Origin of the sequence: Mammaliicoccus sp. Q-M61 (genome assembly GCF_022386055.1) — a bacterium.
GTDB classification, from domain to species: domain Bacteria; phylum Bacillota; class Bacilli; order Staphylococcales; family Staphylococcaceae; genus Mammaliicoccus; species Mammaliicoccus sciuri_A.
The window spans coordinates 57,672-115,342 of sequence record NZ_JAJNJL010000007.1; the positions used below are offsets into that span (position 1 = coordinate 57,672).

The 57,671-nt window shown below is 31.8% G+C and carries 50 protein-coding genes (2 of these 50 cut by a window edge); 11 read left to right on the forward strand and 39 right to left on the reverse strand.

From position 1 onward, the window contains the following. Window positions 1–432, forward strand: partial view of an ABC transporter permease subunit gene (locus LQ677_RS09950; RefSeq protein ID WP_239748786.1) — the final stretch only. The gene continues 459 nt to the left of window position 1, outside the view; the window shows 432 of its 891 coding nt (coding positions 460–891); its start codon lies beyond the left edge, outside the window; its stop codon occupies window positions 430–432. 32 nt (window positions 433–464) lie between these two features. Here the strand turns inward: LQ677_RS09950 and LQ677_RS09955 are convergent, their stop codons facing one another. From LQ677_RS09955 to LQ677_RS10010, 12 genes are all read right to left on the reverse strand, one after another. After that, the gene (locus tag LQ677_RS09955; protein WP_204253141.1) at window positions 465–803 is read right to left on the reverse strand and encodes a hypothetical protein; all 339 of its coding nucleotides are present in this window, start codon (window positions 801–803) and stop codon (window positions 465–467) included. Window positions 804–961: 158 nt separating this feature from the next. Continuing rightward, window positions 962–1,228: a Txe/YoeB family addiction module toxin gene (locus LQ677_RS09960; RefSeq protein WP_206180012.1), complete on the reverse strand. Its 267-nt coding sequence runs from the start codon at window positions 1,226–1,228 to the stop codon at window positions 962–964. Continuing rightward, window positions 1,221–1,475 (reverse strand): type II toxin-antitoxin system Phd/YefM family antitoxin, encoded by a 255-nt coding sequence (locus LQ677_RS09965; protein ID WP_196307717.1) that lies wholly within the window; start codon window positions 1,473–1,475, stop codon window positions 1,221–1,223. The genes LQ677_RS09960 and LQ677_RS09965 overlap by 8 nt, the downstream gene beginning before the upstream one ends. Before the next feature lie 476 nt (window positions 1,476–1,951). Beyond that, window positions 1,952–2,581, reverse strand: coding sequence for an ABC transporter ATP-binding protein (locus tag LQ677_RS09970; RefSeq protein WP_239748787.1), 630 nt, complete (start codon window positions 2,579–2,581; stop codon window positions 1,952–1,954). Beyond that, entirely contained in the window at window positions 2,574–3,341 is a 768-nt protein-coding gene (locus LQ677_RS09975; RefSeq protein ID WP_239748817.1) for an ATP-binding cassette domain-containing protein, read from the reverse strand. The genes LQ677_RS09970 and LQ677_RS09975 overlap by 8 nt, the downstream gene beginning before the upstream one ends. Beyond that, complete coding sequence (locus LQ677_RS09980) at window positions 3,308–4,075, reverse strand: ABC transporter permease (RefSeq protein ID WP_374199841.1); 768 nt, start codon at window positions 4,073–4,075, stop codon at window positions 3,308–3,310. The genes LQ677_RS09975 and LQ677_RS09980 overlap by 34 nt, the downstream gene beginning before the upstream one ends. Then, window positions 4,072–5,022 carry an ABC transporter permease gene (locus LQ677_RS09985; RefSeq protein WP_239748819.1) on the reverse strand — a complete coding sequence of 317 codons (951 nt, stop codon included), beginning with the start codon at window positions 5,020–5,022 and terminating at the stop codon, window positions 4,072–4,074. Before LQ677_RS09985 ends, LQ677_RS09980 begins: the two co-directional genes overlap by 4 nt. Continuing rightward, entirely contained in the window at window positions 5,022–6,578 is a 1,557-nt protein-coding gene (locus LQ677_RS09990) for an ABC transporter substrate-binding protein (protein ID WP_239748788.1), read from the reverse strand. Before LQ677_RS09990 ends, LQ677_RS09985 begins: the two co-directional genes overlap by 1 nt. After that, window positions 6,578–7,267, reverse strand: a complete 690-nt coding sequence (locus tag LQ677_RS09995) for a class I SAM-dependent methyltransferase (RefSeq protein ID WP_239748789.1) — start codon at window positions 7,265–7,267, stop codon at window positions 6,578–6,580. Before LQ677_RS09995 ends, LQ677_RS09990 begins: the two co-directional genes overlap by 1 nt. 208 nt (window positions 7,268–7,475) lie before the next feature. Beyond that, entirely contained in the window at window positions 7,476–8,171 is a 696-nt protein-coding gene (locus LQ677_RS10000) for a type 1 glutamine amidotransferase domain-containing protein (protein WP_239748790.1), read from the reverse strand. Between the two features lies 1 nt (window position 8,172). After that, window positions 8,173–9,096: an NAD-dependent epimerase/dehydratase family protein gene (locus LQ677_RS10005; RefSeq protein WP_239748791.1), complete on the reverse strand. Its 924-nt coding sequence runs from the start codon at window positions 9,094–9,096 to the stop codon at window positions 8,173–8,175. A 78-nt stretch (window positions 9,097–9,174) separates the two neighbouring features. Continuing rightward, window positions 9,175–9,492, reverse strand: coding sequence for an ArsR/SmtB family transcription factor (locus tag LQ677_RS10010; protein WP_037589651.1), 318 nt, complete (start codon window positions 9,490–9,492; stop codon window positions 9,175–9,177). 137 nt (window positions 9,493–9,629) lie between these two features. Between LQ677_RS10010 and bla the strand changes: the two genes are divergently transcribed. Next, complete coding sequence (gene bla, locus LQ677_RS10015) at window positions 9,630–10,484, forward strand: BlaZ-like penicillin-hydrolyzing class A beta-lactamase (RefSeq protein ID WP_239748792.1); 855 nt, start codon at window positions 9,630–9,632, stop codon at window positions 10,482–10,484. A 51-nt stretch (window positions 10,485–10,535) separates the two neighbouring features. On the opposite strand, the gene cas6 is transcribed toward bla, so the two are convergent. The 16 genes from cas6 to LQ677_RS10095 form a co-directional block, all read right to left on the reverse strand. Continuing rightward, a complete protein-coding gene (cas6, locus tag LQ677_RS10020; protein WP_239748793.1) occupies window positions 10,536–11,276 on the reverse strand; it encodes a CRISPR-associated endoribonuclease Cas6 in 741 nt (246 codons plus the stop codon). Beyond that, on the reverse strand, window positions 11,273–12,538 hold the full coding sequence (csm6, locus tag LQ677_RS10025) for a type III-A CRISPR-associated CARF protein Csm6 (RefSeq protein WP_239748794.1): 1,266 nt from the start codon (window positions 12,536–12,538) through the stop codon (window positions 11,273–11,275). Before csm6 ends, cas6 begins: the two co-directional genes overlap by 4 nt. A 14-nt stretch (window positions 12,539–12,552) precedes the next feature. Continuing rightward, window positions 12,553–13,557: an RAMP superfamily CRISPR-associated protein gene (locus LQ677_RS10030; protein ID WP_239748795.1), complete on the reverse strand. Its 1,005-nt coding sequence runs from the start codon at window positions 13,555–13,557 to the stop codon at window positions 12,553–12,555. Window positions 13,558–13,565: 8 nt separating this feature from the next. Next, a complete protein-coding gene (gene csm4 / locus LQ677_RS10035; RefSeq protein ID WP_239748796.1) occupies window positions 13,566–14,474 on the reverse strand; it encodes a type III-A CRISPR-associated RAMP protein Csm4 in 909 nt (302 codons plus the stop codon). Window positions 14,475–14,483: 9 nt separating this feature from the next. Beyond that, the gene (gene csm3 / locus LQ677_RS10040) at window positions 14,484–15,128 is read right to left on the reverse strand and encodes a type III-A CRISPR-associated RAMP protein Csm3 (protein ID WP_196968725.1); all 645 of its coding nucleotides are present in this window, start codon (window positions 15,126–15,128) and stop codon (window positions 14,484–14,486) included. Window position 15,129: 1 nt separating this feature from the next. Next, window positions 15,130–15,561, reverse strand: coding sequence for a type III-A CRISPR-associated protein Csm2 (gene csm2, locus LQ677_RS10045; protein ID WP_196968726.1), 432 nt, complete (start codon window positions 15,559–15,561; stop codon window positions 15,130–15,132). Between the two features lies 1 nt (window position 15,562). Continuing rightward, window positions 15,563–17,836 (reverse strand): type III-A CRISPR-associated protein Cas10/Csm1, encoded by a 2,274-nt coding sequence (gene cas10 / locus LQ677_RS10050; RefSeq protein ID WP_239748797.1) that lies wholly within the window; start codon window positions 17,834–17,836, stop codon window positions 15,563–15,565. A gap of 3,507 nt (window positions 17,837–21,343) precedes the next feature. Further along, window positions 21,344–21,964: a hypothetical protein gene (locus tag LQ677_RS10055; RefSeq protein WP_239748798.1), complete on the reverse strand. Its 621-nt coding sequence runs from the start codon at window positions 21,962–21,964 to the stop codon at window positions 21,344–21,346. A gap of 128 nt (window positions 21,965–22,092) precedes the next feature. Continuing rightward, entirely contained in the window at window positions 22,093–22,866 is a 774-nt protein-coding gene (locus LQ677_RS10060) for an HNH endonuclease (RefSeq protein WP_239748799.1), read from the reverse strand. Between the two features lie 48 nt (window positions 22,867–22,914). Beyond that, window positions 22,915–24,126, reverse strand: a complete 1,212-nt coding sequence (locus tag LQ677_RS10065; RefSeq protein ID WP_239748800.1) for a restriction endonuclease subunit S — start codon at window positions 24,124–24,126, stop codon at window positions 22,915–22,917. Continuing rightward, the gene (locus LQ677_RS10070) at window positions 24,119–25,675 is read right to left on the reverse strand and encodes a type I restriction-modification system subunit M (protein ID WP_239748801.1); all 1,557 of its coding nucleotides are present in this window, start codon (window positions 25,673–25,675) and stop codon (window positions 24,119–24,121) included. The genes LQ677_RS10065 and LQ677_RS10070 overlap by 8 nt, the downstream gene beginning before the upstream one ends. Before the next feature lie 110 nt (window positions 25,676–25,785). Further along, window positions 25,786–28,578 (reverse strand): type I restriction endonuclease subunit R, encoded by a 2,793-nt coding sequence (locus LQ677_RS10075; protein WP_239748802.1) that lies wholly within the window; start codon window positions 28,576–28,578, stop codon window positions 25,786–25,788. A gap of 260 nt (window positions 28,579–28,838) precedes the next feature. Further along, window positions 28,839–29,969 carry a hypothetical protein gene (locus LQ677_RS10080; protein ID WP_239748803.1) on the reverse strand — a complete coding sequence of 377 codons (1,131 nt, stop codon included), beginning with the start codon at window positions 29,967–29,969 and terminating at the stop codon, window positions 28,839–28,841. A gap of 205 nt (window positions 29,970–30,174) precedes the next feature. After that, complete coding sequence (locus LQ677_RS10085; protein WP_204255476.1) at window positions 30,175–30,402, reverse strand: MerR family transcriptional regulator; 228 nt, start codon at window positions 30,400–30,402, stop codon at window positions 30,175–30,177. Window positions 30,403–30,485: 83 nt separating this feature from the next. Next, the gene (locus LQ677_RS10090; RefSeq protein WP_239748804.1) at window positions 30,486–31,355 is read right to left on the reverse strand and encodes an alpha/beta hydrolase; all 870 of its coding nucleotides are present in this window, start codon (window positions 31,353–31,355) and stop codon (window positions 30,486–30,488) included. Window positions 31,356–31,539: 184 nt separating this feature from the next. Then, the gene (locus LQ677_RS10095; protein WP_037589661.1) at window positions 31,540–32,937 is read right to left on the reverse strand and encodes an MDR family MFS transporter; all 1,398 of its coding nucleotides are present in this window, start codon (window positions 32,935–32,937) and stop codon (window positions 31,540–31,542) included. A gap of 220 nt (window positions 32,938–33,157) precedes the next feature. Here LQ677_RS10095 and LQ677_RS10100 point away from each other — a divergent pair, with 220 nt between their 5' ends. Beyond that, window positions 33,158–34,138: a tRNA dihydrouridine synthase gene (locus tag LQ677_RS10100; protein WP_025904672.1), complete on the forward strand. Its 981-nt coding sequence runs from the start codon at window positions 33,158–33,160 to the stop codon at window positions 34,136–34,138. A 247-nt stretch (window positions 34,139–34,385) separates the two neighbouring features. Here the strand turns inward: LQ677_RS10100 and LQ677_RS10105 are convergent, their stop codons facing one another. Then, the gene (locus LQ677_RS10105) at window positions 34,386–35,426 is read right to left on the reverse strand and encodes an NAD(P)-dependent alcohol dehydrogenase (protein WP_231296708.1); all 1,041 of its coding nucleotides are present in this window, start codon (window positions 35,424–35,426) and stop codon (window positions 34,386–34,388) included. A 308-nt stretch (window positions 35,427–35,734) separates the two neighbouring features. On the opposite strand from LQ677_RS10105, the gene LQ677_RS10110 reads away from it, so the two are divergent. Further along, window positions 35,735–37,333 carry a fibronectin-binding protein FnbA gene (locus LQ677_RS10110; RefSeq protein WP_239748805.1) on the forward strand — a complete coding sequence of 533 codons (1,599 nt, stop codon included), beginning with the start codon at window positions 35,735–35,737 and terminating at the stop codon, window positions 37,331–37,333. A gap of 79 nt (window positions 37,334–37,412) precedes the next feature. Here the strand turns inward: LQ677_RS10110 and LQ677_RS10115 are convergent, their stop codons facing one another. Continuing rightward, a complete protein-coding gene (locus LQ677_RS10115; protein WP_196307558.1) occupies window positions 37,413–38,246 on the reverse strand; it encodes a trypsin-like serine peptidase in 834 nt (277 codons plus the stop codon). 144 nt (window positions 38,247–38,390) lie between these two features. After that, window positions 38,391–38,900 (reverse strand): phage tail protein, encoded by a 510-nt coding sequence (locus LQ677_RS10120; protein ID WP_239748806.1) that lies wholly within the window; start codon window positions 38,898–38,900, stop codon window positions 38,391–38,393. A 346-nt stretch (window positions 38,901–39,246) separates the two neighbouring features. On the opposite strand from LQ677_RS10120, the gene LQ677_RS10125 reads away from it, so the two are divergent. Then, window positions 39,247–42,276: a YhgE/Pip domain-containing protein gene (locus LQ677_RS10125; protein ID WP_239748807.1), complete on the forward strand. Its 3,030-nt coding sequence runs from the start codon at window positions 39,247–39,249 to the stop codon at window positions 42,274–42,276. A 1,240-nt stretch (window positions 42,277–43,516) separates the two neighbouring features. On the opposite strand, the gene LQ677_RS10130 is transcribed toward LQ677_RS10125, so the two are convergent. The 4 genes from LQ677_RS10130 to LQ677_RS10145 form a co-directional block, all read right to left on the reverse strand. Continuing rightward, a complete protein-coding gene (locus LQ677_RS10130) occupies window positions 43,517–43,999 on the reverse strand; it encodes a hypothetical protein (protein WP_239748808.1) in 483 nt (160 codons plus the stop codon). Between the two features lie 212 nt (window positions 44,000–44,211). Then, the gene (gene cas9, locus LQ677_RS10135; protein WP_239748809.1) at window positions 44,212–47,373 is read right to left on the reverse strand and encodes a type II CRISPR RNA-guided endonuclease Cas9; all 3,162 of its coding nucleotides are present in this window, start codon (window positions 47,371–47,373) and stop codon (window positions 44,212–44,214) included. A 355-nt stretch (window positions 47,374–47,728) separates the two neighbouring features. Then, complete coding sequence (locus tag LQ677_RS10140) at window positions 47,729–48,139, reverse strand: carboxymuconolactone decarboxylase family protein (RefSeq protein WP_239748810.1); 411 nt, start codon at window positions 48,137–48,139, stop codon at window positions 47,729–47,731. Between the two features lie 129 nt (window positions 48,140–48,268). Continuing rightward, window positions 48,269–49,150, reverse strand: a complete 882-nt coding sequence (locus tag LQ677_RS10145; protein WP_126476739.1) for a LysR family transcriptional regulator — start codon at window positions 49,148–49,150, stop codon at window positions 48,269–48,271. A gap of 115 nt (window positions 49,151–49,265) precedes the next feature. Between LQ677_RS10145 and LQ677_RS10150 the strand changes: the two genes are divergently transcribed. Further along, window positions 49,266–50,042, forward strand: coding sequence for a 3-hydroxybutyrate dehydrogenase (locus tag LQ677_RS10150; RefSeq protein WP_239748811.1), 777 nt, complete (start codon window positions 49,266–49,268; stop codon window positions 50,040–50,042). Window positions 50,043–50,095: 53 nt separating this feature from the next. On the opposite strand, the gene LQ677_RS10155 is transcribed toward LQ677_RS10150, so the two are convergent. Then, complete coding sequence (locus LQ677_RS10155) at window positions 50,096–50,620, reverse strand: TetR/AcrR family transcriptional regulator (RefSeq protein ID WP_239748812.1); 525 nt, start codon at window positions 50,618–50,620, stop codon at window positions 50,096–50,098. Between the two features lie 122 nt (window positions 50,621–50,742). Between LQ677_RS10155 and LQ677_RS10160 the strand changes: the two genes are divergently transcribed. Continuing rightward, entirely contained in the window at window positions 50,743–51,213 is a 471-nt protein-coding gene (locus LQ677_RS10160; RefSeq protein WP_239748813.1) for a carboxymuconolactone decarboxylase family protein, read from the forward strand. 127 nt (window positions 51,214–51,340) lie between these two features. Here the strand turns inward: LQ677_RS10160 and LQ677_RS10165 are convergent, their stop codons facing one another. The 3 genes from LQ677_RS10165 to LQ677_RS10175 all read right to left on the reverse strand — a co-directional run bounded on the left by LQ677_RS10165 (window position 51,341) and on the right by LQ677_RS10175 (window position 53,618). After that, window positions 51,341–51,781, reverse strand: a complete 441-nt coding sequence (locus LQ677_RS10165; RefSeq protein ID WP_204253111.1) for an 8-oxo-dGTP diphosphatase — start codon at window positions 51,779–51,781, stop codon at window positions 51,341–51,343. Between the two features lie 162 nt (window positions 51,782–51,943). Continuing rightward, entirely contained in the window at window positions 51,944–52,516 is a 573-nt protein-coding gene (locus tag LQ677_RS10170) for an ADP-ribosyltransferase (protein ID WP_000489177.1), read from the reverse strand. Between the two features lie 52 nt (window positions 52,517–52,568). Beyond that, window positions 52,569–53,618: a hypothetical protein gene (locus LQ677_RS10175; RefSeq protein WP_000613217.1), complete on the reverse strand. Its 1,050-nt coding sequence runs from the start codon at window positions 53,616–53,618 to the stop codon at window positions 52,569–52,571. A gap of 136 nt (window positions 53,619–53,754) precedes the next feature. Here LQ677_RS10175 and ssb point away from each other — a divergent pair, with 136 nt between their 5' ends. The 4 genes from ssb to ccrA all read left to right on the forward strand — a co-directional run. Further along, a complete protein-coding gene (ssb, locus tag LQ677_RS10180) occupies window positions 53,755–54,039 on the forward strand; it encodes a cassette chromosome ssDNA-binding protein (protein WP_000659554.1) in 285 nt (94 codons plus the stop codon). Next, window positions 54,039–55,826, forward strand: a complete 1,788-nt coding sequence (gene cch1, locus LQ677_RS10185; RefSeq protein ID WP_000181743.1) for a cassette chromosome replicative helicase — start codon at window positions 54,039–54,041, stop codon at window positions 55,824–55,826. The genes ssb and cch1 overlap by 1 nt, the downstream gene beginning before the upstream one ends. A gap of 89 nt (window positions 55,827–55,915) precedes the next feature. Then, the gene (locus LQ677_RS10190) at window positions 55,916–56,191 is read left to right on the forward strand and encodes a hypothetical protein (protein ID WP_001791132.1); all 276 of its coding nucleotides are present in this window, start codon (window positions 55,916–55,918) and stop codon (window positions 56,189–56,191) included. 192 nt (window positions 56,192–56,383) lie between these two features. Beyond that, on the forward strand, window positions 56,384–57,671 hold the 5' portion of the coding sequence (gene ccrA / locus LQ677_RS10195) for a cassette chromosome recombinase CcrA (protein ID WP_000816499.1). 59 nt of this gene lie beyond the right edge of the window; the window shows 1,288 of its 1,347 coding nt (coding positions 1–1,288); the start codon lies at window positions 56,384–56,386; its stop codon lies off the right edge, out of view.

Sequence of the window (57,671 nt, forward strand, 5' to 3'; positions counted from 1 at the left end):
CTAACAATCTTAATGACACCGACAACAACTATGCTGATAAAAGAATCAACCCAATATATATTAAATCAAGATTATATCGAAGCTGCATATACCATTAGTCCTAATGATAAACATATTTTTATCAAACATGTATTACCTAACATACAAACTCAATATTTGATCATATTTTTGAGAATATGTTTTCAAACTTTACTCGTCATGACACACCTAGCCTTCTTCAAAATATTCTTCGGAGGTACGAAGGTTTGCTATGGACCCGCATGTGAAATTATAGAACGACCAAGCATCAATGACTTAAGCAGTTTATTAGGCTTTCACTCTAATGAGCTAACAACAAACTGGTGGACATTCTACGCACCATTAGTTGGCATATTATATATATTTATCATTATTAATTTGATGTCGAATGTATTGAAAATAGAACAAAAATAAAGTGACAACCAAGAAATATATTAAAGTAAATATTACTCATAAGAATTTAGTATTTCTTGACTTTTTTCTAAGAACATTTCAGAAACAATAAATGATTTTAGAATAGAAATTATGTTTCTTCTTTTAAAAATAGGATTAATTTTTAAAGCTTTTTGTTCGAAAGCAAGATTATTACCGTTATAGTTTTTTACTAATGCAGAGAATTCTCTTAAATCTTTTTTAGATAAATCAAACATAACCACAGTCTCATGGATTGTAGGTTCTTTCATATCCTCTGCATGTAGTAATCCAATAAGTGTTAATAAGCTAGTGTTGTGAAATTTTAACTTTTCAATTTCATCTAGTAATATTTTGTATTCATTACTTTCCAATAAAATCGCTCCTTTAAAGTAAATAAGATTCATAACTCAAACTATAATTTTATCTTGAGTTTATGTTACTAAGATTGTATTTCAGGTTCAACTATTCTTATACAAACCGAAAAGGAAAAAGATAAATAAAAAGACTCTAAAATAAAATAGAGTCTTTTTTAATAATGATATCTACATCCTATAATGATAATGTGATTTTCTTTAACCATATAAACAAGTCTGTGTTCATGATTAATACGTCTACTACAGTAGCCTTGTAAATTGCCTTTTAGTGGTTCCGGTTTACCTTCTCCTTCTAATAGGCCATCGCGCTGAATACTTTTTATTAGCCTGTTAATCTTCTTTAATAACTTTTTATCTTGTTCTAGCCAATACTCATAATCTTCAAAAGCGGAAGGCGTAAATGTAATGTTTCGTTTACTCATAGGAATCTATATCTATCTCAACTGTATTATTTCTTTCCGCTTCTTCAATAGATTTTGCTAAGTGTTTAGCATTAGCAGGTGATTGTTGTAAATACAGCGTCTCCATAATTGAATTATAATCATCTTCACCCATTAAAACAGCATTACTTTCATTAGTAGTAATCGTTACAGTATCACTATCATTATTTACTTTATCAATCAATTTCCTAAAATTTTTACGAGCGTTTGAATAACTTATTACAGTCATACTAAAACCTCCTTTAACACATTAATTGTACCACATGCTGTACAATTACCCAAGCTGGAAAACTAATTTGCAGTCTTCGTGCGATACAGCCTGATTTGACCCCATAACGCACGATATCTCATAGTCTTCGTGCGCTCAAGCCTAATTTGACCCCATAACGCACGATATCTTGCAGTCTTCGTGCGATACGACCTGATTTGACCCCTAACTGCACGATATCTTCAATTCTTCGTGCGATACAGCCCTATTTCACCCCCAACTGCACGATATCTCTCAGTCTTCGTGCGATACAGCCTGATTTGACCCCATAACGCACGATATTTCTCAGTCTTCGTGCGATACGACCTGTTTTCACCTCATAACGCACGATATCTCTCAGTCTTCGTGCGATACGACCTAATTTGACCCCTAACTGCACGATATCTCGTAGTCTTCGTGCACCCATACCTATCTTATATCATCTACTTAAGAATCAACTATTCTCCATCTAACTTAAGTTCCATACCTTCAAAGGAATTCAGTACATATGGATCGTGAGATATGATGATAAGCTGCACTTGTTCTAACGCCTTTAACATTTGGATAATGGTTTCTTCACTCATAACATCTAAGTTCGTCGTGGCTTCGTCTAATATGAGTATTTTCGGTTCTACGATTAAAGCTTTTGCTATCCATACTCGCTGGAATTGTCCACCACTTAATGTACTCATGCGCTGCTTCAGAATACTTTTAGGCAGTAAACATTGCTCCAGTACGGTTTCAATTTTATGCCCATAATCCTCTTTATCAACATGATAATTTCTCAGTGGCTCTCTTAAAATATATTCAACAGTCTTACGTGGATTTAATGTATCTCGTTGATATTGTGGTACATATTGAATCGTCTTCATCCACTGTTTAAGAGGTATGCTTTCTTGCGGTCGATGATTAAACTTGATTGTACCAGTGTAGTTTGAATCTAATCCTGCTATCATTTTAGCGAGCGTTGATTTCCCGCTTCCGCTCTTCCCACTAATCAATAAATTCTGATCTTCAATAGTAAGCGACAAACCCTTTATAATATGCCGATGATTAATCGTTTTAGTTAAGTTCTCTATTTCAAGCATACGCTTCTCTCCTACGTGCGATAGACATTAACTTTCTAGCATACTCATGCTTCGGATGATTTAACACCGTTTCTTTATCGCCACTCTCAATGATTTGACCAACCTTCATAATACTAATATGTGTGGCATATGCTTTTACTAAATTAATATCATGTGTCACAAAGATGACTGTCATTTCGTTTTGTAGATACATATCGCCTAAGTATTGCATTAAGTTGTGACAGTTTTCTTTGTCTAATGCCGTTGTAGGTTCATCAAGTATTAAACACTTCGGACGTCTTATAAGTGCCATCATAAACGCTACTCGTTGTGCCATACCACCACTCAGTTCGAACGGATAACAATTCCATAACGCCTCACCATTTTCTAAACCAAATACTTTCATCAACTTTAGAATTTCTTCGTACTGTTCTTCAGCTGATAATTTAGACTGACTAGCCTCAAATAAATATTTAAACTGTTTCGCCAAAGTTATATTTTGAAACATGTTACTATGCACATCTTGGAATACTGCATCAGTCTTATTTAAATCGATATCAATATTTCCCAGGTAATGAAGTTTGCGGTGTTTCATATTTAATATCGTCCTTGTCAGCAATGATTTGCCACTACCACTCTCACCAATTATGCAATGAAAATCACCTTGATTAACCGATAGTGAAATAGATTGAATTAACGGATGATCTCCGTCAAAAATACTCACATCTTGAACATTTAAAATGCGTTTTACTGTGTTATTTTTTTGTTCAACATTTGAAATAATAATGCATAACCTCCTATCAACATACCTGGGAAGAAGAATAGCCACGGTGCACTGTTAAAATAACCTTTGCCATCAAATAATATCGTTCCAAGTTCTGGTATAGGTGGCTTAATGCCTAAACCAAGAAACGCTAAACCTGAAATACTCAAAATAATTTTACCGATATCAGCAGTTATTAAAGCCAATATATTACCCATTAAATGTGGCATTGTATGTGTAATGGTCGTTTGTACGGTTGAATTACCACTTAACACCGCATAAGAAATAAACGGGCGCTTTTGAATGTCACGTGTTAAATTTCTAAAGTAACGTAAATAGCGCCCTACCCATGCAATTGTTAACGCCAATATAAGGCCCACTGTTGAATTGCTAATTAAACTTAAGACAACTAGCGCGATAATAAAGCTTGGAATCGCTAAAATCATATCTGCGATAAACATGAGTACTTTATCCATCCACTTTCTCTCGATACCAGCAATCATACCAAGTGTTAATCCAATACTTACACTTATAATCATCACAACTGCTGATAGAGATAACGTAACACCAGAACCTAGCATTAACCTATTTAAGAGATCTCTACCTAGTTGATCAGTACCTAAGAAATGTTTAAGACTAGGTGGTTGTAATGGTGCATCCGACTCACTGCCATTCATTTGAACATAAATACCGCATAACAACAGAACACCTACTGCTAGACTAACCGCTATTATTAATCGTTTATTCATCATAATGAACGCCTCTTTTCATGAGACATTACGCGCTGCATATGTAATCTCGGTTCACTTTTCAAAATAATTAAATCTCCCCAATAGTTAATCAACATAATAAAGACCATAATAATCACAACAATACCTTGAATTAATGGATAATCACGTTGATTAATGGCGGTAATCAGCAACTTACCGATACCTGACATACTAAATATCACTTCTAATATAACGGCTTTACCGATTAGATGAATCATACTATTCACTGATATCGTCATTAATGGCGCAAATATTTCTTTTATTTGTATATAAATACGTGCACGTAACTTCACTTTTCTTAATACTGTAAGTTGATATGCATCGCTTTCTAACGTTTGTTCAATGAGATGCGCTGTCATTAATAACACATGACACCCTTCAATTATGACGATTGTTATAATCGGTAATAAGAAATGTTGCCAAGAGTCACTGCCTACAAATGGTACTAATCGCCAACGTACACCTGCATAATAAATGAGTAAGATCGCTATCCAATACTCGGGCATGGACGTCATAACTTGAGCAAATCCACGAATCACTCGAGCATATTTTGTTTCTGCATGTGACCCGATAATATATCCAATAGAATAGCCAAACAATAATAATATACATGCTGATACAGATATTAATATCAATGTTGGACTTAATGACGCTAAGATGACATCTGTAACAGGTTCGTTTGAACTGAATGTATATCCTAGATGTCCCGTTAGTGCATGACCAAGCCAGTCTATATATCTCAAGAATATATTTTGTCCTAAGCCTAATTTATGCTCCGCTAATTCGATATGCTCTTGTGTAATTGTCGTGTAACCATGTCGTTGTAAATAAAGTATGGCTGGATTACCCGCTGTCTTCTCAACTAACACATAGATGATAAACGAACTGATTACTAAATAAGATAGTAATTTCAGTGTTCGCTTTATGATCATTGTTCATTCACTTTCAGCGATTTATAGTCAACTGGTGCATCTGTTAATCCTGTGAATTTAAATGATTTAACTTTATCACTTACGACAAATGTTTCATTTGGATAAGCAATCGGCACACCAAAATATTGTTGATTAAAATGTTTAAAGATATCATCAAATGCCCGTTGTTGTTCATCTCTTGAAATCTCCGTTGTATAATCATCTAGTTGTTTTGTTAAAGTATCATCGTTTGCTAACACACCAGACTTACCGTCAACATTTTCGAATACTGAACTCATAAAGTTATAAGGCATTAATGCATCAGAATATGTTCTATAGAAGATTAAGTCATAATCTTTTTTCGTCCATAATGTATCGTAATAAGTCTGTGCATCTAACGTTTTAATATTTACTTTAATGCCGGCTTTCTTCAAATCTTGTTGTACTTGTTCAGATTTATCTTTCCAGTTCGGGAACTCTGCTGTTTGGATAACTAAATTCAATGATAAGACTTTGCCGTCTTTTTCAAACATGCCGTCACTATTTTTAATATATCCTTCATCTTTTAATAACTTTTCAGCAGATTTAACATCGTATTCATGTGTTTGTTGATTATCATCATTTACAAATTGAACATTTTTCTGGAATATACCTTTCATTTCTTTATCAGATAAAGCTTTCGTATTAATGCTTTTGCTGATTGCTTCACGTATCGCACGTTCTTTCAACACTTTATGATTCGGATTAAATGCCATAAAGTGACTGACAGTGCTCGGTTTATCTTCAATCGTTAATGCTTTATTCTTTTTATCTTCTTTAATTTGTTGGTCTGTCAGCATACCTAAAGCACCGCCTGATATATCTACAGTGCCACTTTGAACTGCTGAATTTCTAGAATCGCCATCTTCAATTGTTTGAAAGGCTAAATTGTATTTAACAGGATGCTCATTGTTGAAATGCTTATTCGGTTTCAATGTTGTCTTTTCTTTACCATTCTTATCAACGACAAATGCACCTGTACCAATTGCTTCTTTGAACTTACCGTCGACTTTTTCACCTTCAACAGCATGTGGACTCATCATACGTAATGGACGTACTTGTGTTAATTCGTTCAATACTTGGTTAGATGGTGACTTTAATTTAATTTGAACGGTATAATCATCTTTCACCACGACTTGATCTAATTTCTTTAATGTTTCAACTGTCGAATCTTTATTGATTGCTTTTGCGCGTTCGATTGAGAACTTCACTGCTTCAGCATTAAAAGGAGAACCATCCGAAAATTTAATATCCTTCTTCAAATGGAATTCATAAACTTTACCTTCATTATCTACTTCCCATTTTTCAGCTAATCCTGCTGATACGCCTTTATCTTTATCGTACTTTACTAAAGGTTCATAAACTGCACTATAAACAGGCATTGCTGCTTCATATCCTTGTGCATCTAACTTATCTGCTTTCGCTTCTGTTGGTAGTGATAACGTCACTTGCTTACTATCTTTCTGTTCATTTGAACATCCCGCTAATGTCAGTAAAGCACTTGCTGACAATACCATTAATAACCGCTTCTTCATTACTTCGTGCCTTCTTTCAATGTTGCTTTTACTAAAAATGATTCATGGAATAATGTTTGTAAATAATCATTTGGTGATAAATAAAAGTCATCATAATGCGTTAAATCAATCACATTAGGAACAGGTTCCTTAATAACAGCCACTTCAAATCCTTCAGCTACAAAGCTATCTACTATATGTTTTAAAGAATGATTCTGAGACGGTGTCGCACCATATTTATTTATCACGTCTTCCATAAATTGCTGACTTGGATTGTTTGTTAAATCTGAGAATGTCGCATAATAGACGCCATTTGGTTTAAGTACAGCTTTCAAATCGCGTGCATGTTGAGGTATGTCCTCAATTAAATAAAGTACAGATGTACTAATTGCAGTGTCATATGTTCTGTTTGTGTCTTGAGGTTTATCTGTTAACACATATTCTAATGGACGATCGCCTTTTAATTCTTTCGCTTTCTCAAGTGATAACTTCGCTAAATCCATTCCAACGTCGTATTCAAATGGAACGGTGTCATATAATCTACGTAGAAAACCACCTTGATTACATCCGAAATCTAATATCGTCTTACCTCTAACATCAGATTCATCCATCAATTGAATCGTTCTATCCCATCCATCAACATGATCATTTGCCATGTCATCATCTGTTTCTTGTCCCTTCTGCCACCATACATCGTATTCTTTCACCATTTATATTCCCTCAACTTCCTAAATCGTAATATTTACGTTTTATATGTTATATCATGTATTTAAGAAAAGCAATAAGAATTTTGTGGAGGTATGGGGTGGAAGTAGTACGTTAAATTACACAAATAAATCCAGACACAAAAAAGCCGAGACACGTTGAATGTCTCAGCTTAATTTGTATTACTTCTACACTAACCTCAGTCTTCCTGCGCTACTTTCCTTCTTCACTCAATATGCGTGCAACGGCTTGTGCGACTTGCTTTGGTGATTGTGGATTTTGTCCTGTAACGAGTCTGTTGTCTACTTGTACATATGGTCTGAATGGTACTTTTGCTTTACTGTATTTGGCATCTCGGATTTTAAGTTCACTTTCTAACATAAACGGAACAATGCGCTTACGATTGGCTAATATTTCTTCTGCATTTGAAAATCCTGTAATCTGTTTACGATCGATAAAGTATCTGCCGTTTTCATCTTTCACATTTAATAATGCTGCGATGCCATGACACACTGCTGCAACAACGCCACCGTGACGATATACTTCATTAACAGCATCTTGAATATACGTATTATGCGGAAAATCAAACATCACACCATGTCCGCCGGTAAAGTAAATGACATCATATGTTTCAGGATTTGCTTCACGAATAGATGGACTGTTTTTAAGCTTCTCCATAAAAGTATGATCGTTATAATAAGCCTTCGTTAGTTTATCTAACATTAGTGGATTAAGACTTACCGGATCAATAGGTGTTTCACCACCGTTTATATTAAATAAATCGATTTGATAATCTTCTGTATTAAAATAATCATAAAAATGAACGAGTTCACCTAGCCACAGTCCTGTTGGTTTACGTGTGCCTTCATAATATTCTGCACTTGTATTAACTATCATGATTTTCTTCATATTACGATTCTCCTTTTAAAATATTTTTAATACCTTCTTCATAAGTTGTCACTTTAAAATCAGGAAATCTTTCTTTAAATTTATCGGACTTAAAGACGTTATCATATTTATATCTTGGTAATAATTCAGTAAGTTCTTTAACTTGTTGATTAAATAGACTACCTAATTTAAATACCCACATTGGTACTGTCATATACTTAATCTTCTTATTTAAGACTTTCTCTGCCTTTTTCAAAATATCTTTATAAGACACACTACCATCTGTTGGTAAATGCCAAGTTTCTCCATAAGCATCAGGTGTATTACCAAGCAATGCTAAGGCACGACTTGCATCAGGTGTCCATATAAGTGTACGTAACACAGATGCATTAACCGGTACTAATGCACGTTTACCTGCTTTTACACGATTAAATACTAATGAATTGGTAAAGCTTTGCGTCAATCCTGGTCCGTAGAATTCAGGAGCGCGGCCAATAACAGCCTGAATAGATTGATCTTTCATAGCTGATAACAACATTTCAGCTATATCAGCACGTACTTGTGATTTACGACCTTCTGGTACAAATGGACTGTCTTCAACCTGTACATTATCGTTTTTCTCATACATATAAGTATTATCAAAGAATGCGAGTTTCGTATTTGTTTCTTGGCATGCTTTAATAACATTCTTCATAATCACTGGAAAGCGTTCTTCCCACATTTCTGAATTTGCAGGTAATCCAACAGCAAAATAGACTATTTCACTACCTTCCACTGCTTTAAGTGTATCTTCGTATTTCATTAAATCAGCAGCTACTAACTCGTCTGTATCATGAATTTTCTTAGGTTTTCTACCTACTAAACGTATATCTTTCGTAAAATTTCTATAAATTTCTTTAGCAATTTCTTGCCCAATTTGTCCGTTACTTCCTAAAATTGTTTGCATATCGAATGCTCCTTTTTATTATTTATTAATTCTTTGTTTCAATAGGTTTAAACATATAAACATAGTGACTAAAATTTTTTAAGCTTTTTCTTTATTTTTAATATTTTCTTCTAAAGAAGCTGTCAGTTCTTTCAACCACAGTAATGCATCGTCTAGATCAGAACGATAATATCTTTCCAACCCAACTTGCTCGACACTCAACAAGCCCACTTCATACATTAATTTCAAATGATGCGATACAGCAGGACGTGAAATCGTAAGTCGTTCAGTAATTTGATTAACCGTTAGTTGTTCTTCTCTACATAATAGAACAAGAATTTGTTGACGCTTCTCGTCTTGAAGAATATTTAATAACTTCGAACCTCTCTTAAATACCTCCATCGTCTTGTCTTCCATGTCGTCTCTCCTTAACAAATCGTTTCAATGATTATTATATACCACGTATAGCATGTGTAAGTCAAAAGAGAAGATTGATCAAACTATCATATTATTAATATGATAGTATATATACCAAGTCTAAGGAGGTATATGTTATGAAAAAATTGATATTAATGATCGCATCTATATTGTTGCTCAGTGCCTGCAGTACTGCTGATGCGACAACGCAAGATTTGAAGAAGGTAGAAGATAAATATGATGCTAATGTAGGTGTTTATGCTTTAAATACTGCAACTGATGAAGAAATTACCTTTAATGAAGATAAGAGATTTGCCTATGCTTCAACTTTCAAAGCTGTAAGTAGTGCGATGTTACTTGAAAAGACACCTCACAATGAATTAAATAAGAAAGTTCATGTTAGTAAAGAAGACATTGTGCCATACTCGCCTGTACTAGAAAAATTTATCAATAAAGATATCACGATCAAAAAATTAATCGAAGCAACGATGTTATACAGTGACAATACTGCTAATAATATGATTATTGAAGAAGTAGGTGGCTATAAAGAAGTCAATAAAAGGCTAAAGTCATTAGATGATAAGACTACTAAGCCTTCAAGAATGGAACCTGAATTAAACAATTATGATCCAAAGAGTAATAAAGATACATCAACACCAAAAGCTTTTGGAAAAACACTCAATAAACTGATCAACGATGGTCGTTTATCAAAAGAAAATAAAGCATTCTTAATTGATTTAATGATCAATAACAAAAGTGGAGATACTTTAATCAAAAAAGGTGCACCAAAGAATTTTAAAGTAGCAGATAAGAGCGGACAAGCGATTACTTATGCATCAAGAAATGATGTTGCTTTCGTATACCCTAAAGGTGAATCAAAACCAATTGTTCTAGTTATATTCACAAACAAAGAAGGCAAGACAGATAAACCAAACGACAAAGTAGTCAGCGAAACAGCTAAAATCGTATTAGAAAAATTTAATGATAAGTAGGAATAGAATATAAAAAACAGCCTAAGGTCATGAAACCTTAGGCTGTTTATTTTAATTTCTAATGATTGAATATTTTCCCATTCCTAAACTCGTTTTAATACCTACACCTGACAACTCTCCAAATTCCAACAAAAAGTGTATGAGTTGTAAAAATGGTGCTGGGCCATTAACTTTGATAGTAAATTCACCTAAGAAAGAAGGGATTTTTACTTTTTCTAAATTAAATCGAGAACTTTTCATTCTATAATCAACAATAAAGACATTTTCACCTAAAAACTCTAATGTTTCTCTATCGTACATATCATATTCATTAAAGAACGCATCAAACTGTATCATTATGCTTCGGAAGAATTTTTTTATATCTGGAAAAATCATATAGCTTTGATTAGATTTAAATGACATAGGTGTTAGTATCTTTATTTTAATAAATTTTGTTAGTGCTTCTTCACCTAAATATGATGCCATCATTTCATTTATACTATATTTCTCAACATTAAATTGATTTAATTTAATAGATTCTTGGTAGTGTTTCAAGTAAAAAGTATTTTCTGTACTAAATACATATATTAAATTTTTACTTAATTCTTCTGATATGCTTACAATTTCCCATATGTTTTTATTACCTTCTAAATAAATTCTTTGTTTTAGAGGACTGTATGCAAAATTATGATGAAGTTGCTCTGCAACGTCATTTGGTAAGTATTCCATAAGGGCACCATGTAAGACGCTTCCCATATACCTAGCTTGAATTGGTTTAGGTATGTCTAATTCTATTTTTATCTTAGTTATCATATTATATTCCTAATTTCTTCATTCTTATTTTCAAAGTAATCATAGTCTCCTTGATTGATATTCGGAAATACAATTTCTAATAATGATTTTATCGAATTCATCGAGTTTTTCAGAGTTTTTTTGTTTGATTTATCAGTAACATTGATAGCCTCTAATCGATGGGCAACAGAGTTTCGTAAACCATTTATTTTTAATATTTTATCTAAATCACTTGTAAAAGTTGAGTTTGGATCTAGAACTTTAAAAATATGTACATATGCAGGTAATCCTAGTGTATTATCTATCTTAAATTCCATTTTATTTTCTTTCATGTGCCTTTTAAATAATAATAAAAAGCTAGATTCCTCACTGTTGAGTTTTGGCATACCTCTTTTATATTCAATAATATTTGGATGTTTTTGATTGAGTTGATATTCCGCGATATATTCAGCTATAGATTTTACTCTAATTAAAAACTCTGCAATATCACCACGATTATATCTCATTTGTAGCAATAAAAAATGAAATAGTAATTTTGCCTGTGTCTCATCACTATATTTATTCTGTATATCTGGAAATACTTTATGTGTTTTAATATTTTGTGTAATTTCACCTAAAATTTGAACAAGTTTTCTTTTATTACGAAATGATTTTTGTAAGTTTATTAAATTCAGTGCACCTTCATAGTCATAATTATCTATCAAACTTAACAATTGTGATCTAATCATAGCTTCTCTAAAACTAATGATTTCTATTTCTTTAAATCGTGCTTCACTTAATGATTCATTATGATTCACATTTTCTAATTGTTCTAGAGTGTTTTGCGGATTAGCATAACTTAAATTCGCATTACTACTTTTTTCTGGTGTTGAAACCTGTATACACTTTTTACTATCTGGATAAACAATATATTCCAAACAAAGAGTCGCTTCCATTTGAGGCGTTCCACTCGTCACATTTAATAGTATCTCTTCTTCAGGGTATTGTTGTTCAATAGTATTAATAGAATAATGAAATTCTTCTTTAAAGCTATCAAAATCCTGAGCATTATCTATTTTTCTAATAATCTTACTTACTTCTGTGTTAGGAGATACTGCATGAATAATTGTTTCCCAATCATAATTTTTATGCCCATATCTAATATCATTACCTTCCCATAAGCTTTCTGTAAAGAATAAAACGACTTTTTTGGGTTTGTAATGTCTTATAATATGTAACATAGCTCCATCTCTACCACTTCTCCATGGATCAGAATTTCCAACTGGACTAAACAGTACACTCATTTAAATACCTCCATTTACTTAATCATTTCATTAAAAGTAATTGTACACATTCCTTGCTGATACCATTCATTTTTACTTTGATTAACAGTTCCTTTTAAAGCAATTGGAACATTATCAGGAATATATTTAAACTTGCCATAAGTTTTTCTAAACTTATTTCTGAGAACATTAAATGCTTCTTTTTTAGCGGTTTCTTTATCATGATTTTGATAATGTGTTGTTTTACTAACAAACCCAACACCACCACCTAAGTAAATAATTGGCTCCTTGATATTTTCTGGTATACCACCTTTTAAGGCAAATTCTTTGCCACCAGGTGATGACTTAAATCCTGAAAGCCATTTGTCATAATAGTTTTTATAAAACTGACGAATACTCTTTTCTATATCTTCTATAGATATAGCATTATCTTTAATAGTAAGTATCATCTCAACTTCAGTATCTATGTCTAAACACTCTCTATAAAGAGGCATTGGTTTATCACGTTTATTAATATCTATCTTTTCATAAATTGCTAAATTTTTTTCATCAATTGGTTTAGAATCACTTACTACTATTTTATTATATTCCAACTTTGGTCCAGAAAAATTTGACTCTAGAATGGTTCTTAAAGCACCTTTTAAAGAACTCCCAGGTATATATACTTTACCTTGGCCATCTCTGACTATTAATTGAATATCATTAAGCGGTTTCGCTTGATTGTTGCCGCTTCGTTTACCTTGATGCACTTGTTCAGTATGACTTATAAAATTTCCCCATTCATTTTGACGAATATTTTTATCTAAAAAATATTTTAAACCTTGCTCTCGAGGTGCTTTTGATGGATATCGGAGAAATTCTTGATACTGCTTTAAAAGACCTTTTGCTTTTAAAAATTTTACAAATTTCGGTCCATTTATCATATGGACTTTACTTTTATGAAAATCATAAATGTAATTTTGCTTTTTTAAGGTTTCTCCTCCACCTATAAAAACTGGACCAATCATTTTTATCGATACTGTATAAGTTTTAGTGTTCATTATCCTATCTACACCTCCAACCATAACGGTTTCGCATAGCGGTATACTGGATGTTTACCACTATCACCTACATTATAAATGTCACCTTCAAAAGTCCTATTAAATACTGAACCAGGTGTAAAACTATAAAAATCTCGTTTCTTAACTATATTATCTGCATAATTTTGTGATTGAACAAACCCCGAACGTTTTTTCAGAATGTATCTAGCTTCAGTACAAACATTCTCTATTTCACTATCTTTTGCCATTGCCGTGGATAAAAGGACATATTGACTTCCTTTAATATCTAACAATGATAGCAACTCTTTATTATCAGTTAAAGAATATCTAAAACGCCCATATCCTGCCGAACGTTTTCCACCCAAACCAGAATATTGTATGGAATTCAACACTTCTTCAAGATAGGATAATGACTGTTGTGTGCCATTTGCAATAAAATATAAACCCGCATGGTCTTCAAATCTAAATGTTCCAACCGAATATGGCTCACTATCTATGTTAGGGTCATCAATTTGCGCTTGTAAAGATACCTTCGTTTGTAATGAGTATTTACCTAACTCAAAAATTTCATTTAAGTCTTTAGCATCTTCTGCACTTAATCTTCCTTGAATATAGTCATTATAGTGATAAGCAGGTATATATTTTAATTTTTTAAAATCTTTATGATTACCTTCTTCACTAGAAGTTATTTTGATTAAAGGTTTTGGTAAATAAAATATTTCTTGTTCAAATGGAAATGTATCGCTTATAAGTAGTTCATTTAATAACCAATCTGTTGGCATATTCATTTGTAATGCCTCTATATATAAAGCACTAAATAATGTATCGGATGCAATCGTCATCTCACTATCAGATAATCTTTTCTTACCAAAATGAACTGCATCTTTAAAATTTAGTTTATAAATTTTTGTTGGCATTGTGCTCACCTACTTAATATTTAAATTTGAACTATCATAATTACCTACTACCGTTTCAACTTTCACATCTTTAAATAGGACACGTCCATTACCGCGCGTACCACCACCACCAAGATAATCATTTTCAAGTAAGTGGATAGCATCTTTAATATTTTGAAAGTCAGACTCAATTTCCGATTCATCTTCAACATTATATATAAATGTAAAGTCAAACTCCGAACCTCTCGTAACACGTTCAATTTGTCTAGGGTTAGCTACTGCAGTTAATCTATTAATTGTATTTTCAAACTTCGTTTCAGTAAATGAAATGTCATTCTTTTGGAAATATGACTTCGTATCTTCTGAATAAAAAGCATCTGATATCTGTAATCTCGCTCTCTTTATATTTCCTTTTTTACTGGATCCAAATAGACGTAATACTTCATCAACATCATCATTGTGACTTTCTTGACTTAATTTTAAACCATATTTTTTGGCCAATAATGTTCTCATTTTCCCTTTTATTGAGCTACCAGGAATAATAGGCATTTTAGTCTGTAAATCTCTCACAACTGGTGAATCAATTGCACCTATCATACTTGATTCACCACCGCCACCTATATGTAGGCCAGTTACAACTTCTATTTTTCCAGTAATTTTTAATTTAGAATACATATTATTTTTCATCCTCCTTTTTATAGTATTTTGAAAATGCTACTAGAGCTTCGAAATATTTACAGTAATCAAGAAAATATTTTTTAGATCTCTTTTCAATAATTTTGTCTATAATCTCAAGCATGTATGTTTCATCTATAAATTTATTAACTGATTTTTCTCTACCTGCCTCATAATAGAACTTAACCTTTAAGTACTCTAGTTCATCTATAAAAGATTCTGGTAATTCCTCTTCATTCAAATTAAACGCAATAGTATATAAACGATTTACTTGTTCCATTAAATTGCGCAACTTACTTGTAGATAGTCCATTAAATAGAGAGTACTTTTCATAAGATCTCTTGTTTTGGTTTGGTTTCAAGTTCTTTTCAACAATTTTTTGTGCAAAATTAAGATTTACCGTTGTTCCATCTTTAGTTTTTATTAATTCCAAGTTAATTAGCCTCCCTTATTTGATAAACATAAAATTCTAATGCAGTAATCAATTGTTGTTTATCTTCTCCATTTTGCGACCATTCAAATATTTTCGAAGTAAATTCCCCTGACATATTACTTCTTGCTAGAAGGTATGCCAATCTAGCTATATTTATTTTTTCATCATGTCGTAATAAAGATAATATTTTATAGATAAATGCCTTTCCATGATCATCTGTTTCTAAAAATCCTTTTTTAAGAATAGATAATTTTTCATCAAGCACTTCATCTTCTAATTCTCTCCAAGTCATTACCTTATCATCTCTCCATAAAGCAATTTGATTCTTATCCCCTGTCTTCGCGAATTCTTCTAGGATACCTGTTTCAAAAGCCATCTTTGATATAGGATATTTAGATGGAAACATGCCTACTCCTGCTGAAAGTGTTAATTTTCCTAATGTAAATGATTTAAAACGATTACTAATTTTAATACTCGCATCGATAATATCATCCCACGAACCTATTAAGAACAAATCATCTCCACCAGAGTAAATAGCTGTAATTTGATAATTATCTAATATATTATTAAGTTCAAATTTAAAAAACAGTGACAGTTGTCGTGATAAAGTAGCTGTTCTTGATATTGAATTATACTTATCTGATATTCCGGATATAAATGTTGCTCCTAAATTATCTATATCAGCTCTCACTACACCCAATCTTTGAATGCCTTCTTCACGCTGAATATAGCTACCAATACCCATCTCACGTGTTTCAACATTTTTACTTGCAAAATCGTAATCACACATCCAAAGATTAGTAGAAAGTCCTACACCAATGTATGGTTCATTTTTACTATATATTTGAATCTCATCCATTTGTTTTGCTTTATACTCAGCCTCATCATAATCAATCACAGAAATATATTTATTAAATGGCATTTTGAGTTTTCCGGATTTTGAAACGATAAAAAATGATTTATCTCTCAAGTCATTTGAAATATTTATAATTCCTTCACATGTAGAACATAAACCATCATTACTAATTTCAACATCACTTCTTAAGCATTCTTTACACTCTCTTTCACCATTAGAACGAGTTTGATTCATTCGTATAATTTCTTCAGCATTATATTTGTGAGATTTCATATCAGAGAGTTTACTGCTAAGGTTACGCCAAATATCTCTATAAGTACCATTCGTATTCATTAAATCATCACCACTACATGATTCATATGCAATTGAAACAGATAAGTCTGTCTTAAACTCCTGAATAAACCATTCTTTTAGTTCAGAATTAAATTCATTTAATTTATGCTTCACATATTCCGTATTTGGAATAAGTAAATATGCATGACCTCCACCTGTATATAGAAGATTTGCACGACTTACATGAATTTCTTCAATAAATTTATCAACAATAATTTCTAGCATTAACTCTAAATAAAAACTTCTAGAACGCAAGCTCTTTAATGCTTTAGAACCACTAATATTATAAATAAAATCTTGAATACCACTCATATCCATACTCAACAATAAAAATGCTTCTTTTCCATAAAATTCTTTAGTATTATTATAATTTGAAAATAATGCTTGCTTGTAATTATCAATATTCTGCTCATTTAAATAATCATAAATACATGTAGCAATAGCACAGGTAATTCTACTATGATCATAAAGTGATATATCTATAAGTTCGTTTTTATTTGTAGAACTTGGTACAAATTGCCATAAACTTTCTGTCCATTGTAATAAGGAAGGGAAATGATGATGATTCGCTTTAAGTTTATTTGCTAAGTCTTCATTCATATTTTTTAACAACGATGTATACTGTCCACTTGTATATCGGACATTATCTTCAGCTGGATACTCAACATTAGTATTTATATTAAATTTAAATTTTCCATTAGTTTTACCTTTTTTATCTTCATTTACAATATTGAACACACTATATAATGGCGTATATCTATCAAAGTTAAAATTTTTCTCTTCATATTCAGTTGTACCTTCTTCGATAGCATCTCTACGATCAATACCACTGGCAATGTTATCTGCTATATATGTAATATAAGCATTGCTATCATCCTCAATATTTGCGCGAACTAATTCTTTATAATGATGACATGCAACACTTTCAATAATGTCCTTTTGATTAAATCCATCAAATTGTTTTAAAAATTGATAGCCTAATTTTGAATGTGTACCTCTTACAAAAGGATGGTCGTTGCTACGATATACAATCTTTCCTATATCATGTAATAAAGAACCATACATTAGAGCTGTTTTTTTATCCATAACTTCCTCCCCTTATAAAATAGCAATTGAGGTTATTTCCTCAAATGCGTCTTAGCTTCTTCACCTTATTATTCTGAATATTAATTAAGTACTTTCATTAAAAATTTACATACTTTGCACTTGAAATAGTAAACAAATTAAAAACTAATATTGATGTTAGAAAAATATAATACATAACAATACTAATTGCGATTGATTACTCTACTAAAGAATAAGTTAAATCTTAAATTTTTACAACAAAATATATATGAATTAGCTGTAAATTCAGAAAATTTCGCTTGCATTATCACTTTATTTATAACAATCACAAAACTTTTGACTAAATTTCCTCCCCTTTTTTATGGAGTATCTTAGATTTATTTCTGAAAGCGTAAATTGATTTTCACTATAACGTCCTCGTCCCCTTTTTTACGGGGTTATATTCGATTTATTACACCGTTTGAACATTCATTAATATTTTGGCTGTTCTCGTCCCCTTTTTTACGGGGGTATATTCGGTTAACAAGAATATTACAAGAACAAAAGTTCATAAACAGTTCTCGTCCCCTTTTTTACGGGGTATATTCGATTATGCTAAAATTACAAAATAAAATCGAGGTTATTATGTTCTCGTCCCCTTTTTTATTTACTACAAGCAAATCCATTCTACAATCATAGCGTTTTTATCTACACCAGTTAGATTAAGGTATTTTCAAGTTAAATCTCATTTTAAATCAACAAAAAATGTGTTCGAATAATAACTATCCTTTATTAAATTACTTCTACTTTACTAAATGCAAATACTCATAACAAGTTACAATTAATTATTTTCTAACTGTAAGATTTACTTATACATTCGCCGATTACATACGCTATATAAAGTGATTGAATTTGAGATTAATAGTTTGAATTCGTTCTCACTTGCTTATAAGAGTATTTCGATTCTCATTCCAAATGGCAGGAATTGACTTTACAGACCAGTTCTCGCCCCCTTATTTTCGGGGGTATATTCGATTAAAAAATTTAAACAACAGAACAAAACAGGACTTAGTTCTCGTCCCCTTATTTTCGGGGGTATATTCGTTTTGAAGCATTATTTATCAACACTAAAGGAAAGTTTGGGTTCTCGTCCCCTTATTTTTGGGGGTATATTCGATTAAAAGTAGATTTTATGAATCATAAATTAAGACTCGCAGTTCTCGTCCCCTTTTTTACGGGGGTATATTCGATTCAAGTAAAGAAGGATTGAATAAACTTGTACGCAAGGTTCTCGTCCCTTTTTTACAGGGTTATATTCGATTGAAAGATAAAATATAATGTTGTGTAGGGCATTACTGTTCTCGTCCCCTTTTTTACAGGGTTATATGCAATTAAAGAAATACGTGCAATGATGGTTGATTATGAGTTGTTCTCGTCCCTTTTTTATTTACGACTAGCTGATCCATTTTTCAATCATAGTGCTTTTATTTCCATCAGTTAGATTAGAGTCTTTTTCAAGGTAAACCTCATTTTAAATCAACAAATAATGTATACAAATAATACCTATCCTTATATTAAATTACTTCTACTTTACTAAATACCTATCCTCATAACAAGTTACAAATACCTATACAACCAAAAGAGTATATTCTTAGATTTTCATGTTCGATGAACGAACTATACGTAATATCAACTTATAAATCCCTCCATTTTTCTTTGTAGCTATATTCGATTATCAATTGGATAAATCGGAGCAATTGGAAGTTTTGTTCTCGTCCCCTTATTTACGGAGTTATATTCGATTAGCTAAACTATCATACATGTTTTATATCAATAAAGTTCTCGTCCTCTTATTTACGGGGGTATATTCGATTATGCTAAAATCACAAAATAAAATCGAGGTTATTATGTTCTCGTCCCCTTTTTTATTTACTACAAGCAAATCCATTCTACAATCATAGCGTTTTTATCTACACCAGTTAGATTAAGGTATTTTCAAGTTAAACCTCATTTTAAATCAACAAATAATGTGTTCAAACAATAACTATACTTTATTAAATTACTTCTACTTTACTAAATGCAAATACTCATAACAAGTTACAATTAATTATTTTCTAACGGTAAGATCTACTTATACATTCTCCCATTATATACGCTATATAAAGTGATTGAATTTAAGATTAATAGTTTGAGTTCGTTCTCCCTTGCTTATGAGAGTATTTCGATCCTCATTCCAAATGGCAGGAATTGACTTTACAGACCAGTTCTCGCCCCCTTTTTACGGGGGTATATTCGATTGGAATTAACAGAAGCGTTTGAACAAATTCAACGTAGTTCTCGTCCCCTTACTTACGGGGGTATATTCGATTGAGGGTACTTGGCGTACACAAGTAGTGGGTGCAAGCTAGTTCTCGCCCCCTTTTTTACGGGGTATATTCGATTAGAAGAGAAATACAAGATTCATATCACAAGAAGGTTCTCGTCCCCTTTTTTATGGGGTTTTATTCGATTCATGATTACTGTAAACAATGGACATTCGGAGAAAAGTACCCGTCCCCTTTATTCGATTTGCTAATGAAATTCAAAGTAGGAGATAGAGTTCATAGATTCTCATCCCCTTATTTTCGGGGTTATATTCGATTAGCTAGAACGTGACGAGTTGGCAAGTGATTATGTGTTCTCGTCCCCTTTTTTACGGGGGTATATTCGATTGACTATGACATAATCTTTTACGGTGACTATGACGGGTTCTCGTCCCCCTTATTTACGGGGGTATATTCGATTAGAAAGTGGGTGTTGTATGAATAAGATGTCACTACCGTTCTCGTCCCCTTATTTACGGGGTTTTATTCGATTTTAATATTGCTATTTTACAAAAATCAGAAAAATGATGTTCTCGTCCCCTTATTTTCGGGGTTATATTCGATTTGATACTTTCACAGTAGAAATTGATGAAGAAATCACGTTCTCGTCCCCTTTTTTACGGGGTTATATTCGATTGGGAATTGAAAGAGTTGTGACTCATTGGATTAAGTTCTCGTCCCCTTTTTTACGGGGTTATATTCGATTACGGACTTTAATTTAACAAGCTACAACGGAATTGAGTTCTCGTCCCTTATTTACGGGGTTATATTCGTTTAATTTCAAAAAATAAAAGGGTGGTAATTAAAAATGGTTCTCGTCCCCTTATTTACGGGGGTATATTCGATTAGTTAAGTATAAAAAGCCTATAACAACAATATTTCAGAACCACTTTTAATGTCTCTAGAATTGACAATTTAAGTAATACAAGTATATAATTGTCCTTTTTTAGACATTGTAAATTAACATTAATAAATGCCATAATTTAATACTATAATTATATCATAAATGACAATGAGTTTTATTTACTAACTTATATCTTTGATACAGAAATTAAACTGCATGAAATATCATTCAATAAATCTTAGTAAATGTGAAAATTATTAATTAAAAGGACTTTTATTATAATGGTTAAGGTGACCCGACACATTCTCATTATTATATTTTAAATTTTAAAAATCTCTATTTTTATAACGCATTTACGAGTCTTTCAAATTCACCTTTATTAATGTTAATACCTTCTAGATCAACATCTGCTAAATTAGGATGCTGACCACTTGTTAGGACATATACTTCAATGTGTGGACATGTTTCATTAACGATAGGCATGATCTCTTCATCGAACCGCTTCGGTCCATTGTTTTCACTATAAATCACGACATGAAATTTAATATCATCAGCTATATTCATAGGAATTCTGTCTTCTCTCTTTCTAGACAATACACACTGTTTTCCTACGATATTTGAAATCCATTCTTCTTTCTTTTGGCAATAATTTATAAAATCTTTCCTTTGATATCCTAAATCCATTTTAACTTCGAGTATATTCTTAATTACGTTATCTTCACAAATTAATAAATCCGGATATCTTGTACTTAAAGATTTATCAATCATAGATAAAGGCTGATCAATAAAGATTCGGACACCTTCCAATCTACTAATCAAATAAGCACCCAGCAAGTCTTCTCCAATCCCCGATATACTATGATTACGTCCTCGATATAAATTCTCATGAGGGTAAGTAGGCTTTCCTGCTTCTTTATATGCATTTACAAGCTGTTCGATAATTTCTACTTCTGTGAAATTCATACTCAATCACCCTATCTATAGATACTCTATATTTCATCACACAAAGTATATCACACGTTTAAAATCACACAGACAAAAACCCTCCTAATAAATTAAGAGGGTTGAATGGTAGTTTATAAAATATTAAATTATTTGCTATTATGATTAACTATTTTAGTTAATTCTTTAATAGTTAAAGGTTGTTTAGCATTTCTATGAATCATTTTGTGGCAATTAGAACATAGTGGGACTAAATCTTTTTGTGGATTTACTTTTATTTCTCTTTTTATTGAAAACATTGGTTTCAAATGATGAATTTCAATAAAACCCTCGCCTAAATCGCCATACTTAGCTTTAAAATCAAATCCACATACTTTACATGTAGTTCCATGAATTTTAAGAGCTTCATTTCTTAATGCCTGATTTCTTTCATATTTAATACCGTACTGTACATATGGTTTACCTTCGACATATTCAGTGTTTTCTAATTCATTATCTAAATTTAAAATATTCGTTTTCAAGACTTTTTGTATATAACTTTTTAAAGGTTCCTTTAAAGTCATAGGACCTTGAACATTACCTTTTAACCCGTTATCTTGTAAAAATTCTAAATCTAATTGGTCATCATCAAATTTGTTCAATAACTCTAATTCCATGTAATTACCATAGTTAATATAATTATCACCCTTGATAACAAATTGACTATCATCAATTGTTGACTTAGGTTTGTTAACTTCTTTAATCAAACATTGATATTTAATACTCTTAATAGGTGCAGAGATGTATATATAAAGAACATCACCTTTCTTGGCCTTCTTTAAATTCGGACTTTGCTTCCAATCAATAACATCTAACTTATCAAACGCTGCAACTACATTATAGAATTTAACATTACAAGGTATAACCCATTGAGTATTTGTCATATTCATTCCCCTTTAGTGATACTTAATTAACTATCATAAAAATTAAGCTTATATAAACATCTTTTGTAAGAGCCCTTGTTTACGTTCTTTTAAAAATTCAATCTTAATAGATTGTTTATCAATTAATGTATCGCATTGAATAAGTAATCTACTAATTTTAAATTGTTCTGATAATAATGGTAATTTAATAACTATACTGTTTAAAGAATCATTATTTAAAGTAATTCCTTTAACTGCTCGAGAACCAAAGCTAGCTATATTTATATAATTTAAATAATAATAGACAAATTCAGTATCAATATTTTTATTTTTCCAATTAAAATGGCAAATGGCTTCATTAGTATACATTGGTTTTTTTACTATTCCTAATTTTCCTAGCGTTAGCTTAAAACTCATTATCAATGTTTCTTCCCTAACTTTACTATGATTTTGAGTAGCTAGTTCGGTTATCCCTTTATTACCATTGTATAAATATTTATCACTCATTCCAGCAATAGATAGCCAGTTCTTATTTTTATCATTCCAATAATCATTGTTCTTTGTACTTGGAGTAAATCCTTTTGTAATATTAGCTATATCTCCAAGTTTTTTAACTTCCCACTCCGGATACTCATTCCCATTCTCATCTTTAAATCGCAGTTCTTGTGAGAAAATCTTTTGCATATATCCCTTTTTCTGTTCTTCTAATTTCGCTAACTTTTGTTCCTCTAATTCAATTTGTCGGTCAAGTTTGTTGAAAAATTTAGCGATTCGTTTTTGTTCCACAGTATCTGGAATAACTATTTTTTGAGATCTTACTAATTCAGAATTTAAGTTTACTTGACTACCCGGTTGACCATATTTTTTCCATTTGGGTCTGAATGCATCCAGCCATTGAAACATATACTCAATATCAAATAATGGATTTAGAAAAATTAAAAAACCATCATGTACTCCAGTTTTTACATAGTTAATTACAGGTTTACCTACCGTTGCTGCAATACTCAATAATAGATGTTCACTATGCAAAACTCTTGTTTTATTTTGTCCATCCACAGATATTCTTTGCTCTAAATTAGTTATTCTACCATTTTGTTTAGTTACATCTGAAATCCTTAGCCATCCTATTTCTGATTTATTATCAAACCATTTTGGATCGCTTATTGGTCTTGGAGATGAGCCTCTTACGATTTCTGCTAATTGACCAATTCTTAATTCTTCCCACTCCCCATCAAACTCTGGAAATCTTAATTCTGGTACATTCTTCGCTTGATTAGTCATGTGTCACCACTCCTAATTCTTTTAAGTAGCCTTCTATTTCTTGTTCTACTTCTTTTATTTCCGCTTCTATCGTTTTCAAATCTGTTTGTACTTGTTCTAAATCTACTGGTTCTTCTTCTTCAAATGTATCGACATATCTTGGTATGTTAAGGTTATAGTCATTTTCTGCGATTTCTTCTAGGTTTGCTGTATGACTATATTTATCTATTGTTTCTCTATTTGTATAAGTATTAATGATTTTTTCTACGTGTTCGTCTGTTAGGTTATTTTGATTTTTACCTTTTTCGAAATCATTTGATGCATCTATAAACAACACGTCTTGATCTAATTTACGGCATTTTTTTAATACTAGAATACATGTTGGTATACTTGTTCCGTAAAATATGTTTGCTGGTAAACCGATTACTGCGTCTAAATAGTTCTTCTCTTCGATTAAGTACTTACGTATAACGCCTTCTGCTGCGCCACGGAATAAGACACCATGCGGTAAGACTACTGCCATTGTTCCTTCATCGTCTAAATAGTGCACCATATGTTGGATAAAGGCGAAGTCTGCTTTTGATTTAGGTGCTAGTTTACCGTAATTACTAAATCTTTCGTCATCGTCAAATTTACTATCCGCACTCCATTTTGCACTGTATGGTGGGTTAGCTACTACTGCATCGAATTTCTCTTCTAAGAACGCTGGTGCTTCTAAAGTGTCACCGTTATGAATATCAAAGTTCTCAAAGCGTACGTCATGTAGTAACATGTTCATTCTAGCTAAGTTATATGTTGTATTGTTTCTTTCTTGACCATAGTAACGATATACTGTTGTTTCTTTACCTACACGTAATAGTAATGAACCCGAACCACATGTAGGGTCATATACATTTCTTAGTTTATCTTTGCCTAATGTTACGATTTTAGATAAGATTTTTGAAACTTGTTGAGGTGTATAGAATTCTCCTGCTTTCTTACCAGCATTTGCAGCAAATCGTCCGATTAAGAATTCATAAGCATCACCTAACATATCTATTTCCATGTCACTATGTAAGAACGGTAAATCTTCTAAATTAACCATTACTTTACTCAATAAAGCAGTTCGGTCTTTAACTGTATTACCTAATCTTGTAGAACTTAAATCCATATCGCTGAATAGTCCGATAAAGTCTTCTTCACTTTCTTCTCCAAGTGTAGATGTTTCTACTTTTCTAATTGCTTGTGCTAAATGTTCAATATCAAATCTTTGGTTTTCAATTTCTTTAACCATATTGCCAAATAAGTCTTTTGGCTCTATGTAATAACCAACATTTTCTAAAAGTTCTGCTTGTAAGTCTTCACGATATTCTTCATCTTCCCATGCTTCTTCATAAGTTAGATCTTCACCAGATAATGCTTCAGCAACTTCTGATTCTGCTTTTTCCGATAGAAAGCGATAGAAGATTAATCCTAGTATGTAATTACGGAATTCACTTGCATCCATATTTCCTCTTAAATCATTTGCTATAGACCATAAACGTTTATGTAATTCTGCTTGCTGTTGGCGTTGCTTTTCTGTAATTGACATTTTATTTCCTCCGTTAATTTGGTACATTTTAGTTTTATGTTACTTATTTGAGTTTGTAAAAGCATATCAAAACCTCTGCAATATACTATTACAAAGGTTTTAATTACTATCTAAAAACTATATTTTGATGTCACTTCTTCAATAAATGATGCAATTGCTTTTTTAGTTTGTCGTTTTTCTCTAAGTTTCTTATCTCCGACAAGGTCCTTTAATTCATCTTGATTAACGATACCACTAAATTCAAACTCTCCCGTAATTGCCTTAAGTATTTCTTCATCTACTGCTTGTTGATGAGCAAACTTTTTAAACTCTTCTTCCCGTTTTGCATTTTCAAACTTGAGATAAACTTCATCTATATCATCTTCTTCAGTTAATTTAGGCACTACTTCATCTATAAACTCACGTATTAAGTCACGTTTAAGTCGAAGCGTTGGGTCATCTGCATTGTCTAATATACGTCTAATTTGTTCACGATTTCGTTGTTGTTCCTCTTTGTCTTTCAAATCGATCTTACGTACGAGTTCCATGATATATGACACATTAATCAAGTCATTACGCAGAATTTCTATTTCGAAATCTATATCATTTAATATCGTTACTTTTTCATTTTCACCGTGTTTATTCTTAACTTCATCGTATATCGCGAAGTATTTACTCTTGTAGTCTTCAAACTCTTGTTCACCCATACCTATATTTTCATTCGTAAAGTTGAATTCTTCGAAAGTTTTCAGTCTTAGCACTAATTTAGAAACAAGACGGAACGCTTCAACAAATGATTTTTTATCATTTTCATCAAAGACATTATCCATATCTTCTGGATTTTGAGCGATTGTTTTCAGTTCAGCTAACGCATCTACAAACTCAGATAAATACTCTTCATAACTTCTCATTAATATACGATCTGTATCCTCTGTTTGTGAGAATAACTTTAACGCCTCATCTGTTTGACGCTTCAAATTACGATAATTAACAATTTTCCCGAATGGTTTTGTTTCTTTTTCCACTCGATTAGTTCTTGAGTAAGCTTGAATTAAGTCATGATGTTTTAAGTTTCTATCGACATATAAAGTGTTCAACACTTTACTATCAAATCCAGTTAAGAACATATTCACAACGATTAGGACGTCTATTTTGCTATCTTTAACACCCTTTTTAACACTATTTGAAATATGATTGAAGTACCCTTGGAACGTATCTGTAGAAAAGTTTGTACCAAATGTTGCATTGTAATCCGCTATTATTTCATCTAATGAATCTCTAGAATGTTTTTCCTTTACATTACCTTCTGTACTTTCTTCATTTGGTGAATAAGAATACACACCTGCGATATTAAGCGGTTTATCATAATCTTTATTAATCTCTTTAAACACATTATAAAATTTAATAAGTGCTGGGATACTTTGAACTGTTAAGATTGCTGAATACTGTCTATTTCTAGTATATTTATCATGATTTTCAACAATATGTCTTGCAATGAGTCTAATTCGATCATCAGCGAGCCATACTTCATCTTTATTGATACCTTCAACCAATTCTTCTGAATCTAGATCTATATTTTTTGTTTTTATTGTATTAATATAATCCACTGAAAATCCTAATACATTACCGTCATGAATGGCATTTTTAATTAAATAAGTGTGTAAACATCTACCGAAGATATCTGCTGTACTTCTACCATCTTGACTTTTATTTTCTTCAAAGCGAGGTGTTCCTGTAAAACCAAAGTACTGAGCATTATTGAAATGTTGGCGAACGATACGGTGCATATCACCAAATTGACTACGATGACACTCATCAATAATAAATACGACTTTATTTGTCTTATATTGCTCTAATGCTTTAGGGTTACTTTGAATAGCTTTCGACATTTTTTGTATAGTTGTAACAATAAGCGGTAAGCTTCTATCATTTAACTGCCTAACAAGTTGCGAAGTATTATTTGTTTTATCTACTGCACCTTTAGCAAATTTATTAAACTCTTCTTCTGTCTGACTGTCTAAATCTTTACGGTCAACTAGGAATATTACTTTTTGGATGTCATCTTGTTCTGATAATATTTGACTCGCTTTAAACGAAGTTAATGTTTTACCGCTTCCAGTCGTATGCCAAATATAACCGTTATTGTTTGTTTCAGTCGCTTGATTGATTAATGCTTCAACAGCATGTACTTGATAAGGACGCATCGCCATGAGGATATGATCAGTCTCATTGATTATCATATAGCGTGAAATCATTTTAGCTAATTGGCATGGTCTTAAAAATGAATTAGTAAAGTCACTCAAATTATTAATACGCTTGTTATCTTTATCACTCCAATAAAACATATGGCTTTTTAATATATCACCATCATTATTAGATAGATAACGTGTTTCTACGCCATTACTTATAACGAATAATTGTATGTATCGAAATAGTCCTGTGTAGTTTTGTTTACGATAACGCATAACTTGGTTAAATGCTTCATTAATATCTACCCCACGACGCTTAAGTTCAATTTGAACTAGTGGTAATCCATTCACTAATATAGTGACATCATATCTTGCTTTATATTTATCGTTTACCGACACTTGATTTGTAATTTGAAATTTGTTTTTACACCAATTTTTTGTATCTAAAAATGATAAATATTCTTCAGTTTCATCATCACGCTTTAAAGGTAATTTATCGCGCAGAATACGCGCACTTTCAAAAATACTTTTCCCATTAATCATCGTTAATAAGCGTTGAAACTCTTTATCTGTTAATGGTTGATCTTTGAATTTATCAGCATGACGTTCATTGAGAATAGCACGGAAATTATCCAACAATTGTTGTTCATTTCTAATCGTTACAGTTTCATAGCCATTTGATTCTAACTGTTCCATCATTTCATTTTCTAGAGCAAATTCACTTTGGTATACCATAACATCCCCTACCTTTGTTTCTATTACAATTAATTATAATATATAACTCATTTTATGTGGTGTAAATTTTAAGATTATAGAATATATTTACCAATTATTTCGTTTTTGATATGAAGAAACTTTTTTATAGAAAAAACACTTACGTTAAATTCATTTAATTATGAAATCAACGAAAGTGTTTTTATTTTACTCCCACTTATTGAGGTTAGTGCAACAGCTACATTGTAGATCTTTTACATTTAGTATACGATTGATGAATATTAATGATACATAGCGATAACATTATCTAGATACTCCTCAAATTCTTTCAACCTAATTTCTTCGCTTAGTTCATCAACTATTTTATTGATTTCCTGTTTATATCTTTCTGATAAGTCTTCATTCTTTAATTTTGAATTATTCTTTTTCTTCTTTACAGGATATAAATTTTTATACGATATTGCTCCACTTGTACCCAATTCAAATAATCTTGGTTCAATTTCTTGTGAATAATTTACATCTTTAGAAGCACATTCTTTCTTAAATAAACCTTCCCATTTTCCTCTACTTCTTAAAATAACTATAGATTCTTTATCAGTAAGTAATTTTTCCAAAATAACTTTTGCACTAAGTATACTACTTTCTTGTTTCTTACTAAATCCAATATCATTAGATTCAGATGTTCTATATGGAATTAATTCTATATTAGTTATTTTTAATTTTATTAATGCTTCCTCAAATTTTTGTTCAACTTCACTATCATAGCATTTGGCTTTATTCATCTTTTTAAAAATTGAACTATAATGCTTCATACATCTGACATATCCAGGGCCACTTCCATGAAATACATGTGAATAATACTGTCCTAAATAATATGCTACTGCTTTAAACCTCTTTGAATGACCACTTTGCAAATAAAGTTTGAATTCTTGTTCGTTCTCACAATAGATTTTATATAATTTTTTTAATTCTTGTGATATTACATTTTCCTTAGACAAAATATGATTATAGTAAAAATCATGAAGCATACTAATTTCAACGTCATTTGTTTCATATACTTCTTTAGAATCAAACTCAACTCCATCAACAATATTTTTTTCAAGAGATACTTCACTTTGAATATATTCTCCGACTGTTGAACATTCTTCAGATGTTGTTTTATTCATATGTGTTCCCGGGTTAAATAATCCAATAATAAATTTAGAATTATCTATATCTCCTAGTATATGATTTGGTATACCCCACATCGCTGCTTTAGAGATTTTATTTAGTTTCTCCTTTTTATTTACCCATGAAAAATCATTATCAATTTCTTCTGGATTTTCATATAATTCTTGATATCTCTCAGCTTTTTCTTTAATTTCATCTTCATCCCAAAATTGAATGAATTCGTCCCATAATTTTTCGCTCATACAATTCTCTCCATTCAGTATTTATAATATTAATATACTTATTTAAATGGACATTAATTGTCTATTTATCTATATACTAAGAGTAATATGTGTAATCATAGCATAGAAGTTTTTGCTCTTTTTTATTAAATTAAAGTACATTCAAATTAAAAAAAACTGCGCAAGTAGTATTCATCTTCTCTACTTACACAGTTTATTTTTTTATCTATTCTTCTAGCTTTTTCATTACTTTCTTCGCAATTCCATCTATCATTTTATCCATAGTTTTATTCTTATTTCTACTTCTATTTAAGTTATCAATATGATAAGTCGATATTGTAAAGTAACGATATTGATTCGCATCTCTCGGAATTGTTAGTAAACCTACTTTTTCATAATACCTAATTTGTGATTTAGTAATGTTTAAACTTTTGGAAACATCGTCAATTCTCATACAATATACCTCCTTCATTTAAAACCTATCATTAAACCACACTTTAAGGTCAAATACTTTTTCGATTTACTTATTCAATCTCCCTACCTCCCCCACAGAAACTCTACTATCTCATTCGCGACTTGTTTGTTTTCGTGTAGTTCGCTGTGCTGGGCTGTTTTGCCTTCGTATTTGGATTCTTTATAGCTTTTTGGACTATTTCCTAGTAAATATTTTAAAGACTTTGATGAGCTGTTGGATACGCGGCCGTCTGAATTTGTGCCGTCTTGTAATTCACCATATATGTTTAATACTTCTATTTCTTGTCCTTTATAGATGTCTTTCAATTGTTGTAATTCTGGATAAGGTGGATTCATGCGACTTGGTTTCCCGCTTCTATCCACAATAATTTCATTTACTTGTTCATTCATATTTAATACACCGTTAAATGTACCGGCAATGTTCACTTCTTTATTCAACTGAGGTAATGTTTCATCATCCCCGTATTTCAACATATATTTAGCAAATGACAAATTCCCCATTGAATGTCCGACAAAATTAAATTTCTTAATGCCATATTCACTTTGTAATTTCGCTAGTACGTTTTTAAACCATTCTGCATTGAGATCCAGATCACCTTGTTTATTATTTTCTAGTTCTATTTGAACAATAGGATTAGTCGCACCTTTTTTAAGTTTGCCTTTTAATTCAACTTCTCCATCTTCAGATACATATGCTGTGATAACTTCTTTTGTGACGCCTTTTTTCTTCGCTTGTTGAACCATATATTTCTCTGAATTCGCACTTCCTGCATAACCATGTAGAAATAGTGTCGGTATTTGGCTGTTTATATAAGTTGAGTTTGTTGATTTAACTGTTGTTGAATGATGTTCGTTAGATGGTTTCGTCATAATCATGATTCCAAAAATCATTAGAATAACGATACCCATCCCCAAAATCCATAACTTCTTCACTACGATAACCTCAATTCTGTTATTTTGATTTAAGTATAAAGTATGTTTACATAAATTTCCTTATGTATTACTTATAACCCTGCAAGGGTCAGTCTGAGGGTTGTCTGATGTCATACTACTTGACCTATAAAAATAAGCATAAGACTGGGACATTATGTATGTCCCGCTCTCATGCTTCATTTCGTTATGCTTCTTTATAGCCTTTTTTAGATGTTGGGTTGATAATTGCTAATATTAATCCGAGTACCGCAACAATACAGATGACAACGTATGCGACACGTACGCCGTGTACTAATCCTTCTATTCCATATTCATGTGGGTTTAAGATGGCTGTGTTCATAACTGTTACTAATATTGCTGAACCCATTGCTGCGCCGACTTGTCTCATTGTATTATTCATCGATGTTCCATGTGGTACTAATTCACGTGATAAATTGTTTAACGCAGCTGTTGTTAATGGATTGAAGACCATCGCATTTGCTGCGAGTGAAATGGCAAAGAATATTGTGACATAAGCGAATGATGTGTGTGCATCGAGTTGTGTGAAAGCAAATGATGTTATCACGACAATTGAAACGCCTATGATGGATAATAACTTACCACCGTATTTATCGAATATTTTACCTGTGAATGGTGAAAGTAGACCTGTAATAATTCCACCTGGCATAAGTGCTAATCCTGACATCAATGGTGAATATCCGTGTAGATTTTGTAAGTAGAATGACAATACTGTTTGACTACCTATAAATGAAACAAAGACGATACAAACGATAATCATATTGATCGTAAAGGATTTATAGGTGAAGACACGTACGTTAAGAAACGGCTCAGTCATACTTAATTGTTTCACGATAAACATTGTTAAGATGACAATCCCTGCAATGATCATTGAATACACTAAAGGATGATGCCAGCCTAAATTACCCGCTTCACTAAATCCAAATAATAATGCCGCAAAGCCTAATGTCGACAGTGTAACAGACAGTTTATTAAGCTTCGGTTTCGTGACATCCGTTACATTCTTAACGAATTTCATCGCAAATAATAAATCTACAATAGCTACAACTAATAGAATGTAGAATATTACTTTCCAACTGTATTGAGATACGACCCAACCTGATAGAGTTGGACCGATTGCTGGTGCGAAACCGACGACTAATCCAAACATCCCCATTGCTTGTCCTCTTTTATCTGCTGGATAAACGAGGAATAACACTGTTTGCATTAAAGGCATCATAATACCAGCACCCATTGCTTGAACTGCACGTCCTGCGAGTATCACGCTAAATTGATCCGTTATAACACAAATAATAGAACCTACTATAAAGAATGTTAAAGCTGCAAAGTATAACGTTCTAGTCGTAAACCGCTGTGTTAAATATGCCGTAATCGGAATCATAATACCATTCACTAACATAAATATAGACGTTAGCCATTGTACTGTACTGCTCGTTAAATGCATTTCTTTCATAATACTTGGTAAGGCTGTAGTCATGAGTGTCTGGTTCAAAATGGCCACAAATGACCCTACCATCAAAATCGTAATAAGCAAAGTCTTATCCCGGTGTTTCAACTCTTCCACGACGACATCTCCTCGAAAGCTTTCTCTAATATCATCATGTTATACAAAGCCACACGAGAAAGTCAAAATGCATGCTTTACGGATTAAATTGTTTAGATGTTATGACAAGTAATCTGAATTAAAATGAGTAAATATCCTTTTGTATAAGTTGCACTTTTATGGTAATATCATCATGGATAAATATTTAATAAATTAATAAATAAGAAGGTTAAAATATATTATGAAAGAAAATTTTTGGAGTGAATTGCCACGTCCATTTTTTATTTTGGCACCTATGGAAGACGTTACGGATATCGTCTTTCGTCACGTAGTCAGTGAAGCAGCGAGACCAGATGTCTTTTTCACTGAGTTTACAAATACGGAAAGTTTTTGTCACCCTGAAGGTATACACAGTGTTCGCGGACGCTTAACATTCAGTGAAGATGAACAACCTATCGTCGCACATATATGGGGCGACAAGCCAGATCATTTCCGAGAAATGAGTATCGGAATGGCAGAAATGGGCTTTAAAGGGATTGATTTGAATATGGGATGTCCTGTAGCAAACGTTGCAGGCAAAGGTAAAGGTTCTGGCTTAATACTAAGACCTGAACGTGCTGCTGAAATTATTCAAGCAGCAAAAGCTGGTGGTCTACCGGTAAGTGTTAAGACACGCCTCGGTTATTATGATATAGAAGAATGGAGAGATTGGTTAAAGCATGTCTTCGAACAAGATATCGCAAACTTATCTATTCATCTTCGTACGCGTAAAGAAATGAGTAAAGTAGATGCACACTGGGAATTAATCGAAGCAATCAAGAATTTGCGTGACGAAATCGCACCTAATACATTGTTAACGATTAACGGTGATATTCCTGATAGAAAGACAGGTCTTGAGCTTGCTGAAAAATACGGCATCGATGGTGTTATGATCGGTAGAGGTATCTTCAATAATCCATTCGCATTTGAGAAAGAGCCTCGCGAACATACAAGTAAAGAACTATTAGACTTACTCAGATTACATCTCACATTATTCGATAAATACGCAACTAGTGAAACACGACAATTCAAAAGCTTACGTAGATTCTTCAAAATATACGTACGTAGCATGAGAGGCGCTAGCGAATTAAGACATCAATTAATGAGTACAGAAACAACAGACGAAGTACGCGCATTACTAGATGAATTCGAAGCCCAAATGGAAGACGTCGTAGAATCTTAAAATGAATCAATAAAGGAATCCCCTGTTAACGTTGGAGTTAGCAGGGGATTTTTTGTTGGGTAGTGTGGGATTGTTGGGTGAGTTAGTTACAAAAGTTAGGGAATCTGTAATTAACGAGCGCCTTAGTTACAAAACTCGCCCAAACTGTTACTAACGGGTGCCTTAGTTACAAAACTCTGCGAAAGTGTTACTAACAACACCACTTTAAAACAAAAAAGTGCCCATCATATGGACACTTTTTACGTTATTACATTGTGCTTGTATCGATTACGAAACGATATTTAACATCAGATGATAAGACTCTTTCATATGCTTCGTCTATTTGATCTGCTGAAATTAGTTCGATTTGTGGTCTAATGTTATGTTCTGAACAGAAGTCTAACATTTCTTGTGTTTCTCTTATACCACCTATTGCTGAACCTGCAAATGATCTACGGTGACCGATTAAGTTTGCTACGCGTAATGATACGGGTTCTGCTGGTGCACCTACGTTTACAAGTGTACCGTCTAATCTTAATAATCTAAGATAATCATCTATTGGTAAATTAGCACTTACCGTATTAATAATTAAATCAAATGAGTTAGCAAGTTCTTCAAATGTTGACTCATCACTTGTTGCATAATAATGAGAAGCGCCTAATTTCAAGCCGTCTTCTTTTTTATTTAATGTACGTGATAATACTGTTACATCAGCGCCCATTGCATGTGCAATTTGAACAGCCATATGACCAAGTCCACCCATACCGATAACAGCTACATTTTTACCTTCGTATGCTTTCCAGTGGTTTAAAGGTGAATACGTTGTAATACCTGCACAAAGTAAAGGTGCCGCTTCATCCAAAGGAATATTATCTGGAATACGTAGTACGAAATCTTCATGTACAACGATATGTGTTGAATAACCACCTTGAGTAGGTTCACCATATCTGTCAGTACCTGCATATGTACCAACCATTCCTTTTACGCAGTATTGTTCTTCTCCATTTTGACAATGTTCACATTCGCCACATGAATCAACCATACAACCAACACCAACACGGTCATCTACTTGATATTTACTTACATCAGAACCAACTTCTTTAACAATACCCGCAATCTCGTGACCCGGTACTAAAGGATAGTTCACTGGTCCCCATTCTCCATGTGCAGTGTGAATATCTGAATGGCATATTCCTGCATATTTAATTTCTATCAAAATATCATGTTTATCTAAATCTCTTCTCGTAATTTCTGTCGCAAAAAAATTAGAATCCGGACTACTTACTGCTCTCGCTTTAGCATTTAGCATCATAAATTCCTCCGTTACTTACTGGATAGAATACTATATTTGTATTCTTCTTTGCTTATATTAGACTCGTGTGGAATCATCGTCAATTCATATGACTTACGCACTTTATTGCATATTATGCATTGTTATAAATATTAAAAATTACTTTAAAACAAAAATGTTTGTTATATGTATAAACTTTATTTTTCAATATTTTGTAAACAGTTACATATTTATGAAAAAACCTATTGTTTTATTAATATCCGTGAGGTATAAATATATTAGATAGATGTAATATGTAACATAATACGGGATGGAGTTGAATTTTAATGCAAAGGAACACTTATCAAAGATTTTCATTAAGAAAGTTCAAAATCGGGACGGGATCTATTTTATTGGGAACTTTATTAGTCATGGGTATTCAACATGAAGCACAAGCAAGTGAAAATAGCGCAGTAGAAACAGACAATACAAGCATCAATAGTGAAACTACAAATACAGATTCAGAAAATACTGCTGTGGAACAACCAAGCGATGCTACACAACCAGAAACGACTAATGAATCGAACGAGAACACAGACGTTACAACAAATGAAGCAAGTGAGACACCTGAAGATAATAACGATGAAGCTACTTCTTATGCTGCAAAGCAATATCCTGATCAAGACACAAATTCTATTGCAGTAAACAATGAGGCTGATGCTAAAAAGGATACAGATAAAGATGGTGCTTTGACGTATTTCAATGGGCAAAATGGTTATGTGCCTGAACAAACACAAACTGTTAAAAACGGCGTGAAAACAAGCGAGCATTGTACAGCTGATGAAGTGACAACTGAATATACAAATAAAGTTAATCTTAATGCTAAAAGTGTTATGGATACAAATTTAGATGACTATTCTAACAATGGTTTTCAAGAAAAAGTGAAAAATCCAAATAACCATCCAAATGCAACTGACGCTCATAATTATGGCCCGGGAAATTTAGAAGTTCACCATTGGCAAAGTGGTCCAAATGAAGCAACAACAGCACAAAATTGGAGAATTGTTTTTGCGACTGACTATGCAATTGATAATGCTGTTATGCGCGTGACGTTGCCTTATGATAATGTCACAACTTCTGATGCGTCTGATTGGTTAGTGAATAGATATTATCCTGCTGTTTCAAAGGATGGTAAGAGTTCATATACGAATATCATTACACCTGAAAACATCACATTTGATGGTAATATCGCAATCATTAACTTAGGTAACGTAGTAGCAAATAGTGCTTACGGTATTGTATTTAATAAACAATTTGATACACCACAAGACTTTAGTGGCGGACCGCTTACTACAAGTGTCAATGTTAGTGGAGAGTGGAACGAAGAAGATTTACTCAGACAATTAGAACTTAAAAAAGAAGCTATGCGTGCACAAGGTATGTCTGAAGAAGAGATTAATAAAGCAGAATTAGATTATATCAAATCAAGTTTAACACCTAAACAAGTAGAATATATCAATGAAGTATGTGAAATTCCAGACAACCCAGATAATCCTGATAACCCGGATAATCCGGAGAACCCAGACAATCCGGACAACCCTGATAATCCTGACAACCCAGATAAACCTGACAACCCAGATAATCCGAGCAACCCAGATAATCCGAGCAACCCAGATAATCCAGGAAACATGGATAAAACTGGCCATTCAAACAATGTTGTCCCAGTTAAATCAGACAACTCAGTTAGCTCAAACAACATAGTGAAACTAAATAATAATAATCAAGCACACACTTCTAAAGATACTAATCATAAAGATACTCATAAATTACCAGATACAGGTGAATCTAAAGTAGAACATACTACATTATTTGGTACACTTATCGCTATGTTAGGATCAGCATTCCTATTATTTAGACGCAAAAAGACATCAGAAGATAAAGAATAATTAATAAGATAATACACGATTAAAGATCCACAAAATAACAGAGCATCTCTCAATAATTGAGGGATGCTCTGTTTATATATTATCGATTATGTTTAAGTATAAACGCTCTTGGATTTCCGTAAATTGATTCTCCTCCAGCTACTTCTTGTTTAGCATACTGGTAGCCTGAATTACCTCTCAAATTATACCCATACGTTCTTAATGCATATACTTCAAAATTACCATTTACCATTGGAGAACCTGAATCTCCCGCTCTAAACTTATCTTTCGTCATTAATTCTGCTTTATTAGAAGACTCTTGTAAAAATTTCAACTTATTCCAATAAGCGTATGTATTATTTCCATTAACGACTGGATAGCCTAATGAGTATAAATTATCATTGAATTTCAATGATTTGATTTGTTTATTAGTTGCTAGTTTTAAAGGTTGAACTTTTGCCTTTTGAACCATATTTTCTTTCGTTTCTACGACGACCATATCATAAGCAGGAACCTTATAAATTTTTTTAGCTTGGAATTGATAAGGTATTTTTTTGCCATCTCGATTTAATTGGAATTTTATTTTTTTAGGATCCGTTTGTCTGCCATTTGCTCTTTCAACAACATGTGCATTCGTAACAAATGTATGGTTACCTACTACAAAGCCTGTTCCCATACTATCTTTACCCGGACCTTTCCAGCCATCCATATTAGAAACACGACCAACCGCTTTATATTTATTCTTATGCGCATAATCATAACGCTTCATGATAATATCTTTATTATTTATTTTTTGAGCTTTCTTATATGCAGAATTAGCATTCCAGCTTTCCATACCATTATAATAATAATTTCCCACCGCATCCGCTTTGTTAACTGCAAACAATAATAGTAAAAGCCCTAAAATCAATGTAACGACCTTTTTTGAATACATATTCTATCCTCCTAAAGTTAATAAAATGCTACTTATCTTTAGTTAAATACAATACATGGACATATAATGACCATTTAATAAATTTAATATATTTTTTTGATTGTCTATTAGAGTACAAAAATAGCGAAGCATATTTACGCTTCGCTATTCTAATATTTCATAACAAACATCTATAAACTCTTTAAACTCCAATTTTATATTGCTAATCATATCTTTCGAGCTGCTTATAATATCTATAACATCGTTACTAATATAGATTATATTTTGCTTATTATAGAATATGATATAAGGTTGAATCATACCTTTTTGGATATATAAACAATAATTAATGATTTCATCATTTTTTAAGTTCTCTGTAGTTACTATTATATATTCTTCATTTGAAGTGTGTAGTTCTTCTTTCCAGTTTGTAATTTTGAAGAAACGACCCAATCGTGTTTTTTCTCTAAATTTAACAGGATATTTATACTCTGATAAAAACGAACACTTTGTTTTAGTTTGGTTGGTAAATAATTGATTAATAATATTGGAAAGTTGCTTCTTGTTTACGTATTCTACATCAAAACGCACTCTATTTTCATTAGATACTTGAAAAAAAGGCGTTTCACTTTCTAGATCAAAGTTTATGTTCATTTCTTCGAGGTTAATAATCATTTTTAATCTCCTATTCACTTTCTATTAATACTGCAATATAAAATATTATTCCTATTATCTAATATTTCACATATCGATTCAATTACCAATAGACATTCACTCCACCCTCTTTCAATGCAGACATTACATCTGCAGTCTTTGAAAGAAGGCTTTTTTGTCGATATCCAAAAATAGAAATATTTTCTATTTTAATATACTGATATATCTATAACATGGTATTTCGGTCATATATTAGCGTTTATAAATATACTGATATAACAAAAGGGATTGAATTGATTTTGAACATGGGGTATGATAGCGGTATTGATATTTATAGTACATGTCATGTACTAATGGATAAGGAGTTATGATTTTGAAGAAACCATTTGAAATTTTTATTGAAGATATTAAAAATATCAAACGTGTGCCGTTTGTGATTATATTATTATTAGGTCTTTCTATTTTGCCATCATTCTATGCGTGGTTTAATTTAAGTTCTACGTGGGATCCATACAACAATACGCAAGGTATTAAAATTGCTGTCGTGAATGAAGATAAGGGTGCTAAGGTTGAAGGTAAAGAAATTAACGTTGGTGACCAATTAGTTGAACAATTGAAGAAGAACGATAAGTTTGGATGGGAATTTGTGAATCGTAAGAAGGCTGACAATGGTGTTGAAAAAGGTGATTATTATGCCTCTATATATTTACATAAGACTTTTTCTGATGAAGTCACAAGCATCTATCATAAGAAACCAAAGAAAGCCGTTATTGATTACAAAGTAAACGAGAAATTAAATGCCATTGCACCTAAAATGACAAACGCTGGTGCATCATCCATTGTAGATTCTTTAAATAAAGAGTTTGGCGAGAATGCAACGAAAGCATTATTAAAAGAAGCAAATCAAGTTGGTTTAGATCTTGAAAATGAATTACCTACTTTAAGCAAAATTAAAAACGCTGTATATACTGCTGAAGATAATCTTCCTAAAATAGAAGAATTCAAAGAGAAAGTAATAGAAATTGATGAACATCAAGATGACATCACAAAGTATAAAGATGAATTCGAAGCACTTGGAAATTACAAAGGCGACATTAATGAAGGCGTTAAGAAGATTAATGAAGTAAACAGTAAAATGGGTGACATTAACCAAGCAGCTCAATTAATTACGAAACTAAATGCCAAAATGCCTGAAATCGAAAGTGCATTAGCAAAAGCGAATAAAGTACAGCAACAATTTCCTAAAATCAATAAAGGCGTACCTCAAGGTATTGAAGCAACTGAAAAAGCATTAGCAGCTATCAATAAAGCAGAACAATATTTACCTGAATTAAATCGTAAATTAGATCAGTATGAAGCAGATGCTAAAAAAGCTCAGGAAAAAACTGAAAAAGCGAACGAAAAGCTGAAATCAGAACAAGAGAAAGACAAGAAAGATAATAAAGATAACAAAGCGAAACCTGAACAAAGTACAAAAGAACCTCAACAGTCGTCAGAAGAAGAAAACAAAGAAGATAATAATAAGGAACAAAATGCTGAAGATCAAGAAAGTGATAAAGAACAAGCAGACGATGCTTCTAAAGAAGAAACTGAAGAAAAAGCATCAACTGAAGATCAAGATAAAGATAATGATATCGTAACAACGCAACAAGCTTATGAAGAAGAAAATGATAATAACGAAAATAATGACCAAGCTTCTAAAAATGTATTAACTGATCAAGAATTAAATGAAATGAAATCTGCACTGAGCGAATCTTTAACAGCACTCGCAGACTACAGTAATGAACAAGCTACTATGAACAAAAAAGATTTAGAAAGCATGCAAGCTATTAATCAAAGTATCTTGATGAGCCAAGACAGTAAACAACTTGCTGACACTGTGAAAAACAATCAATCACGTTTAAAACAAGGTGTCACTTTTAATAATTCTATGATTGATATTTTAAAGGAACTTCAGAAATCTGAAGGTATTGATACTTCATCAGCCATTTCACAATTTGAATCAGCTAACAAAGATTTACAAAGTGTTATTAATGGACAAAGCAATCTGATTAATGCTTTAAATAACGGTAAATCTGGCAAAGAAGAAGTATTAGCATTAGATAAATTAATAGATTCTAATCTTATATCTTTAGACAATTTATTAAAATATACGAGCAGTGATTTTAAGACGACTTTAATGGAAGGCGTTAATCAAATCGATCAAGCGTTAACTAAAGGTATCGATGATATCGCGAAGATTAGAAGTTCCATGAACATGATAGATAATGTGATTCAAACTGGGAAAAGTTCCTTACAAAATGGTCATGATTTATTAGTCAGCATCAACAATGAATTACCTGAACTCGAAAGAAAGTTTAATAACATTAATGAAGTAGCTCAAACAAACTTCCCTAAATTTAAAGAACAAGTCGGTAAAGGTGCTTATTATGTTGAAAATGAACTACCAAATGTTCAATCAGAAGTTAAAAAGCTCGCACAGTTCTCAAATAATGATTTACCAACAATGATTGATAAATACGATCGTGCTGTTCAATTAATAGACGACAACTTACCAGAAGCTCAAAAAGAAATTCATGACTTAGCAGAATTTGCGCGTAATGATTTGCCAGGTATTGAAGAAGATATTAAGAAAGCAGCGAAGAAAGTTAGAGAAATAGATAAAGATGATACAGTTCACGAATTGATTAAATTATTGAAAAATGATTTAAAGAAACAAGCAGATATTATCGCACATCCAATAGAATTAAAAGAAGAATCATTATTTAGTGTGCCAAACTACGGAACAGCAAGTACACCATTCTATACTTCTTTAGCAATTTGGGTAGGTGCTTTACTATTATCTAACTTATTAACAACAGATATTAAAAATCCAGAAATTAAGCAGAAATATTCATTGAGAGAAACATTCGTTGGAAAGAGCTTTATATTCATTATTATAGGTATTATACAGTCCATTATCGTGTCACTAGGAGATATGTTTATATTAGGCGCAGCAATCGATAATAGATTATTATTTATACTATTAGCTGTACTCGTTTCAATCGTATTTATATGTATCGTCTATACATTAGTGTCCCTATTCGGTAACGTAGGTAAAGCATTAGCAATTGTCATTATGGTACTACAAATAGCAGGAGGTGGTGGGACATTCCCGATACAAGTCACACCAAAATTCTTCCAAGCCATACATCCGTACTTGCCATTTACTTATGCTGTAGATGCTTTAAGAGAAGCGGTCGGAGGCGTCGTACCAGAAATACTCATATACAATCTCATATGCCTCGTATTATTCGGCGTCGTCATATTCACAATAGGATTTATCGTTAAACCAATACTCGATCCATGGAAAAAGAAAACAATCAAACGCGCCGAAGACAGTTACTTAATGGAATAATTAAATGATGTAAAAAATAACCGCCCGATTCGTAGTGAGAGCTACAGGATCGGGCGGTTTTTTGGTTTGTATTAAATTACTGTATGAATTCATAACCGTATGCTCTATTCACAAAATAAGACCCCCTACCTTCTTAATTTCAACAAAACTTCTATTCATAGAAGATGTCTAACTAAGCGTAGAAGGTCGATACTTATACTGAAAATTATAGAGTACTAAAACAAGTGGAATCACTGGATGTCATTAATGTTCGTATACCTTATGCCTAAAACTACAGAGTACTAAAACAACTAAACTTGAAGACGAATGTCGGCATAGATATACCTTATACCTAAAATTACAGAGTACTAAAACAAGTGGAATCACTGGATGTCATTAATGTTCGTATACCTTATGCCTAAAATTACAGAGTTCTAAAACTGTCACGCTGATTGTAATAATCTTCGGGTCGTCTACATTATACCTAAAATTACAGAGTACTAAAACTCAAAATATCGTAACCATATAAATTAGCTTATATACCTTATACCTAAAATTACAGAGTTCTAAAACCCATTACTGCCATAATAATTAGTGCTAATAATATACCTTATACCTAAAATTACAGAGTACTAAAACCATCAGTATTTTCTTTTAACTTAACTGCATGTCTACCGCATACCTAAAATTACTGAGTACTAAAACGGCATCGTCAGAACTTGTATTCAGATTCTTGTCTACCTCATACCTAATATTACAGAGTTCTAAAACCAGAAGGGAATGGTTTGTTCGGTTCTTTTTGTCTACCTTATACCTAATATTACAGAGTACTAAAACGTCTTGATAATAAGGGTAATTAGTTCGTTGTATTTCTTATACCTAAAATTACAGAGTACTAAAACTTTGAGTGACTTTTTTATTTGTAAATTTTTATATACCTTATACCTAAAATTACAGAGTACTAAAACTGCCTGACCTTTGTGGTTCTTTCGTCTTCGTATACCTTATACCTAAAATTACAGAGTACTAAAACTATCTATAGTTAACCTTTTTAAAGGCTGTTATATACCTTATACCTAAAATTACAGAGTACTAAAACTCAACATCAGCAAGCAACAAGGCACTACCAATATACCTTATACCTAAAATTACAGAGTACTAAAACTATATATCACCATCTTCTGTATACGCAACAATATACCTTATACCTAAAATTACAGAGTACTAAAACCTCTAGCACAATTATAAACTCAAATTATTATTAAGAAAATAGATAAGTCGATAATGCTAATGAAATTTTTGTTTTATCAATTTCTAATGTGTACTCTAAATTACAATGCTTTAAAAATGAAACAATAATATAAAGATCGATATCATTAAAAGCAATGATATCCGCAAGCAAATAGTTGGAAATAATCGGTTTTATTTCTAAAACTGAACAATATTTTACAAATAAATATTCAAATCTTTCTTTAATTCGTTCTTTTTCGAGATTAATAGGTGCATTCCAATAGCTATGTTCAAAAAATGATTCTGTAATCTTTTGAACATTATTAATAAAATAATTGAGTCCTTTAAGGTTATCAGATAAAAAATATGGTGATTCGGTTAAAACAATAACTGGAACAGGTAAGTTGTTTAGTATATTTCTAAACCTTATTTGTTCTTTAATGCTAAGGCCCGCTTCTGGATATAAATAGATTACAAATGCTTTTTCTTTTGCTTGATAATTCATTTCATCCACTACTAATGGGACGACTTGTTCTAAACGAGTAATGAGTCTGGCATAATCTTCCGAATAAACATATTTAAATGAGAGTAGCTTTATGAATCGAGAAAATATCGCTGAGGGGGATTTTTACCTCCAAATCCCTTTTTACGACTTTTAAATTATTTAAATTTAATGCAAGCTTATCTACTTCTGAAAGATATACAATTCTCCATGCCACAATTCAATCACCCTTTCATTATCATTTGGGGCTTTTGTTTACTTTTCACTTCATAAAGATTACCTAAAATATCTGTAGAATATTTTTTAATAGATTGTGTTTTGCCTCCTATTGTTTTAATTAATCTTGGATCTCTTTTATCATTCATATTTTTTAAATATTCTCTATATGTGATATCTACCATATTTACTTCAATTTTGTTATCCAGATCACTATTTACACCTATAACTCTATATAATTCTCCATTAACCTTAATCAAGTCATTATTGTAAAAACTTGCAATAAATTCTGCTTGACCACTAATTTTCTTCAGTTTTTTTGCTTTTTCATAACACTTTGAATTAACTTCATAGTAGTTTTCTTTTTTGATAAGTTCTAAATTTTTAACTGTCACAAATTTATATACGCCATTATCTAAATAAACATCAAAACGATATGGTTTTAATGATGTTTTTACTACTTTATTTCTGCTTTTTGGATAGTCTCCCGTAATATCTTTATATACATATACCTTCTTTTCATAATATTTAATTTTTTTGATGACTGGTCCGTTATCTTTTTTACTATATTTCGTTAAGTAATTGCCTGTTTCTTCATAATATTTATAAAGTGGATTTTTCTCATCTCCATATTGTTCCATAATCAATTTTAACTTTTGATACGTTTGAGGATCATGATGATACATTAATAATTTTTCAGGTGATTTATTAATTAACTTTTTCAATTTATCATTATCTTTATCGTATAAACCATTTAAGTTATTAACGATTAATGTATTACCCTTATCATCTTTTCTCGTAGAATATAATGTATCATTTATTAACTCTCTATTCGGCTTTTTATCAACTCTATGTGAATACTTATAATCTTTAAAATCCTTAATATGTTGAATTTGGTGAGGCGTTATAAAAATTTCTTTATACTCTTGCTCAGTCTCAATTTCAGGCATACTTTCAGCTTGTTTTTCTTCAACCGTTTGATTTTCCATCACTTTTTTAGCTTTATCTAGTTTTTTCCATTCTTTGAAAATAAAATCAGCATTCGCAATAATCAGTGCATCTTCAGCATGGTGTTTGTAGCCTTTATTTCTTTCTTTTTTGAACTTCCATTTCCTTCTTAAGAAACTTGTAAATCCGCCATTAATCGATTTCACTTTGACATCTAAATTATTCACTCTAAAATACGATCTCAGTAAGCTCATTAACTCTCTTGTCGCATAACGTGTATCTACTAAGTTACGGTTAATAAAATCTTTTTGGACACTAAAGCGATTGATATCTCGTTCTTCTAACAAATATTCTTTTTTCTTCTTAGAGATTCTACCTTTGCCTTTAGCAAGATTTAAAATATGCTTTTTGAATGTTTCATAACTTATTTTAGAATCTGAAGAACTTAAATATTGAAATGGCGTTCTATTACCTTTTTTACTATTTTCTTCTTGTTTTACTAACACTTTATTATTGAAAGAGTTATCGAAAGAAACAGAACGTGGAATGATATGGTCTACTTCGTAATTGAACGGATTATTAAGCAAATCTTCTAGAGGGATTGCTTCTAACGAGTATAAACATTTCCCTTCTTGCATATCATGCAACTTAATTTTTTCAATTAAATATTTAGCATTTTCTTTACCTGTTGTTCTTATAATTTCCTCAATACGTTGATTCGTTTGACGATTTCTCTTCTGCATTTCTTTAATTATTTTTTGTGCATCTTTAGAATTCTTTTCTCTCGCAAGTTCAATAATAATATCATTTGGCAAACCGTATTTTTTAATAATAGCGTTAATGACTTTAATAGATTGTATAAATGAACGTTTCACCACTGGAGATAATATAAAATCATCAACTAAAGTAGTAGGAATTTCTTTTTGTTGGCTTAAATCCACCTTTTTAGGTACAAGTTTCAAACGATTGAAAATTACCATTTGATTATCGTTCGTATGCCACAATTCGTCTAATATTAAATTTATTGCCTTTAGTGAAAGGTTATGAGTTCCTGTATAACCCTTCAAGTTTGAAATTTGTTCAATCTCTTCTTGTGTCAATTCTGAATTTAGGTTTGCTAATTCTTCTTGTATATCTTCTGATGACTGGTAAATGGTTAATATTTCAGCGATTTGATCGAGTAGCTCTGCATTCTCGATAATTTCTTTTCTTGCTGTAATATCTTTGATATCGTGATAAACTTTCAAGTTTGAAAATTCTGGTTTACCTGTACTTGTCACACGATAGCCTTTGATGTCTTCTTCATTCACCAAGATTTCCTTCGCGATTTGTTTAAGCGTCGGCTTTTTCTTTTGTTTAAAGACATTCTCGATAATTTGGAATTTTTCATAATACTCTAGCTTCTCATTCTCATCTCGTGCAATAACCAAGTTGTTCAAATCATTCAGCGCATTATATAAATCAGCATTATAAGCATATTTCACACTGCGTAATTCTTCTGGGAAATACGTACAATGTCCCATTAACATTTCATACCATTCTTTAATATCTTTCCAGCCAAATGGGCTATCTTCACCTGGTCCCTCATAATATGTTCTTCTTGTTTCCAATAAATCGATATAAGTATCTATAAATGATTGATCAAGTTGATGATATGCTTTTTGTACTTTTAATAACTGCTTTGCTTCTTTTACATAGTCAGATGTTTTGAAACGGTTAATCGATCCTCTCACTTCACCGTCTGTTTTCAAACGTTCCAACTGTAATTCTGCAACATACTTCTCTTCTAATGCTTTACTATTTCTTGAAATTTGTTCTTTAGTAGATAATTCATTACCTGTATCTTCTTCCACTTCATTAACATTATGTACACCTCTACGTTTTGCTAAATGTAGCAATGCCGCAGAAAATTCCGCTTCACTTAATTTTTGACTTAATCCCTTTACACGTGCCTCGTAAGGATTGATTCCACTTAGTTCACTATGATCTGTCAGCAAATTATAATCAAACAAAAGTTTCTTTACTCTTTGTAATCTATGTCTACGACGTCTCTTAAGCCTTCTGGCACCTCTTTTTGATCGTCGTCCTTCATTATTTTCAATATTAGCCTCTTTAAATAAACGTACGCCCGCATCTATGACATCTCTAGTTTCATAATCAATAATTCCATAACCCACTGATGTAATTCCGATATCTAATCCTAAGATATAATTCCTTTTCATATGACCACTCCCAGATACATGAAATTTATATTATTGATATAAAAAAATCTCGCCAACAAGTTGACGAGATAAACACGGCATTTTGCCTTGTTTTAGTAGATTCTGTAATTTTAGGTATAAGTACAATACACATTAATATTGTACTTATAGATTAATATGTATTTTTATATTAGTCAAGAAAATTTTTATGATTTAATACTTAAATTCTGAATGAATATCTATGTTTAAAAAGATAACTTTAATTTAAATATGATAATGTAATATCTCAATACATTTTGGAATATAAAAATATGTATAAAAATAACCGCACGATCCTTAGCAGTAAACTACAGATCGGGCGGTTTTTTGGGTTGTATTATTGTTCTACTTTAGACAAATCTACTTTTATCTCTCTGTCATCAAATACTTTTTGAGCTACTGTTAACGCATTTAATACACGTGGGAAACCAGTATAAGGTATTAAATGTGTAATTGTTTCTATGATTTCCTCTGGCGTCACGCCTGAAGTTAATGCTGTATTGATGTGTAATTCTAATTGAGGTTCTGTTCCTTGTGTTACAAGTGAAGAAACGGTTATTAAAGCACGTTGTTGATTTGTTAAACCTTTACGTGAATAAATATCTCCATAAGCAAATTCAATAATATATTTTGAAACGTCAGGTGCTATATCTTTAAGATTGTCAGCTATTTTTAAATGTGTTGAACCTGTCTCTGCAGTATATTCCATAAGTTTATCCATACCTTGTTGGTATTTAGTTTGATCCATAATAAATCGCTCCCTATTCGTAATTGCTATCTTTAATTTTTCCTGTGAACAATTACTAATATAGTCCTGATACGATTATTTGTTAAATATATAAATATCATAATTTCTATAACTAAAAGTTATAACAAACTAAATACCATTCTCTAATATATAATCAATTAGTGCTCGTGTTGCATGTGAACGATATCTATCTTTTTTAACGATAAGACCCACTTCCCAATAAATATACGGTTCTGTTATAGGTACTGCAGTGATTTTATCATAATCGATTTTGCGCTTTAATGATTCTGGAAAGAACGTAACGCCTAAATTATTTTCTACCATATCTTTGATAAAATCCCATTGCGCACTTTGATACGCAATATTTGGCTTAAATCCGAATTTATCACATTCTTGAATAATACGATCATGCATCGTAAAATCTTCCGTAAATAAAATAGTCGGTTCATGCTTAATATCTGTTAATGCAACTTCCGAACGTTGCGCTAATGGATGTGACTTTTGTAGATATAACATCAATTTATCTTTCGTCAATTGATAGACGTCGAATTTTGTTTCATCTACTGGTAACATAACAATGCCACAATCTATCTCACCTTCATCCACTAAACGTATAACTTTATGAGTACCTTCTTCTATTAATTCTGTTGTTAAATGTGGATACGCCGAAGAGAAGCCTTTTATCATGCTAGGAAAGAACATAATGCCAATTAATGAAGGTAAGCCAATCTTTATATTCCCACTTTTTAATGAACTATTATCGTTCAAATTCGAAGTTAAAGAGTTTAATGTATCAAAGATTTTGAGTCCATGATTATAAACAATTTCACCTGAATCTGTAAGTTTAACTTGTCTGTCTGAACGGTCTAACAACTCAACATTCAATTCTGATTCAAATGCTTTGATTGTCTTACTAAGCGCTGGTTGAGAAACATGTAATTGTTGTGAAGCCTTAGTGAAACTCCCCAGTTTGGCTACTGTCATAAAATAATTAAATTGACGGATTTCCAAATTAAATCCTCCTCTCTATAACTTTGAGTTATAGATTTCATTATTAATATTCATTTTACTTATCAATATTGTAGAAGTAAACTAAATATATAGAGAAAAATATGGAGGGATTTCGATGTTAAAAGATAAAGTTACGATTATTTCAGGTTCTGCTAGCGGTATTGGTTTAGAAATCGCTAAAGAATTTTTAAACCAAGGTGCAAAAGTAGTATTCACAGACATTAATAAAACTAATTTAGACAATGTCGTGCGTGACCTTAAAGATAAAGGGTTTGACTGTATCGGTATTCCAGCAGATGTTTCGAATGAAGATGATGTCATAAACCTTGTAGATGAAACTGAAAAACATTACGGTCGTATAGATGTTTTAGTAAACAACGCAGGCTTACAACATGTCTCAAATATTGAGGATTTCCCAACAGCTAAATTCAAACAAATGATTGATATTATGTTAGTGGGTACATTCATCATGACGAAACATGTATTACCTATTATGAAAAAACAACAATTTGGTCGTATCTTAAATATGTCTTCTATTAATGGCGTTATCGGATTTTCAGGAAAATCTGCATATAACAGTGCCAAACATGGCATTATCGGTTTAACAAAAGTCACTGCTTTAGAAACTGCAGAAGACGGTATCACGGTAAATGCCATATGCCCAGGTTACATTGATACACCACTTGTACGTGGCCAAATGGAAGACTTAGCCAAAACACGAAACGTAAGTGTTGATCAAGTACTTGATGAAGTATTATTCCCAATGATTCCTCAAAAACGACTCGTCGACATTCAAGACGTAGCAGACTATTCCGTATTCATAGCCAGTGACAAAGCCAAAAGCGTAACTGGTCAATCTATCTTAATAGACGGCGGATATACAGCACAATAATAAAAAACTCAGGCTAGGACATAATGTATGTCTTAACCTGAGTTTTTCTCATTTCATATGTTATAAAATAACTTAATTTCTTGAAAACCTTTTAAAAATTCTTCCTCGCTATAATTATTTTCTATAGCATAAAGCAACATGTTCCACAATCCACCGACATTAAAAGATAAAGATAACATCATATATTCATCGTTTAAATTATGCTGAAATTTTTCTCTTGTTGATTGATGTACATTTAAAATATGACGATTAAACTCGTTTAGTAAGAACAGTTGCATATTTTGTTTCTGAAGCATTAATATAAATGACTTGTATTTTATCCAAAATTGATAAAAAAAGATTACAACATCATCCATATTCACTTTTCCAAGCTCATTAAGTTCATGAATATATATTTGAACGAGTTGATTAGATTTCCAACGTAATAAATCATCCTTTGATTTAAACTTCCTATAAAAAGTAGAACGATTGACCCCTGCTTCCTGACAAATCTGCAGTATTGTTACTTTTTCATAATCATCATTTTCTAACAGCATAACTAAAGCTTTATATAGTTTTTCTTCAGTCTTTTTCTTCATTTTAAACACCTCTGCAACAGATTAACAAATGTGTTGTATTTACTTAAATTTGTTTGTAGGGCATAAATTTAATCTATACAATTAATTATACATTAATTAGTAATCTCGAAGGAGGCGTTATTATGTTATCTAAATTTATGTCTAAAATTGCGAGCTTTTTAAAAATGGATAACCGCTTCAACTACTTTAAAATCAATCAAAAATACATGGCATTAATACTCGATATAGAAAGAGTAGTGAATAAAACATCCATTGATAAAGGCTTACGAGAACTTATTAAACTCAGATGCTCCCAAATTAATGGTTGCACTTACTGTCAAAATTTACATCAAAAGAAAAGCGAAAAATTTAAAATAGATTCAAATAAAATACAAGATCTCGCTAATTTTAACGAAAGTAAACTATATAACGAAAAAGAAAAAGCAGCATTACAACTAGCTGAAAAATTAACATACTTGAATTCAAAAATAAACGATAAAGATTATGAAGCAGTATTAAAGTATTATACACAAGAAGAATACTTTGAGATCGTTATGATAATCAATCAAGTCAACCTTTGGAATAGAATCTCAATAGCATCAGGAAATAAATAGAACTATTTTAATTAATAGTTCTATTAAAATTTTCTTTACTGATCAACTTGGGATTAATATTTTACTCCCTCATCATAGGCCTTATACCGTTGATTAAACGCTGGTTTTTATCTATAAAATTAGTAATCTAGTTGAGATGAAAGTTCCATTCTTCATTATCTTTGAAATAAAAAAATTCACTTAAATTATTTTCTTGAAATATTCTTAACATCTCTTCCATGTCTAATGATAATTGTAAATTAGTAAGATTTGAAATTTGTTCCCACCTAACTTCTCCTTCATCAGAACTAACTAATTCACCAGAATAATTATTTGTTCTATATAAAAATATTACATATCTTATCTCATCATCCATCCAATTTTTTACTCCACATAATTCAAGGTTACTTATATCTAAACCCGTTTCTTCTTTGATTTCTCTGATTGTTGAATTAGTGAATGATTCTCCATGCTCAACTTTTCCACCTGGAAAAGAAATACCTGGCCAATCATCTTTTTTACGATCAATTACCACTACTCTTTCGGCATCATATATCATACACATATTATAAAAAATGGCTTTCTCCATTTACAAATCACCTCTTCATCTAATTGTCCTTTTCCAGATTATCAAAACCCCTCATCACTCATGATAACTCTCTGCTTATCAGTTGATGATGCGGTTTTTAAGTAATAAGTTCATTAAAAAAATAATTGGCTTATTATGAACAACTAACAGAATTGATTCCAATTATACTACTTCACAATTTATATAGTAATCTTCAATAGATATGATTTTTAATTTTAAATTATTAACTACAATCACCTCATAATAATGGCTTTCTTCGCCTGTTAAATTACCTACATAGAAAGCTGGTGTTCCTTTTTTTACTTTTACCCGTAATTTGTAACCTTCTTCTCTTGATTCGTACCCTTTTATTAATGAAGTGTGTAAAATTCCAAGTTCAAACAAATCTACTCCATTTAAGTTTTTAGCATTTTTCTCCATTAATTTGTATATCCGAGGACTAACCGTTCTATAAGTAGTTATATCCTCTTTTACTTTATATTTATCAAATACCTCTAGAATTTCTTTGTGATCATTAGTACCACTTCTTAAATCTTCATTTATTTTTTCCCCACTACTAGCTAATATATATTCTTCAGTTGGTTGGCCGTTTCTACGTGTTTCAGTCTCATATTCAAGTACTCTATCTACATAACTATGTATATTTTCATGGGATAAATTACTATTGTCCCACTTTTCACCGACACGGCAAAAATAGCCTTTTTGTTTTAAATACCATTTTTTTAATCTAAACACAACTTAAAACCTCTCTAATTAATTATTATCTATAAATATTGTCCGTCGAATACTATTTCTTTAAAGAATCTACAGCTTTAAAAAACATTGATACGTTGTACTCAATATTGTTATGCTTTGTTTTTTTTCTAGGATAGTAGTAATTCTTATAATAATCAATTTTAGCTTCTAACATATTCTGTTCAATAGACAAAGTCGCGATTGATAATTCTTCTTTCAACGCATTTCCAAATCTTTCAATCTGTTCTTTTACATATCTGTACTTTTTAATGGATTCCTCTATCAGTTTAATTCTTTTTTGATTATCTGATTCTTTTTCGCATTCATCCACAATACGCCTAATAATATATAACCTAACAGTCGGTAATCTTATATCTATAAGTAAAATAATGACATATGATTGAATAAATGCGTTCAATCCTTCTTCAAATTCATGGCCAGTTTTCTTTTGTCCTTTAAATGCCTTCAAATATAATTCTATTAAATAAAATAATTCATTTAAAAAAGCCCATGCATATTCCTTTTCTAAAGCAACATAACTAATTAATTGATTAGTAAGATTATAATACTGAATCTCATTATGTAAATATTCCCAATGCTTCTCCATCTTTGTATATGATATTTTTCCTCCTAACCGTACATACTCATTTTCTTTTTTGGATCGATTATAGAGAATATTTGGCTTTGTAACCAATCTTTTTTGCGTCTTGTTTATATCTGCTAATGCTTTTGAGGTAATAGATGGGTCATAACTCAAATGTTCATCTACTTTCTTTATCGCAAGTAGTGATTTTAATTGTTCTTCATTTATAAATGGTTTAAGTTTAAATTCATTGTTTTGACTATTGATATACGTCATAGTATTTAAATTTCTATAAATTTTATTCATACTTCTAAATTCTGAGTCATCTAACAAATAATCAAAATTAGGGTTAAAGTGTTTTTGTATAAATGAAACTCTATGCATCTTTTGGTGTTCATTTAAATCGCTTAAACTTCTTAATAACAATAAGTCTTCATAAACCTCACCTGATATATCAAACTTTAGACAATCTACTAAACTGCCATACTTGTCAATAATTTCTTCTATCGTAGGTATCATATATACCCCCCTCCCTATTTTTTGTTCCGCGTCTAATTAAAATGCTTCATTTATGCTTATTATAGCAATCAACCATTGAGGTGTTAAGCATCTACAGTATTGATTGACTAATAAGACTTATTTGGAGGAACTTATGATGAAAGAAAAAGAATTTTATACACTAAAACGTGCTGTTACAAGCATCGCATTTAATTTACCTGTAGGCACCATGTTTATGTATCACGATTTGAATGTGAGGGCTAATGTTTTGTGCTCGACTGAAATTCAACAAGATGTTGGTCGTTGGTTTGCACATTTTGTAAAATATACACCTAACCTTCCATTCATTGTAGTTGGAAAAAAAGGTTCATCTTTGCTCTACCTTAAAACTGCACCAAATCCGATGAATCATCAAAATAACTGGAAAGGTGGTAACAACTAATGACTAACATCATCTTTAGTGAATATCCATACTGGCTTACTGAAGATTCATGGTATGAAGTTATACCACCGAAAGGTAAAAATGATCAGCAAAAGTCCATACGCTTATCTAGTCCAATTTTAATTAAAAACAAGTTTCTTGACCCCAAATCTGGGGTTGAGAAACTAGTTATTTCCAACGGACAAAATATTGAACGTATTGAAACATCAGATATTTTAACATCGCAAAAGTTACCTTCACTAATCATGTATGGCTTCAGCATCAATGAGAAGTACATTAAATCATTAAGCAATGCACTACAATTAATGCGCCAATCACTGCCTCTGTCATCGTTGTATACGGGTGTCGGTGTGTTAAATACTGATAAAGGTGTCGTCATTTCATTAGATGAACCATATCTTTCAAAAGAAATTACACAGTCGCAGGCGGATGAAATCATTTGTGAAACACAGTACGATCTACAACCTAAAGGCACTTTTGAAGACTGGTGGCAAATGTATCTTGATGAAGTAAAAGGAAACTTGTTACTCGAACTTGCTGTAGTGTTTGGTATTTCTTCATTAGTAACTGCGTTTTTAAAAACAAAACATGAGGTTGAATTCGCAGGTACGATTTTCTCATTTACGGGAAATTCAAGCACGGGTAAATCAACTGCAGCGGCTTTAGGAGTCTCAATAACCGGCAACCCTACTAAAGGTAGTAATACGCTGTTTAGATCATGGAATGGCACTAGAAACGCGCTTGAAGGATATCTAAGTAACAACTATGGTGTACCTATTGTATTGGACGAACTGTCATCTGCAACCTTTAAAGATACAACTGGTTTGCTCTATTCAATTGCCGAAGGTCAAGGAAGACAACGTTCTAATATACACGGAGAAGTCAAGTCACTAAAAAACTGGGGAACCTCAGTAATTAGTACTGCCGAACACAGTATTTTCAATAATAGTGCACGTAATGATGGTTTGAATGTACGTACCATTGAAATATCTGAAGCTTTTACAACTAACGCTGACAACGCAGATACTATTAAAAAAGCAACATCAGCTAATTATGGTCATATCATGCCATTAGTAGCTGAATATCTACTCAATCGTGAACAAGAAGTCATTAAATGGTTCCAAAATGAGCACCTAAGGTTCAAAACTCAACTAGAAAAGGAAACCAGCAATACAGGAATTCGGATGTTCAAACGCTATGCAACCATTACAACATCAGCACGTATATTGGAACGTGTCATTGCCACACCTGTTGATTTGAATGCTGTAAGGGACTATCTTATTAACTATCATTTAGATTCTGTTAGTGAGCGAAGCCTAGCTGATAAAGCAATTGAAGTCATTGTCCAATTTGTAGCACAAAATCGTGGTAAGTTTTCTGACGACACTAGGTTATCAACGCTTATTGAAAATTATGGAATGATTTCACTTGAAGATGATCATATCCAGGTGAAAATGATTGCCTCGGTTTTTAAAAATATGTTAAAAGAACATAATTTCCAAGATACAAATAATGTCATTGATGCACTGAGGGATAAAGATTACATCCAGTCAGACGCCAATCGTAAAACAACAAAACGTAGTGTCAAAGACAAAGAAGGCAAACCAAAAACCATCGTATTTTATCATCTTAAGCTTGATAAATCATACGCTCCTATTTTTGGTCTATCTGAAAAAAGTAAATTCAATATACCCTTATCATTTATCTCTGAACACCAACATCCAATACTACGAGACATGATTTCAAAAGCAAGAGAATGGGATAAAAACGGTGATATTGACTTTTAAAGCTTAAAATATGTTATTAAATAAATTTGCTACAACACCTATTTAAAGGTGTTGTAGCACAAATATTAAATCAATGGAGGAATTGTACTATGAATACAGTAGCACTAGCTCACGAAATTGAAGATGAAAGATTTGAATACTTAGAAAGCACACCCCTAGATACTGTGAAGGAATGCTGTAAACAAGAAGGTCGTCAAATAAGTAACACTTACACTGAGGAGTACAAGTTAATAAATGACATTTTGGAGAAAGTAATCAAACCTACGTCCATTGTTGCATATGGAGAATATGAAGATTACATTCATTTAAAAAAATTTGCTCAAAGAAGAATATCGAATTCGTTACTACTTTTGAGATGCAACTAAAGAATTGTTGTTAATACTATGAATAATGAGGTGATATACATGGACGAATTAATCATACTATTAGCCGATCTGGTTATTGAAGAAATCAATCACGCTGATGACTAATAATACCGCCCAACACCCGACTGGTGTTGGGCTTATCTATAATTTCGTTCATAAATATATATTATCTCTTTGAAAGGAGGAAATACTATGAAACGAGCCATTGGTTATTTGCGCCAAAGTACAACGAAACAACAATCACTCCCAGCTCAAAAGCAAGCAATAGAATTATTAGCTCCAAAGCACAATATTCAAAATATCCAATACATTAGTGATAAGCAATCAGGCAGAACAGATAATCGAACAGGCTATCAACAAGTCACCGAACGCATCCAACAAAGACAATGTGACGTATTATGTTGTTATCGCTTGAATCGACTTCATCGCAACTTGAAAAATGCATTAAAACTCATGAAACTCTGTCAAAAATATCATGTTCATATTCTAAGTGTTCATGATGGCTATTTTGATATGGATAAAGCGTTTGATCGCCTAAAACTCAATATATTCATGAGTCTGGCTGAACTTGAATCCGATAATATTGGAGAACAAGTCAAAAATGGACTTAGAGAAAAGGCAAAACAAGGTAAACTCATAACGACCCATGCGCCTTTCGGTTATCACTATCAAAATGGTACTTTCATCATTAATAATGATGAATCACCTACCGTCAAAGCTGTATTCAATTATTATCTTCAAGGATATGGCTACAAGAAGATTGCACAATATTTAGAAGACGATAATAAACTTATTACCCGCAAGCCTTATCAGGTACGAAATATAATTATGAACCCAAATTATTGTGGTCGTGTCATCAATCAATATGGTCAATATAACAATATGGTACCACCTATTGTTTCGGCAACGAAATATGAACATGCTCAAGCAATCCGTAATAAGAAGCAACTTCACTGTATACCTTCAGAGAATCAGCTGAAACAAAAGATCAAATGTCCTTGTTGTGACTCAACACTGACAAATATGACAATAAGAAAAAAACATACATTGCGATATTATATTTGTCCTAAAAATATGAATGAATCTCGCTTTGTCTGTTCATTCAAAGGAATAAATGCACAAAAATTAGAAGTTCAAGTCTTAGCTACATGTCAGAACTTCTTTCAAAACCAACAGCTCTATTCAAAAATTAATAATGCAATTCATCAACGCCTCAAAAAACAAAGAGTGATAGAAGCTAAAAGTACGCTAACTCAAGAACAACTGATAGATAAACTTGCCAAAGGTATGATTGATGCTGAATCATTCAGAAAACAGACTCATTTGATGAATCAAAAGCACAAAACCATATCCTCCATAAGTGATAATCAGTTACAAACATCACTACAAAAGGTTATACAGAAAAGTTTCACGTTAAACATGCTGCATCCCTATATTGATGAAATTCGCATTACAAAAAATAAAGCCCTTGTTGGGATCT

Excerpts from the sequence above, each read along its gene's own strand:
- LQ677_RS09960 (WP_206180012.1), bottom strand. The coding sequence starts at position 1,228 with ATGAGTAAACGAAACATTACATTTACGCCTTCCGCTTTTGAAGATTAT.
- LQ677_RS09965 (WP_196307717.1), bottom strand. The coding sequence starts at position 1,475 with ATGACTGTAATAAGTTATTCAAACGCTCGTAAAAATTTTAGGAAATTG.
- LQ677_RS09970 (WP_239748787.1), bottom strand. The coding sequence starts at position 2,581 with ATGCTTGAAATAGAGAACTTAACTAAAACGATTAATCATCGGCATATT.
- LQ677_RS09980 (WP_374199841.1), bottom strand. The coding sequence starts at position 4,075 with ATGATGAATAAACGATTAATAATAGCGGTTAGTCTAGCAGTAGGTGTT.
- LQ677_RS09990 (WP_239748788.1), bottom strand. The coding sequence starts at position 6,578 with ATGAAGAAGCGGTTATTAATGGTATTGTCAGCAAGTGCTTTACTGACA.
- LQ677_RS09995 (WP_239748789.1), bottom strand. The coding sequence starts at position 7,267 with ATGGTGAAAGAATACGATGTATGGTGGCAGAAGGGACAAGAAACAGAT.
- LQ677_RS10000 (WP_239748790.1), bottom strand. The coding sequence starts at position 8,171 with ATGAAGAAAATCATGATAGTTAATACAAGTGCAGAATATTATGAAGGC.
- LQ677_RS10005 (WP_239748791.1), bottom strand. The coding sequence starts at position 9,096 with ATGCAAACAATTTTAGGAAGTAACGGACAAATTGGGCAAGAAATTGCT.
- LQ677_RS10010 (WP_037589651.1), bottom strand. The coding sequence starts at position 9,492 with ATGGAAGACAAGACGATGGAGGTATTTAAGAGAGGTTCGAAGTTATTA.
- bla (WP_239748792.1), top strand. The coding sequence starts at position 9,630 with ATGAAAAAATTGATATTAATGATCGCATCTATATTGTTGCTCAGTGCC.
- cas6 (WP_239748793.1), bottom strand. The coding sequence starts at position 11,276 with ATGATAACTAAGATAAAAATAGAATTAGACATACCTAAACCAATTCAA.
- csm6 (WP_239748794.1), bottom strand. The coding sequence starts at position 12,538 with ATGAGTGTACTGTTTAGTCCAGTTGGAAATTCTGATCCATGGAGAAGT.
- LQ677_RS10030 (WP_239748795.1), bottom strand. The coding sequence starts at position 13,557 with ATGAACACTAAAACTTATACAGTATCGATAAAAATGATTGGTCCAGTT.
- csm4 (WP_239748796.1), bottom strand. The coding sequence starts at position 14,474 with ATGCCAACAAAAATTTATAAACTAAATTTTAAAGATGCAGTTCATTTT.
- csm3 (WP_196968725.1), bottom strand. The coding sequence starts at position 15,128 with ATGTATTCTAAATTAAAAATTACTGGAAAAATAGAAGTTGTAACTGGC.
- cas10 (WP_239748797.1), bottom strand. The coding sequence starts at position 17,836 with ATGGATAAAAAAACAGCTCTAATGTATGGTTCTTTATTACATGATATA.
- LQ677_RS10055 (WP_239748798.1), bottom strand. The coding sequence starts at position 21,964 with ATGAATTTCACAGAAGTAGAAATTATCGAACAGCTTGTAAATGCATAT.
- LQ677_RS10060 (WP_239748799.1), bottom strand. The coding sequence starts at position 22,866 with ATGACAAATACTCAATGGGTTATACCTTGTAATGTTAAATTCTATAAT.
- LQ677_RS10065 (WP_239748800.1), bottom strand. The coding sequence starts at position 24,126 with ATGACTAATCAAGCGAAGAATGTACCAGAATTAAGATTTCCAGAGTTT.
- LQ677_RS10070 (WP_239748801.1), bottom strand. The coding sequence starts at position 25,675 with ATGTCAATTACAGAAAAGCAACGCCAACAGCAAGCAGAATTACATAAA.
- LQ677_RS10075 (WP_239748802.1), bottom strand. The coding sequence starts at position 28,578 with ATGGTATACCAAAGTGAATTTGCTCTAGAAAATGAAATGATGGAACAG.
- LQ677_RS10080 (WP_239748803.1), bottom strand. The coding sequence starts at position 29,969 with ATGAGCGAAAAATTATGGGACGAATTCATTCAATTTTGGGATGAAGAT.
- LQ677_RS10085 (WP_204255476.1), bottom strand. The coding sequence starts at position 30,402 with ATGAGAATTGACGATGTTTCCAAAAGTTTAAACATTACTAAATCACAA.
- LQ677_RS10100 (WP_025904672.1), top strand. The coding sequence starts at position 33,158 with ATGAAAGAAAATTTTTGGAGTGAATTGCCACGTCCATTTTTTATTTTG.
- LQ677_RS10105 (WP_231296708.1), bottom strand. The coding sequence starts at position 35,426 with ATGCTAAATGCTAAAGCGAGAGCAGTAAGTAGTCCGGATTCTAATTTT.
- LQ677_RS10110 (WP_239748805.1), top strand. The coding sequence starts at position 35,735 with ATGCAAAGGAACACTTATCAAAGATTTTCATTAAGAAAGTTCAAAATC.
- LQ677_RS10115 (WP_196307558.1), bottom strand. The coding sequence starts at position 38,246 with ATGTATTCAAAAAAGGTCGTTACATTGATTTTAGGGCTTTTACTATTA.
- LQ677_RS10120 (WP_239748806.1), bottom strand. The coding sequence starts at position 38,900 with ATGATTATTAACCTCGAAGAAATGAACATAAACTTTGATCTAGAAAGT.
- LQ677_RS10125 (WP_239748807.1), top strand. The coding sequence starts at position 39,247 with ATGATTTTGAAGAAACCATTTGAAATTTTTATTGAAGATATTAAAAAT.
- cas9 (WP_239748809.1), bottom strand. The coding sequence starts at position 47,373 with ATGAAAAGGAATTATATCTTAGGATTAGATATCGGAATTACATCAGTG.
- LQ677_RS10140 (WP_239748810.1), bottom strand. The coding sequence starts at position 48,139 with ATGGATCAAACTAAATACCAACAAGGTATGGATAAACTTATGGAATAT.
- LQ677_RS10150 (WP_239748811.1), top strand. The coding sequence starts at position 49,266 with ATGTTAAAAGATAAAGTTACGATTATTTCAGGTTCTGCTAGCGGTATT.
- LQ677_RS10155 (WP_239748812.1), bottom strand. The coding sequence starts at position 50,620 with ATGAAGAAAAAGACTGAAGAAAAACTATATAAAGCTTTAGTTATGCTG.
- LQ677_RS10160 (WP_239748813.1), top strand. The coding sequence starts at position 50,743 with ATGTTATCTAAATTTATGTCTAAAATTGCGAGCTTTTTAAAAATGGAT.
- LQ677_RS10165 (WP_204253111.1), bottom strand. The coding sequence starts at position 51,781 with ATGGAGAAAGCCATTTTTTATAATATGTGTATGATATATGATGCCGAA.
- LQ677_RS10175 (WP_000613217.1), bottom strand. The coding sequence starts at position 53,618 with ATGATACCTACGATAGAAGAAATTATTGACAAGTATGGCAGTTTAGTA.
- ssb (WP_000659554.1), top strand. The coding sequence starts at position 53,755 with ATGAAAGAAAAAGAATTTTATACACTAAAACGTGCTGTTACAAGCATC.
- cch1 (WP_000181743.1), top strand. The coding sequence starts at position 54,039 with ATGACTAACATCATCTTTAGTGAATATCCATACTGGCTTACTGAAGAT.
- LQ677_RS10190 (WP_001791132.1), top strand. The coding sequence starts at position 55,916 with ATGAATACAGTAGCACTAGCTCACGAAATTGAAGATGAAAGATTTGAA.